At 73.1% G+C, this 42,087-nt stretch carries 36 protein-coding genes and 1 pseudogene; 14 read left to right on the top strand and 23 right to left on the bottom strand.

What is annotated here, in order from left to right; genetic code table 11:
- From ABZY57_RS17840 to ABZY57_RS17810, 7 genes are all read right to left on the bottom strand, one after another.
- The coding region (locus ABZY57_RS17840; RefSeq protein WP_356512902.1) for a hypothetical protein at window positions 1-228 on the bottom strand (228 nt) is incomplete at its 3' end.
- A 169-nt stretch (window positions 229-397) separates the two neighbouring features.
- A complete protein-coding gene (whiA, locus tag ABZY57_RS17835; protein WP_112449750.1) occupies window positions 398-1,399 on the bottom strand; it encodes a DNA-binding protein WhiA in 1,002 nt (333 codons plus the stop codon).
- Entirely contained in the window at window positions 1,390-2,460 is a 1,071-nt protein-coding gene (gene yvcK, locus ABZY57_RS17830) for a uridine diphosphate-N-acetylglucosamine-binding protein YvcK (protein WP_356512900.1), read from the bottom strand. Before yvcK ends, whiA begins: the two co-directional genes overlap by 10 nt.
- Window positions 2,457-3,452 (bottom strand): RNase adapter RapZ, encoded by a 996-nt coding sequence (gene rapZ, locus ABZY57_RS17825; RefSeq protein ID WP_356512898.1) that lies wholly within the window; start codon window positions 3,450-3,452, stop codon window positions 2,457-2,459. Before rapZ ends, yvcK begins: the two co-directional genes overlap by 4 nt.
- Window positions 3,449-5,473, bottom strand: coding sequence for an excinuclease ABC subunit UvrC (uvrC, locus tag ABZY57_RS17820; RefSeq protein ID WP_356512896.1), 2,025 nt, complete (start codon window positions 5,471-5,473; stop codon window positions 3,449-3,451). Before uvrC ends, rapZ begins: the two co-directional genes overlap by 4 nt.
- A gap of 96 nt (window positions 5,474-5,569) precedes the next feature.
- Window positions 5,570-6,373 (bottom strand): hypothetical protein, encoded by an 804-nt coding sequence (locus tag ABZY57_RS17815; protein WP_356512894.1) that lies wholly within the window; start codon window positions 6,371-6,373, stop codon window positions 5,570-5,572.
- Window positions 6,374-6,407: 34 nt separating this feature from the next.
- Window positions 6,408-7,049 (bottom strand): papain-like cysteine protease family protein, encoded by a 642-nt coding sequence (locus ABZY57_RS17810; RefSeq protein ID WP_356512892.1) that lies wholly within the window; start codon window positions 7,047-7,049, stop codon window positions 6,408-6,410.
- Between the two features lie 239 nt (window positions 7,050-7,288).
- Between ABZY57_RS17810 and ABZY57_RS17805 the strand changes: the two genes are divergently transcribed.
- The gene (locus ABZY57_RS17805; protein WP_356512890.1) at window positions 7,289-8,350 is read left to right on the top strand and encodes a hypothetical protein; all 1,062 of its coding nucleotides are present in this window, start codon (window positions 7,289-7,291) and stop codon (window positions 8,348-8,350) included.
- 30 nt (window positions 8,351-8,380) lie between these two features.
- Here ABZY57_RS17805 and ABZY57_RS17800 read toward each other — a convergent pair whose 3' ends face one another.
- Window positions 8,381-8,812: a Rieske (2Fe-2S) protein gene (locus ABZY57_RS17800; protein ID WP_327252142.1), complete on the bottom strand. Its 432-nt coding sequence runs from the start codon at window positions 8,810-8,812 to the stop codon at window positions 8,381-8,383.
- Window positions 8,813-8,938: 126 nt separating this feature from the next.
- Between ABZY57_RS17800 and ABZY57_RS17795 the strand changes: the two genes are divergently transcribed.
- Window positions 8,939-9,838 (top strand): carbohydrate kinase, encoded by a 900-nt coding sequence (locus tag ABZY57_RS17795; protein ID WP_356512888.1) that lies wholly within the window; start codon window positions 8,939-8,941, stop codon window positions 9,836-9,838.
- Here the strand turns inward: ABZY57_RS17795 and ABZY57_RS17790 are convergent.
- A complete protein-coding gene (locus tag ABZY57_RS17790; RefSeq protein WP_356512886.1) occupies window positions 9,813-10,379 on the bottom strand; it encodes a helix-turn-helix domain-containing protein in 567 nt (188 codons plus the stop codon). The genes ABZY57_RS17795 and ABZY57_RS17790 overlap by 26 nt on opposite strands.
- Window positions 10,380-10,530: 151 nt before the next feature.
- Between ABZY57_RS17790 and ABZY57_RS17785 the strand changes: the two genes are divergently transcribed.
- The gene (locus ABZY57_RS17785; RefSeq protein ID WP_356512884.1) at window positions 10,531-11,181 is read left to right on the top strand and encodes an SDR family oxidoreductase; all 651 of its coding nucleotides are present in this window, start codon (window positions 10,531-10,533) and stop codon (window positions 11,179-11,181) included.
- A gap of 133 nt (window positions 11,182-11,314) precedes the next feature.
- Here ABZY57_RS17785 and uvrA read toward each other — a convergent pair whose 3' ends face one another.
- On the bottom strand, window positions 11,315-14,302 hold the full coding sequence (uvrA, locus tag ABZY57_RS17780) for an excinuclease ABC subunit UvrA (protein WP_356512882.1): 2,988 nt from the start codon (window positions 14,300-14,302) through the stop codon (window positions 11,315-11,317).
- A gap of 187 nt (window positions 14,303-14,489) precedes the next feature.
- Here uvrA and ABZY57_RS17775 point away from each other — a divergent pair, with 187 nt between their 5' ends.
- From ABZY57_RS17775 to ABZY57_RS17765, 3 genes are all read left to right on the top strand, one after another.
- A complete protein-coding gene (locus tag ABZY57_RS17775) occupies window positions 14,490-15,179 on the top strand; it encodes a maleylpyruvate isomerase family mycothiol-dependent enzyme (RefSeq protein WP_356512880.1) in 690 nt (229 codons plus the stop codon).
- Window positions 15,180-15,188: 9 nt separating this feature from the next.
- The gene (locus ABZY57_RS17770; protein WP_356512878.1) at window positions 15,189-15,845 is read left to right on the top strand and encodes an MBL fold metallo-hydrolase; all 657 of its coding nucleotides are present in this window, start codon (window positions 15,189-15,191) and stop codon (window positions 15,843-15,845) included.
- Window positions 15,846-16,045: 200 nt separating this feature from the next.
- Window positions 16,046-17,392, top strand: a complete 1,347-nt coding sequence (locus ABZY57_RS17765; protein ID WP_356512904.1) for an MFS transporter — start codon at window positions 16,046-16,048, stop codon at window positions 17,390-17,392.
- A 12-nt stretch (window positions 17,393-17,404) separates the two neighbouring features.
- Here the strand turns inward: ABZY57_RS17765 and ABZY57_RS17760 are convergent, their stop codons facing one another.
- The 5 genes from ABZY57_RS17760 to uvrB form a co-directional block, all read right to left on the bottom strand.
- The gene (locus ABZY57_RS17760; protein WP_356512876.1) at window positions 17,405-18,628 is read right to left on the bottom strand and encodes a serine hydrolase domain-containing protein; all 1,224 of its coding nucleotides are present in this window, start codon (window positions 18,626-18,628) and stop codon (window positions 17,405-17,407) included.
- Window positions 18,629-18,721: 93 nt separating this feature from the next.
- The gene (locus tag ABZY57_RS17755) at window positions 18,722-19,705 is read right to left on the bottom strand and encodes a TerC family protein (protein ID WP_356512874.1); all 984 of its coding nucleotides are present in this window, start codon (window positions 19,703-19,705) and stop codon (window positions 18,722-18,724) included.
- A 265-nt stretch (window positions 19,706-19,970) separates the two neighbouring features.
- Window positions 19,971-21,971, bottom strand: coding sequence for a TerD family protein (locus tag ABZY57_RS17750; protein WP_356512872.1), 2,001 nt, complete (start codon window positions 21,969-21,971; stop codon window positions 19,971-19,973).
- Window positions 21,972-22,099: 128 nt separating this feature from the next.
- A complete protein-coding gene (locus ABZY57_RS17745; RefSeq protein WP_267752245.1) occupies window positions 22,100-22,678 on the bottom strand; it encodes a TerD family protein in 579 nt (192 codons plus the stop codon).
- 87 nt (window positions 22,679-22,765) lie between these two features.
- A complete protein-coding gene (gene uvrB, locus ABZY57_RS17740) occupies window positions 22,766-24,922 on the bottom strand; it encodes an excinuclease ABC subunit UvrB (RefSeq protein ID WP_356512870.1) in 2,157 nt (718 codons plus the stop codon).
- Between the two features lie 243 nt (window positions 24,923-25,165).
- Between uvrB and ABZY57_RS17735 the strand changes: the two genes are divergently transcribed.
- The 3 genes from ABZY57_RS17735 to ABZY57_RS17725 all read left to right on the top strand — a co-directional run bounded on the left by ABZY57_RS17735 (window position 25,166) and on the right by ABZY57_RS17725 (window position 28,161).
- Window positions 25,166-26,050, top strand: coding sequence for a glycerophosphodiester phosphodiesterase family protein (locus tag ABZY57_RS17735; protein ID WP_356512868.1), 885 nt, complete (start codon window positions 25,166-25,168; stop codon window positions 26,048-26,050).
- Window positions 26,051-26,117: 67 nt separating this feature from the next.
- Window positions 26,118-26,687: a methylated-DNA--[protein]-cysteine S-methyltransferase gene (locus tag ABZY57_RS17730; RefSeq protein WP_356512866.1), complete on the top strand. Its 570-nt coding sequence runs from the start codon at window positions 26,118-26,120 to the stop codon at window positions 26,685-26,687.
- A gap of 166 nt (window positions 26,688-26,853) precedes the next feature.
- A complete protein-coding gene (locus tag ABZY57_RS17725; RefSeq protein ID WP_356512864.1) occupies window positions 26,854-28,161 on the top strand; it encodes an MFS transporter in 1,308 nt (435 codons plus the stop codon).
- Here the strand turns inward: ABZY57_RS17725 and ABZY57_RS17720 are convergent.
- Window positions 28,155-28,544, bottom strand: coding sequence for a cupin domain-containing protein (locus tag ABZY57_RS17720; protein ID WP_356512862.1), 390 nt, complete (start codon window positions 28,542-28,544; stop codon window positions 28,155-28,157). The genes ABZY57_RS17725 and ABZY57_RS17720 overlap by 7 nt on opposite strands.
- 795 nt (window positions 28,545-29,339) lie before the next feature.
- On the opposite strand from ABZY57_RS17720, the gene ABZY57_RS17715 reads away from it, so the two are divergent.
- Window positions 29,340-30,296 carry a pseudouridine-5'-phosphate glycosidase gene (locus tag ABZY57_RS17715; protein WP_356512860.1) on the top strand — a complete coding sequence of 319 codons (957 nt, stop codon included), beginning with the start codon at window positions 29,340-29,342 and terminating at the stop codon, window positions 30,294-30,296.
- Window positions 30,293-31,222 (top strand): PfkB family carbohydrate kinase, encoded by a 930-nt coding sequence (locus ABZY57_RS17710; RefSeq protein WP_356512858.1) that lies wholly within the window; start codon window positions 30,293-30,295, stop codon window positions 31,220-31,222. Before ABZY57_RS17715 ends, ABZY57_RS17710 begins: the two co-directional genes overlap by 4 nt.
- Before the next feature lie 24 nt (window positions 31,223-31,246).
- On the opposite strand, the gene ABZY57_RS17705 is transcribed toward ABZY57_RS17710, so the two are convergent.
- Together ABZY57_RS17705 and ABZY57_RS17700 are read right to left on the bottom strand one after the other, a co-directional pair.
- Complete coding sequence (locus ABZY57_RS17705) at window positions 31,247-31,885, bottom strand: hypothetical protein (RefSeq protein WP_356512856.1); 639 nt, start codon at window positions 31,883-31,885, stop codon at window positions 31,247-31,249.
- A 209-nt stretch (window positions 31,886-32,094) separates the two neighbouring features.
- Complete coding sequence (locus ABZY57_RS17700; RefSeq protein ID WP_356512854.1) at window positions 32,095-32,847, bottom strand: uridine kinase; 753 nt, start codon at window positions 32,845-32,847, stop codon at window positions 32,095-32,097.
- A 92-nt stretch (window positions 32,848-32,939) separates the two neighbouring features.
- Here ABZY57_RS17700 and ABZY57_RS17695 point away from each other — a divergent pair, with 92 nt between their 5' ends.
- Window positions 32,940-34,385, top strand: a complete 1,446-nt coding sequence (locus tag ABZY57_RS17695; RefSeq protein WP_356512852.1) for a WGR domain-containing protein — start codon at window positions 32,940-32,942, stop codon at window positions 34,383-34,385.
- Here ABZY57_RS17695 and ABZY57_RS17690 read toward each other — a convergent pair.
- A complete protein-coding gene (locus tag ABZY57_RS17690) occupies window positions 34,349-34,738 on the bottom strand; it encodes a cupin domain-containing protein (RefSeq protein WP_356512850.1) in 390 nt (129 codons plus the stop codon). The genes ABZY57_RS17695 and ABZY57_RS17690 overlap by 37 nt on opposite strands.
- Before the next feature lie 204 nt (window positions 34,739-34,942).
- Here ABZY57_RS17690 and ABZY57_RS17685 point away from each other — a divergent pair, with 204 nt between their 5' ends.
- Window positions 34,943-35,617: a DUF2293 domain-containing protein gene (locus tag ABZY57_RS17685; protein WP_356512848.1), complete on the top strand. Its 675-nt coding sequence runs from the start codon at window positions 34,943-34,945 to the stop codon at window positions 35,615-35,617.
- Here the strand turns inward: ABZY57_RS17685 and ABZY57_RS17680 are convergent.
- Window positions 35,610-36,284, bottom strand: coding sequence for a chaplin (locus ABZY57_RS17680; RefSeq protein WP_356512846.1), 675 nt, complete (start codon window positions 36,282-36,284; stop codon window positions 35,610-35,612). The genes ABZY57_RS17685 and ABZY57_RS17680 overlap by 8 nt on opposite strands.
- A gap of 181 nt (window positions 36,285-36,465) precedes the next feature.
- Here ABZY57_RS17680 and ABZY57_RS17675 point away from each other — a divergent pair, with 181 nt between their 5' ends.
- Complete coding sequence (locus ABZY57_RS17675; protein WP_356512844.1) at window positions 36,466-37,014, top strand: hypothetical protein; 549 nt, start codon at window positions 36,466-36,468, stop codon at window positions 37,012-37,014.
- Here the strand turns inward: ABZY57_RS17675 and ABZY57_RS17670 are convergent.
- The 3 genes and pseudogenes from ABZY57_RS17670 to ABZY57_RS17660 form a co-directional block, all read right to left on the bottom strand.
- Window positions 36,995-38,203 carry an SWIM zinc finger family protein gene (locus ABZY57_RS17670; protein ID WP_356512842.1) on the bottom strand — a complete coding sequence of 403 codons (1,209 nt, stop codon included), beginning with the start codon at window positions 38,201-38,203 and terminating at the stop codon, window positions 36,995-36,997. The genes ABZY57_RS17675 and ABZY57_RS17670 overlap by 20 nt on opposite strands.
- Window positions 38,200-41,076 (bottom strand): SNF2-related protein, encoded by a 2,877-nt coding sequence (locus ABZY57_RS17665; RefSeq protein ID WP_356512840.1) that lies wholly within the window; start codon window positions 41,074-41,076, stop codon window positions 38,200-38,202. The genes ABZY57_RS17670 and ABZY57_RS17665 overlap by 4 nt, the downstream gene beginning before the upstream one ends.
- 306 nt (window positions 41,077-41,382) lie before the next feature.
- Window positions 41,383-42,087: pseudogene (locus ABZY57_RS17660) on the bottom strand (transcriptional regulator); the annotation flags it as partial.

Genomic DNA, 42,087 nt, shown 5'->3' with positions numbered 1-42,087 from the left:
GGCCCGGGTCTCGGGGGCGCGTTCGGAGTGGTCGGGCGCGGCGGGCGCGGCCCGCTGCACCGGGGGGACCTGCTTGTTGGTTTTGTGGGCGTCGTACACCCTACCCTGGGCGGCGGCGGCCCGGTCCGCCTGACCGGGCTGGGCCTGGGCCGCTGCGGGTAGTGCGGCGAGTGTGGTGCCGAAGACGAATGCGCTTGCGGCGAGGATCGATCTCGCGCGGTGCCTCATGTGCCCCCCTGGGCGTCGTCTGCCACGAAAGCTTCGGACGACAGGCTCACGACCAGCCCATGCTCATGTCAATGGGGCCTACCGAAATGGGGCCCGCACGAGTGATCGTGCGGGCCCCGTTCGGAACAGCGTTCTGCGCCGACCGGCCCCGCGTCCGGTCCGCGCGGCCTCAGCCGGCCATGTTGTCGGCCAGTTCCTCGCTGTCGCTGAGGTCGAGGTTCGACTCGGTGCCCGGGATCCCGAGGTCCTGGGCCCGCTTGTCGGCCATCGCCAGCAGACGGCGGATCCGGCCCGCGACCGCGTCCTTGGTCAGCGGCGGGTCGGCGAGCGCGCCCAGCTCCTCCAGGGAGGCCTGCTTGTGCTCCATGCGCAGCCGGCCGGCCGCGGCGAGGTGCTCGGGGACCTCCTCGGCGAGGATCTCCAGGGCGCGCTGGACCCGGGCTCCGGCGGCGACCGCGGCCCGCGCCGAGCGGCGCAGGTTGGCGTCGTCGAAGTTGGCGAGGCGGTTCGCGGTGGCGCGCACCTCGCGCCGCATCCGCCGCTCCTCCCAGGCCAGCACCGAGTCGTGGGCGCCGAGCCGGGTCAGCAGGGCGCCGATGGCGTCCCCGTCCCGTACCACGACCCGGTCCACGCCGCGGACCTCACGGGCCTTCGCGGCGATGGAGAGCCGGCGGGCCGCGCCGACCAGGGCCAGGGCGGCCTCCGGACCGGGGCAGGTGACCTCCAGGGAGGAGGAGCGCCCGGGCTCGGTCAGCGAGCCGTGGGCCAGGAACGCCCCGCGCCAGGCCGCCTCGGCGTCGCAGGTGGCCCCGGAGACCACCTGTGGGGGGAGACCCCGGATCGGACGGCCGCGGCCGTCCACGAGGCCGGTCTGGCGGGCGAGCTGGTCACCGCCGGCGACCACGCGGACCACGTAGCGGTTGCCCCGGCGCAGACCGCCGGGAGCCATGATCACCAGATCCGAGGAGTGTCCGAAGATCTCCAGGATGTCCTTGCGCAGGCGGCGGGCCGCGATCCCCGCGTCCAGTTCCGCCTCGATGACGATCCGGCCGCTCACCAGGTGCAACCCGCCCGCGAACCGAAGGATCGCCGAGACCTCCGCCTTCCTGCAGCAGGTGCGGGTGACAGGCAGGCGGGCGATCTCATCCTTCACCGCGGGCGTCATCGCCATGGGCCGATCCTTCCATGCATCCGAAAAATACGGTCGTACGCGGCGGCGAGCAGCTCCGGATCGTGCTTCGGAGAGCCGTCCTGCCTGGCAACCGGCGCCAGCTCGACCGCGGCGCCGAACCGTTTTGCGGCATCGGCGAGGGACTCGCGATCGGGCACGGCGGCCTGATCGGCCAGCACCACGTCCAGGGCGAGTTTAGGGGCGTGTCGGGCCAAAACCTCCAAATGACGCTGCGGAGAGAAGCCCTCTGTTTCGCCGGGTTGTGGTGCGAGGTTCAGCGAGAGCACCCTTCGGGCCTTGGTCTCGACCAGCGCGTCGAGCAACTCGGGCACCAGCAGGTGCGGAATCACCGACGAGAACCAGGATCCCGGACCGAGCACGACCCAGTCCGCGTCGAGCACCGCCGCGACCGCTTCCGGCACCGCCGGCGGGTCGCTCGGCACCACCTGGACGGAGAGCACCTCGCCGGGGGTCAGCGCCACGGTGGCCTGCCCCCGTACGGTGTCCACGTCCTCGGGCCGGGCCGGATCATGGCCCTTGACCAGGGCCTGGAGCTCCAGCGGGACCGCCGACATCGGCAGGACCCGGCCCTGGGCGCCGAGCAGCTTGCCGACCAGGTCCAGCGCCTGGACGGGGTCGCCGAGCTGTTCCCACAGGGCGACGATCAGCAGGTTGCCGACCGCGTGCTCGTGCAGGTCGCCCTGGGACTGGAAGCGGTGCTGGATGACCCGCGACCAGGTCTGGCCCCAGTCGTCGTCACCGCACAGCGCGGCCAGCGCCTTGCGCAGGTCGCCGGGCGGCAGGACGCCCAGCTCCTCGCGCAGTCTGCCGCTGGAGCCACCGTCGTCGGCGACGGTGACGACGGCGGTCAGCTCGCCCGTGATCCGGCGCAGGGCGGTCAGCGAGGCCGAGAGGCCCATGCCGCCGCCCAGCGCCACGACCTTGGGCGCAGCCACCTCGGAGGCCTCGCCCCGGCGCAGGCCCGTACGGCCCGTGCCGCCCTCACCCTTGCCGGTGGTGAGCCGGCGCAGGCGGCGGAGCCGCATGGTACGTCCGGTCACTCGCGCCCCATGTCCCTGTGGACGACGACGGTCTCGACTCCTTCGGAGGCAAGGCGGGCGGCGAGCTTCTCCGACATGGCGACGCTGCGGTGCTTGCCGCCGGTACAGCCGACCGCGATGGTCACGTACCGCTTTCCCTCGCGGCGGTAGCCGGTGGCGATGAGCTGGAGCAGTTCGGTGTAGCGGTCGAGGAACTCCTTGGCGCCGGGCTGGCTGAAGACGTAGCCCGACACCTCCTCGTTCAGACCGGTGAAGGGGCGCAGCTCCGGGACCCAGTGCGGGTTGGGGATGAAGCGGCAGTCGACGACGAGGTCGGCGTCGACGGGGAGCCCGTACTTGAAACCGAAGGACATGACGGTGGCCCGCAGCTCGGGCTCATCGTCGCCGGCGAACCGGGCGTCCATCTTGGCGCGCAGCTCGTGCACGTTCAGGCTGGAGGTGTCGATGACCAGGTCGGCGTCGCCGCGCAGCTCGCGCAGCAGGTCGCGCTCGGCGGCGATGCCGTCGACGATGCGGCCGTCGCCCTGGAGCGGGTGCGGGCGGCGGACCCCCTCGAAGCGGCGGACGAGGGCCTCGTCCGAGGACTCCAGGAAGACGATCCGCCGGGTGACCCCGCGGGTCTCCAGGTCGGCGAGGGATTCGCGCAGCGCGTCGAAGAACTGGCGGCCGCGGACGTCGACGACGACGGCGATGCGCGCCACGTTGCCCTGCGAGCGGGCGCCGAGTTCCACCATGGTGGTGATCAGCGCGGGCGGGAGGTTGTCGACGACGAACCAGCCGAGGTCCTCCAGGCACTTGGCCGCCGTACTGCGGCCGGCCCCGGACATACCGGAGATGATCACCAGCTCGGGGATGGCCGCCTCGGCGGTATCTCCGGGCTCCACTGTCGTGCCCGTACTCACCTGTGCTCCGTCTCGGTCGTACTCGGATGCGATGCCACTTCCGGAATCCTGCTCGGATCCTCGGTCGTGCCGGGTTTCGCGCTCGGTCATTGCTCGGTCCCCCGATCGGATGCTGCTCCCGCGGACGCGGGGGTCTCATCCTCAATGATCTCCCCGGTCGCCGTATTGACGGCGGGACCGGCGGGAACCGCCTGGGCGAGGGCCACGGCCACGGTCTCGGCCGTCTTGCGGCCTATGCCCGGGACCTCGCAGATCTGGTCGATTGTCGCCTGTCTCAGCTTTTTCACCGAACCGAAGTGCTTGATCAGGGCCAGCCGGCGGCTCTCGCCGAGCCCGGGGACCTCGTCGAGGGGACCGGCCTTCAGGCGTTTGCCGCGCTTGTTGCGCTGGTACTGGATGGCGAACCGGTGGGCTTCGTCCCGGACCCGCTGGAGCAGGTACAGGCCCTCGCTGCTGCGGGGCAGCACCACCGGGTCGTCCTCCCCGGGCAGCCAGACCTCCTCCAGGCGCTTGGCGAGGCCGCACACGGCGACGTCGTCGATCCCCAGCTCCTCCAGGGCCCGCTTGGCGGCGGCCACCTGGGGCTGCCCGCCGTCGACCACGACGAGCTGCGGCGGGTACGCGAAGCGCTTGGGCCGCCCGTCGTCCTCGGCCGTGTCCTGTCCGACTTCCCCGCCCACGGCGTCCTCGGGGGACCACTCCCCCGTCTTCAGCTTCTCCTGGAGGTAGCGGCGGAAGCGCCGGGAGACCACCTCGTGCATGGAGCGGACGTCGTCCTGCCCCTCGAAGGACTTGATCTGGAAGCGCCGGTACTCGCCCTTGCGCGCCAGCCCGTCCTCGAAGACGACCATTGAGGCCACGACGTCGTCGCCCTGCAGGTGGGAGATGTCGAAGCACTCGATGCGCAGCGGCGCGCCGTCCAGCTCCAGCGCCTCGGCGATCTCCTCCAGGGCCCGCGAGCGGGTGGTGAGGTCGGCGGCGCGCTTGGTCTTGTGCAGGGCGAGGGACTGCTGGGCGTTGCGGTGGACGGTCTCCATCAGCGCCTTCTTGTCCCCGCGCTGCGGGATGCGCAGGCTCACCTGCGAACCGCGCCGCTCGGCGAGCCACTGGCTCAGGGCCGGGGTGTCCTCGGGGAGGGCCGGGACCAGCACCTCCTTGGGGACGGCCTCGCCCTCCTCCTCCCCGTAGAGCTGCTGGAGGGCGTGCTCGACGAGCCCGGCGGTGTCGACGGCCTCGACCTTGTCGGTGACCCAGCCGCGCTGGCCCCGGACCCGGCCGCCGCGGACGTGGAAGATCTGCACGGCCGCTTCGAGCTCGTCCTCGGCGACCGCGAACAGGTCGGCGTCGGTGGCGTCGGCGAGCACGACCGCGTTCTTCTCCATCGCCCGGCGCAGGGCCCCTATGTCGTCGCGCAGCCGGGCGGCCTTCTCGTACTCCATCTCCTCCGCGGCCTCGTGCATCTGCTGTTCGAGGCGGGTGAGGTAGGTGCCGGTGCGGCCGGCCATGAAGTCGCAGAAGTCCTCGGCGAGTTCGCGGTGCTCCTCGGGGGTGACCCGGCCGACGCAGGGCGCGGAGCACTTGCCGATGTAGCCGAGCAGGCAGGGGCGGCCGATCTGCGCGGAGCGCTTGAACACCCCGGCGGAGCAGGTGCGGACGGGGAAGACGCGGAGCATCAGGTCGACGGTCTCGCGGATGGCCCAGGCGTGCCCGTACGGGCCGAAGTAGCGCACGCCCTTCTTCTTGGGTCCGCGCATGACCTGCACCCGCGGATAGTCCTCGTTCAGGGTGACGGCGAGGGAGGGGTAGCTCTTGTCGTCCCGGTACTTGACGTTGAACCGGGGGTCGAACTCCTTGATCCAGGAGTACTCGAGCTGGAGCGCCTCGACCTCGGTGGAGACCACGGTCCACTCGACGGAGGCGGCCGTGGTCACCATGGTGGCGGTACGGGGGTGCAGCCCGGCGAGGTCCTGGAAGTAGCTGGCCAGCCGCTGGCGCAGGCTCTTGGCCTTCCCGACGTAGATCACGCGGCGGTGCTCGTCGCGGAACTTGTAGACCCCGGGGGAGTCGGGGATCTGCCCCGGCGCGGGGCGATAGCTGGAAGGGTCGGCCATGCCAACCACCCTACTGTCGCCCGCCGACAAGCGGGCCCCGGCCCCGCAGGGCCCGGCCGCCCGGCCGGCGGCCGGGCGGCGGGGCCCCTCGGGTGGCTACGCCCGCACCACCCGCTGCCGGCGGGCGCGCCGGGCGGCCACCGCGCCGGCCGCGCCCAGCGCCAGAGCCAGGGCGCTGGCGGCCATCGGGAGTCCGGCGAAGGGGGAGGCCGTCGCGGACGCCTGCACCGGTGTGGTTTGCGTGGGGGCGAAGCCACCGGCCTTGCCGGACCTGCCGTACGCGGATCCCGGCAGCTTGTCCCCGTAGGCCTGCACGACCCGCGTCCGGTAGGCGGCCAGGCTCGTGCCCTGGGCGCCCACGGCCGTGGCCGCGTCCTCGTCCAGGGGCAGCACCCGCTGGCCGCCGGCCACGTACCAGGCGTCGATCTGCGGTTCGCGGAACACGGTCCCGCCGGGGAGCTTCGCCGCGCCGAGCTGTGCGTAGCGGAACTCGTCGTCGCCGGTGGCGATGTTCACCACCTGCCAGCCCTCTTCGGTCCGCGCGGTCCACAGGGCGGCCTGCTGCCCGTCCGAGGAGACGGCCTTGCTGGCGAGGAACTCCAGCCGGGCCACGCTCGCGCCCGCCTTCCCCGCGACGAACTCCGGCGAGAGGTAGTGCACGGGAACCGTCTCGCCCTCGATGCGGGGCTGCGCCGCGGCGAGCGAGACCTTGCCCTCGCGGGCGAAGAAGCGGGACAGGGTGGCGAGGGTGTCGGGGGCCGCCGCCGTACGTCCCGCGGCGGCGAGGTTCTCGGCGGTGGCGGCCTGGGGCTGCGGAACGGGCGCCGCGGACGCCTGGGTGGGGGCCAGGGCCAGTACGGCGGTCGCCGCGACGGCCGCGGCGGCGAGACGGCCATGCATGAGGCGGCCATTCATGAGGCGGGGAGCCATGGGGTCACGCCCCGATCCGGTAGAGCGAGTGGGTCCAGGAGAAGGTGCTGTTGTTCACGTACCAGGCGTGGGAGGCCCAGTTGTAGCGGTCGCTGGAGGGCCACGGGTCTCCCCAGTACACCCAGCTGTTCGCGGTGTCGTAGCCGTAGACCACGTGCATGTGGCCACCGCCGTTGGACCACTGGATGCGGGTCTCGATCGGGCGGTTGGCGTTGATCTCGGTCTGGACGGTGGAGTACTGGAGCCAGCCGTTCACGTAGGAGCCGGAGTTGATGCCGGCCCAGCGCAGGCCGGTCTGCACATTGCCGAGGGTGGCCTGGTTGTTGGGGCAGTCGTAGCCCTGCTGGCGGTTGAAGGCCGCGTTGCAGAACTGGTTCTGGCTGTAGGTGCGGCCGAACCAGGTGGCGATGGTGTTGCCTCCGGCGGCCCAGCACCAGTTGGTCTTCGCTTGCGCCTGCATGGTGATGTTCAGCCGCTTCGACGCCAGGGCGGCGCTCTCGGCGGGTGCGGCGGCTGCCGAGGACAGGGCGGTCGTGGTGCCCGTACCGGCGGCGGCATCGGCGGCGGTGGCGGCAGCGGTGGGCAGGGTGAGGAGCAGGGCGGTGATGAAGGCGGCGAGGGTGAGCCGCCGGTTCCTGTTGCGCATCGCGTTCCTCCCGAGGTGGGGAGTGGGGGTGGAGGAGCGCGTCCGGACGCTGTGGACGAGCATCGGGGTGTTGTCGGGAACAGGTCAACACGCTTCAATACGGCGTGACATCGCGGTGTGAACGGTGGGGCGGGAGTGTGAACGGCCGCCGTCACCCCACCTGGAGCCACAGGGATCGCGGGCGTCACCCGCCGGACCGCCCGCACCCCGTCGCGTGAACGTTCACAGGAGGAGCCGCCATGCGGTCGAGCGTGAACGGCCCCTTCTCGGCCAGTGCCGGTCCCCCGCCGGACGGCTCCCTTTCGGACGGCTCCCCTTCGGACACCGCACGCCCCGACACCTCCCGGGCGGACGCCGCCCGCCCGGAGAATGCCCGCCCGGAGAATGCCCGCGACCTGCCGCACCTGCTGCGCGACGGCCCCTTCCACCTCGCGCTCCGCGCCGCGCTCACCGCCCGCGGCCTGCCCCTGCACCGGGTACAGCACCGGCTCGCCGCCCGTGGCATCAAGCTCGGGGTGACCAGCCTCAGTTATTGGCAGCAGGGCGCCCGGCGGCCGGGCCGCCCCGAGTCCCTGAAGGCCGTACGGGCCCTGGAGCAGATCCTGGAACTGCCCGAGGGCGCCCTGCTGCGGCTGCTGGCGGCGCCGGATCCCGCCCCGGGGACGGCCCGGCCGCCCGCGCGTTCGTACCGGGCGCTGTTCAGCGTGGGCGCGGCCGTGGAGGCGCTGCTGGCCGGTATGGAGCTGCCCGCCGACGGCGGCCTGCACACCGTCGGCCACCACGAGCGGGTGCGGATCGGGCCCGCCGGGCAGCTGCTCGGCCGCGAGTCGCAGCATGTCGTACGGGCCCACCGCGACGGGGTCGACCGGTACATCGCGGTCCACCACGGCGATCCGGGCTGCGATCCGGAGCGGATCCGGGTCCGGGCCGACGAGAACTGCCGGACCGGGCGGATCCGCCGCCACCCCGAAGCGGAGCTGGTCGTCGCCGAGCTGCTCTTCGACGCCCGGCTGCGCGCCGGGGACACCTACGTCTTCGGCTACGGCTTCGAGGACGGCACCGCCGGCCGCAGCACCGAGTACGTGCGCGGCTTCAGCTACACCGGCGGGCAGTACGTGCTCCAGGTCCGTTTCGACGAGGCGGCGCTGCCGGTGCGCTGCCGCCGCTTCACGCGCAGCGGGCCGGACGCGCCGCGCGGGCGGCTCTCGGACCTGAACCCGAGCGGACCGCACCGGGCCGTGCACCTGGTGGAGCAGGGGGTGCGGCGCGGGATCCTGGGCATCGGCTGGGACTGGGAATGACCCGGGGCCGGCCGCCGGCCGCGGCGCCGGTCAGCCCGCGACGAGCTTGCCGGCCTCGACCTTCACCGGGACCTCCGGCAGCGGGTCGGTCGCGGGCCCGCGCAGCACCTTGCCCGTGGTCACGTCGAAGCGGCTGCCGTGGCAGGGGCAGTTGCCCTCTCCCTCGACGATCTTGTCCAGGACGCATCCGGAGTGGGTGCACTGGGCGCTGAAGGCCTTGTACTGGCCCGCCTCCGCGCAGCTGACCACGAGCTTCTTCTCCCGGAACAGCTTCGCGCCGCCGACCGGCACCTCCGCCGCCGCACCCAGCTCGACGGGTTCGACGGGGACCGCCGGAGAGCCGGAGCCGCTGTTGGTCTCGGTGGAGCAGGCCGTGAGCGCGGCACCTCCGCCGACGGCTCCGACGATCGCGGCTGCGCCCTTGAGGACGGTACGGCGGGCGGCGGACTGCGAGGCGGACATGCGGTTCTCCCGGAGTGAGGGCGGCGTGGGGACGGCGCGGGGATGCGGCTGGGCCGTGATCGGTCCGGCCGGGCCCCGGCGGGCCCACCCGACGATACCCGCGCCCGATGGGATACCTTCCCCCGCGTGATCGTCGTCGGTGGAGAAGCCCTGATCGACCTGGTGCCCGTCGCACAGCCGCCCGGCGCCCTGCTGCCGCGGCCGGGCGGCGGACCGTACAACACCGCGCTCGCGCTGGGCCGGCTCGGCGTCCGGACGGCCTTCTGCTCCCGGATCTCGACGGACGGCTTCGGCGCCTCGCTGCTCGACGGGCTGCGGGCGGCCGGGGTGGACCTCTCGCTGGTCCAGCGCGGACCGGAGCCGACCACGCTGGCGGTGCCCTCGCTGGCCCCTGACGGCTCGGCGGCGTACGGCTTCTACGTCGAGGGCACGGCCGACCGGCTGTTCCGGCTGCCGCCCGCGCTCCCCGAGGGGGTACGGGCCCTCGCGCTCGGCACCTGCTCGCTGGTGCTGGAGCCGGGGGCCAGTGCCTACGAGACCCTGCTGCGCCGGGAGTCCGGGCGCGGGCTGCTGACCCTGCTCGACCCCAACATCCGCCCGGCGCTGATCGCCGACCCGGCGGCCTACCGGGCCCGCTTCCTGTCCTGGCTGCCGCACGTCGGCGTGCTGAAGCTGTCGGAGGAGGACGCGGCGTGGCTGGGCGGCCGTGCCGGCGACTGGCTGGCGGCCGGGCCTTCGGCGGTGGTGCTCACCCGGGGCGCGGGCGGCCTGACGGTGTGGACGCGGGAGGGCGCGGAGCACTCGGTGCCCGCACACCGGGTCGCGGTGGTGGACACCATCGGCGCGGGCGACACCGTGAACGCGGCCCTGCTGCACAGGCTCGCGGCCGGCTCGGAGCGCCCGGGGCCGGTGGACTGGCCCGAGGTGCTGTCCTACGCCGCCGCGGCGGCCGCGCTGACCTGCACCCGGGCGGGCGCGGAGCCCCCGTACGCCGCCGAGCTCAGCGGAGCGCGGCCCACACCGTAGCGGCCACCGCGGGGGCGAACTCCTCCACCGGCCCGACGGTGTCGGGACCCGAGAAGTGCAGGAAGAAGGCCCGCTGGAAGCAGGCGCCGAGCAACAGCGCGGCGGCGGCGGCCGGGTCGGCGTCGGGGCGCAGCCGGCCGCGTTCGAGCTCGCGGAACAGATGGCCGGTGAGGGCCTCCAGCACCACGTGCGGACCCGCGCCGATGCTCCGCACGCCTTCGCGGTGGCGGGTGAGCAGGACGGGATCGGCGAAGAGCGAGCCGGACATCGGCATGGCTTCGGCGTAGAAGAGCGAGGCGTAGCGGGCGATCTCGGTCAACCGCTCCTCGACCGGCTGGTCCCCCGGGTCGCTGGTCAGCGCCGCCATCATCGCCCCGGCATTGGGGCGGCGCTCCATCAGGACGCGGACGAACAGCTCTTCCTTGTTCGCGAAGTACTTGTAGAGCGCGGCCTCCGAGCAGCCCGCCTCACGGGCGATGGCCTTCGTGGTGGCGTTGGCCAGGCCGGTGGTGCGCATCAGGGTCTCGGCGGCATCGAGCAAGCGGTCCGGAGTGGACCTGCTTGACTTTGGGGTGAGCATTCACTCACCATAACGGAAGTGGGGGTGAGTGAGTACTCACCCATCCCCTTCTCGGTCATACGCCACACGTCATACGCCACACGTCATGCGTCACATGAATGCGGGGGCCAGGATGAAACTCACGGTGTTCGGAGCCACGGGCGGGGTCGGCCACGAGGTGGTCCGGCAGGCACTCGCAGCGGGTCACGAGGTGACGGCGGTCGTCCGCGACCCGGCGCGGCTGGACGTATCGGCGCACGAACGGCTGCGGGTGGCGGTGGTGCGCGACCTGTCCGACCAGGACGCGCTCGTGTCCGTGCTGGAGGGGCAGGAGGCGGTGGTCTCCGCGCTCGGCCCGACGAACAACAAGCAGGCCAGGCTCACCCCGGTGGCGGGGCCTGCCCTGCGGTCGATCGTCGCTGCGATGGACCGGGCCGGGGTGAGCCGCCTGTCGGCGGTCAGCGCCGCCCCGGTGGGCCCGGTCCCGCCGCAGGACGGGGCGCTCACCCGGGTGGTCGTCTACCCGCTGCTGCGCAGGGCGCTGCGCGACGTGTACGCGGACCTCACGGTCATGGAGGCGGAGATCGCCGCGAGCGGTACGCAGTGGACGGTGATCCGGCCGCCGCGGCTGCTGAACCGGCCGTACACGGGGACGTACCGGCGCGTGGTCGACGCCAATGTCCCGGGCGGCAAGGTGATCGCCCGGGCGGACGTCGCGGACGCCCTCCTGGCCACCCTGTCCGACCCGTCGACCTCGGGCCACACCATCGGCATCGCCGCGTAGCCACCCGGCCGGGCGTGCGGCTGGGCAGGCGCCGACCGAACCCCGGCCCCGCCGGCGTGCGCGGCGCGGGGGTCCGGGGCTGGTCCCCGGCGACGGCGGCGCGGGGGGACGAACCCGCACCGCCCGACCGCGGCTACGCCTTGCGGGCCCGTGTGGCCTTCTTCGCGGGAGCCGGGGCCGCCGCCTTCTTCGCGGGGGCAGCGGCCGCCGCCTTCTTGCGCGGCGCCGCCTTCTTCTTCACCGGCGCGGCGACCGGCTCGGAGGCCGCGTCGGAGATGCGGTCCGCGCCCAGGATGTCCCTCAGGAACTTGCCCGTGTGGCTCGCTCCCACCGAGGCGACCTCCTCCGGGGTGCCCTCGGCGACGACGAGGCCGCCTCCGTACCCGCCCTCGGGGCCCATGTCCACGACCCAGTCCGCGGTCTTGACGACATCGAGGTTGTGCTCGATGACGATCACCGTGTTGCCCTTGTCCACGAGCCCCGACAGCACCTTGATCAGCTTCGAGATGTCCTCGAAGTGCAGACCCGTCGTCGGCTCGTCCAGCACGTACACCGTGCGCCCCGTCGACCGCTTCTGGAGCTCCGAGGCCAGCTTCACGCGCTGCGCCTCACCGCCCGAGAGCGTCGGCGCCGACTGGCCGAGGCGGACGTATCCGAGCCCCACCTCGTTCAGCGTCTTCAGGTGGCGCGAGATCGTGGGAACGGCCTCGAAGAACGTCGAGGCCTCCTCGATCGGCATGTTCAGGACCTCGGCGATGGACTTGCCCTTGTAGTGGACCTCCAGCGTCTCCCGGTTGTAGCGGTCGCCGTGGCAGACCTCGCACGGGACGTACACGTCCGGCAGGAAGTTCATCTCGATCTTGATCGTGCCGTCGCCGGAGCAGTTCTCGCAGCGGCCGCCCTTCACGTTGAAGGAGAAGCGGCCCGGCAGATAGCCGCGCACCTTCGCCTCCATCGTCTCGGCGAAGAGCTTGCGGACGTGGTCGAAGACACCGGTGTACGTGGCCGGGTTGGACCGGGGGGTCCGGCCGATCGGCGACTGGTCCACGTGCACGACCTTGTCGACGAGGTCGTCGCCGTCCACCCGCGTGTGCCGCCCCGGTACCGAACGCGCACCGTTGAGCTCGCGGGCGAGGTGCGTGTACAGGATGTCGTTGACCAGCGTCGACTTGCCGGAGCCCGATACGCCCGTCACCGCCGTGAGCACGCCCAGCGGGAAGGACACGTCGATGTCCCGCAGGTTGTTCTCCTTGGCGCCGTGGACCGTGAGCTTGCGCGACGGGTCCACGGGACGGCGTACGTCCGGAAGCGGGATGGACCGCTTGCCGGACAGGTACTGGCCGGTGATCGACTCGGGGTTCTTCAGCAGTTCCTTCAGCGAGCCGCTGTGCACGACCTTGCCGCCGTGCTCGCCGGCGCCGGGGCCGATGTCCACGACCCAGTCCGCCACCTTGATGGTGTCCTCGTCGTGCTCGACGACGATGAGCGTGTTGCCCATGTCCCGCAGCCGTACGAGGGTCTCGATCAGGCGGTGGTTGTCCCGCTGGTGCAGGCCGATGGAGGGCTCGTCCAGCACGTACAGCACGCCCACCAGGCCGGAGCCGATCTGCGTGGCGAGGCGGATGCGCTGGGCCTCGCCGCCCGAGAGGGTGCCGGCGGCGCGGTTGAGCGAGAGGTAGTCCAGGCCGACGTCGACGAGGAAGCGGAGCCGCTCGTTGACCTCCTTGAGGACCCGCTCGGCGATCTTCTTGTCGCGGGCGTCGAGCTTGAGGCGCCCGAGGAAGTCCGCGCACTCGCTGATCGACATCGCGGCGACGTCCGCGATCGAGCGGTCCATCACCGTCACCGCGAGCACGATCGGCTTGAGCCGGGTGCCCTGGCAGGTGGGGCACGGCACCTCGCGCATGTAGCCCTCGAAGCGCTCGCGGCTGGCGTCGCTCTCGGATTCCGAGTGGCGCCGCTTCACGAAGGGCACCGCGCCCTCGAAGGCCGTGGTGTAGGCCCGCTCGCGGCCGTACCGGTTGCGGTAGCGGACCTCGATCTGCGTCTTGTGGCCGTACAGCAGGGCCTTCTTCGCCCGCAGCGGCAGCCCGGCCCACGCGATGTCGGTGCGGAAGCCGAGCTCCGTGGCGAGCGCGCCGACCAGCCGCTGGAAGTAGTCCTTGGTGTGGCCGAGCGACCACGGGGAGACCGCGCCCTCGTCCAGGGACTTGTCCTCGTCCGGGACGATCAGGTCCGGGTCCACCTCCATGCGCGTACCGATGCCGGTGCACTCGGGGCAGGCGCCGAAGGGCGAGTTGAAGGAGAAGGAGCGCGGCTCCAGCTCCTCGAAGGAGAGGTCGTCGTACGGGCAGTAGAGGTGCTCGGAATACATCCGCTCACGCTCGGGGTCGTCCTCCGCGAGGTCGACGAAGTCCAGGATCACCATGCCGCCGGACAGCCCGAGGGCGGTCTCCACGGAGTCCGTCAGCCGGCGCTTGGCGCTGTCCTTGACGGTGAGGCGGTCGATGACCACCTCGATGGTGTGCTTCTCCTGCTTCTTCAGCGTGGGCGGTTCGGAGAGCTGGATCGTCTCCCCGTCCACCCGGGCCCGGCTGTAGCCCTTGGTCTGGAGGTCGGCGAAGAGGTCGACGAACTCGCCCTTGCGCTCGCGCACCAGCGGCGAGAGCACCTGGAATCGGCTGCCCTCGGGCAGGGCGAGCACCTTGTCGACGATCGCCTGCGGCGACTGCCGCGAGATCGGCCGGCGGCACTCGGGGCAGTGGGGCTTGCCGATGCGCGCGAAGAGCAGGCGGAGGTAGTCGTAGACCTCGGTGATGGTGCCGACGGTCGAGCGCGGGTTGCGCGAGGTGGACTTCTGGTCGATGGAGACGGCCGGGGAGAGGCCCTCGATGAAGTCGACGTCGGGCTTGTCCATCTGCCCGAGGAACTGGCGGGCGTAGGAGGACAGCGACTCGACGTAGCGGCGCTGGCCCTCGGCGAAGATCGTGTCGAAGGCCAGGGAGGACTTGCCCGACCCGGAGAGTCCGGTGAAGACGATGAGCGAGTCGCGCGGCAGGTCAAGAGAGACGTTCTTGAGGTTGTGCTCGCGAGCGCCACGAACGATGAGACGGTCGGTCACGCCGGTCCGCACCTTTCTTGAGAGAGCGGGGGCACTGGCCCCCGTCCCAGGGTATTGGGGGGCGCCTCTGCAGTGGAGTGGGAGACTGGACTCCGAGCGTATAGCACGTGCATTCGATTTTAGGCACTCCGCAGCCCTCTTCACCCGATCGTGTGGCGAGGGCCCCTCAGCCACTAGGCTCGGCCGCATGATGGATCATGCGCACGACCTGCGCTCCGTACGTGAGGCCACCGATCGGCTGCTGACCGCGGTCGCGAAGCTGGACAACGCTTCCCTGGCCGAAGAGTCACATCTCCCCGGCTGGACCCGGGGCCACGTCCTGGCCCACCTGGCCCGGAACGCGGACGCCCTGGTCGAGGTCTTCGAGGGCCGCCCGATGTACGAGAGCGCCAGCTCCCGGGAGTCCGACATCGAACGTGATGCCGGGCGTCCTCTGCTGGAACAGCTCGAGGACGTCAGGCATTCCGCGGACCGCTGGCAGGCCGTCGCCGAGCGCCCGCAGGACTGGACCCGCACCGTGGAGCTCCGCAACGGGATCACCGACACGGCGGCCCGGGTGCCCTTCCGCCGCCTCATCGAGGTCGAGCTGCACCACGTCGACCTGAACATCGGCTACGAGCTCTCCGACCTGCCGCAGGAGTTCACCGGACGGGAGATCGAGTTCCTGGCCGATCGCTGGTCGGGCCGCCCCGAGGTGCCGCCCACCGCCCTGGCCGCCGCCGACGGGCGCCAGTGGCGGACCGGCTCCGCCGGCGACCCGGCCGTCACCGTCAAGGGCACCGCCGCCGCGCTCCTGGGCTGGCTGGCCGGCCGCGCGGACAAGGGAGCCTCACTGACCACCGAGGGCGGACCCCTGCCGGCCCTCCCTCCGCTCTAGGATCGGTTCATGACGTACAGCGGAGCGGTCAAGGTCGGCGGTCCGGCCGACGTGCACGAACTCTCGGACCTGATGATTTCCAAAGTCGCGGTGGGCGGGATGAACAACAACGCCTACCTGCTGCGCTGCCGGGCCACCGACGAGCAGCTGCTGATCGACGCGGCCGCCGAGCCGCAGACCCTGATCGGCCTGATCGGCGACGGCGGCATCGCCTCCGTGGTCACCACGCACCGGCACGGCGACCACTGGGGTGCGCTGGCGGACGTGGTCGAGGCGACCGGCGCGCGGACGTACGCGGGCGCCCACGACGCGGAGGGCATCCCGGTCGTCACCGACGTGCTCGTCGAGGACGGGGACACGATCACCGTCGGACGGGTCACGCTGACCGCCCGCCACCTGGTCGGCCACACCCCCGGCTCGATCGCGCTGATCTACGACGACCCGCACGGCCACCCGCACGTGTTCACCGGCGACTGCCTCTTCCCGGGCGGCGTCGGCAACACCTGGGGCGACCCGAAGGCCTTCGCCCAGCTCGTCGACGACGTGGAGCACAAGCTCTTCGACCGGCTGCCCGACGAGACCTGGGTCTACCCCGGCCACGGCAACGACACCACGCTCGGCGCCGAGCGCCCCCACCTGGCCGAATGGCGCGAGCGCGGCTGGTAGCGGGCGCCGGAGGGGGCTCCGGCCCGTCAACCTCACGCCGGACCGCACCCCCTTCCGGTCATTGATGACCGAACGCACGTCCTGAGGGGGCGGGGCGGGGTAATTGCTGCACCATGCAACAGGACCCCTCCCCCGCCCCCCTCCACCCGGCCCAGGCCGGGCCGGCGGCCGCCGCATCCCCGCCCCCCTCCTCCCCCTCGATGCTCCGGCTCGCCTCGGCCTCCCTCGTCGGCACCGCCATCGAGTTCTACGACTTCTTCGTCTACGGCACCGCCGCCGCCCTGGTGCTCGGCCCGCTCTTCTTCCCCTCCTTCTCCCCGCTCGCCGGGACCCTCGCCGCCTTCGGCACCTTCGGCGTCGGCTTCCTCGCCCGCCCCCTCGGCTCCGCCGTCTTCGGCCACGTCGGCGACCGGTACGGCCGCCGCCCGGTGCTGCTCGCCTCCCTGCTGCTCACCGGCCTGGCCACGGTGGCGGTGGGCTGCGTGCCCTCGTACGCCTCCATCGGGATGGCCGCGCCGATCCTGCTGGTCCTGCTGCGCTTCCTCCAGGGCCTGGGCCTCGGCGGGGAGTGGGGCGGCGCGGTGCTGCTGACCTCGGAGCACGCCCCCGAGGGGCGGCGCGGACTGTGGTCGAGCTTCCCGCAGATGGGTCCGGCCGTGGGGTTCCTGCTGGCCAACGGCCTGATGCTGACCCTGTCGAGCACGCTGTCCGACGGGCAGTTCGCCGCGTGGGGCTGGCGGGTGCCGTTCTGGGTGGCGGGGCTGCTCGCCCTCACCGGGCTGTGGCTGCGCCGCTCGGTGGAGGAGACCCCGCAGTTCCGTGCCCTGGCCGGGACCGGCCGCCGGGCGGAAGCCCCGCTGGCCGAGGTCCTGCGGGGCCACTGGCGCCTGCTCCTGCTGACCGGCGGGGCACTGGCCGTGGGCTACGCCGTCTTCTACGCGGTCACCACCTGGTCCCTCGCGTACGCCACCGAGCAGCTGGGCGTGCACCGCTCCGTGATGCTGGCCTGCATCATGGTCGCCGTCGCCCTCAAGGGAGTGGCCACTCCGGTGGTCGCGGTGCTCGGCGACCGCTACGGGCGGCGCCCGCTGTGCCTGGCGGGCTGCACGGCGTCGGCGCTGTGGATGTTCCCCTTCGTGGCGCTGCTGCGCACCGCGGACCCGCTGCTGATGACCGTGGGCCTGTTCGGCGCCCTGCTCGGCATGGTGACGATGTTCGCGGTGGTGGGCGCGTACCTGCCCGAGCTGTACGCCCCGCGGATCCGCTGCACCGGCGCGGCCGTCGGCTACAACCTGGGCGGGGTGCTGGGCGGTGCGCTGACTCCGATCGCGGCGACGGCCCTGGCGGAGGGCTCCGGCCCGCCGTGGGCCGTCGCCGTGTACCTGACGGCGATCGCCCTTGTCTCGCTGGCCTGCTTCGCGCTGCTGCCGGAGACCAACCCGGCGGTCGTCCGGCAGCGGACGGGCGCGTGCGCGGACGCAGGGAAGGGTGCGGCAGGGAAGGGGGCGAACGGGAAGGGGGCGGCCGAAGCGACCGCCCCCGTGTGACCGGGCAGCCGCTCAGCCCTTGTTGGGCAGGACCGGCTTGTGGCCGGGGTACACGTGGTCGGGCGTCACGATGCTGGTGACGGCCTCTCCGAAGAGCGTGCTGGGCTCCTGGCCCTCGTGCAGGTCGTCGGTGTTGAGGAGGATGACCATCGTGGCCTGCTCCTCCGGCAGGTAGACGGTCAGCGTCTCGTACCCGGGCAACGAGCCGTTGTGGCCGATCCAGCCCTGGACGTCGAAGATGCCGAGCCCGTAGCCGGCGCCGGGGATGATGCCGATCGGCTGGGTCTTCAGGCGCTCGGCCTGGGTCGCGGGGGTCAGCAGCGTCCCGGTCGCGAGGGTCTTCGCCCAGCTGCGCAGATCCTGGAGCTCGGAGACCATCGCTCCGGCGGCCCAGGCCCAGGACGGGTTGAGGTCGGTCGCGTCCACGAGCTCGCCGCCGGGCAGATCGGTGGTGTAGCCGTGCGCGTGCGGCTCGGGGAATTCCGTCCCGGTCGGGAAGAGCGTGCGGCTGCTCAGCCCGGCGGGCCTGACCACGTCCTGCCCGATGACCTCCTGGATCGGCCGGCCGGTGATCTTCTCCACCAGCAGGCCGAGCAGGATCAGGTTGGTGTTGGAGTACTCGAACTTCGCGCCCGGCGCGAAGTTCACCGGATGCTTGAAGGAGATGTCGAGCAACTGCTGCGGCGTGAAGGTGGAGGTGATCTTCGCGTCGAAGCCCGGGTCCTCGCTGTAGTTGAAGAGCCCGCTGCGCATGCCCGCCAGCTCGCGCAGGGTGATGCGGTCCCCGTTGGGCACGCCGGGGATGTACTTCCCGATGGTGTCGTCGAGGGCGAGTTTGCCCTGGTCGACGAGTTGGAGGAGGGCCGTGACCGTGAACGTCTTGGTCTCGCTGCCGATGCGCACCCCGAGATCGGGCGTCATGGGCGCGCCGGTCGCCTTGTCGGCCACGCCGAAGGACCGCACGTAGCTGCCCTTGCCGGGGGCCCACAGGCCCACGGTCACGCCGGGGACCTGGGCCTCCTCCATGACCTGGCGCACGGCCGTGTCCAGCCGGGCCGCGACGGCCGGGGTGAGCTGCGGGAACTCCGTGTCGCCGTCCGGGGACGGAGCGGCGGACACGGACCGCGCCGGGGCGGTGGCCCCGTACGCGGTGCCCGCGGCGACCGGGGCCAGGAGTGCGCCTGCGGCCGAGACGGCCACGCAGGCCCTGCGCATGCGCATACGGTTCGGCCTCATCGCAGGGCCTCCTGTCGTACGACGGCCAGGGCAACATGCTCAGCCTAGGCCCGGGCCACCCCGGTCGCGCGGCGACGGCCCGACGGCCCCGGCTCAGGCGTCGATGCGCTCCGGGCCGGCGGCGGCCTCGGCCTCGGCCTGCTTCTTGGAGGCGATCAGGCTGGTGATCGTGGTGATCACGAGGACACCGCAGATGACACCCAGGGAGAGCGGGATGGAGATCTGCGGGACGTGCAGGCCCGACTCGTGCAGGGCGTGCAGAACGAGCTTGATGCCGATGAAGCCGAGGATGACGGAGAGGCCATAGCTGAGGTGGACCAGCTTCTTGAGCAGGCCGCCGATCAGGAAGTACAGCTGGCGCAGACCCATCAGCGCGAAGGCGTTGGCGGTGAAGACGATGTACGGGTCCTGGGTGAGGCCGAAGATCGCGGGGATCGAGTCCAGGGCGAACAGCACGTCGGTGGTGCCGATGGCGAGCATGACGACCATCAGCGGGGTCAGGACGCGCTTGCCGTTGTTCCGGATGAAGAGCTTCGTGCCGTGGTAGCGGTCGGAGACGCCGAACTTCTTCTCGATGGACTTCAGGAGGCGGTTCTCCTCGAACTCCTCTTCCTCCTCGTCCTTGCGGGCTTCCTGGATCAGCTTCCACGCGGTGTAGATGAGGAACGCGCCGAAGATGTAGAAGACCCACGAGAAGTTGGTGATGATCGCGGCGCCGGCGGCGATGAAGATGGCGCGCAGGACCAGGGCGATCAGCACGCCGATCAGCAGCACGCGCTGCTGGAGCTGCGAGGGGACCGCGAACTTCGCCATGATCAGAACGAAGACGAAGAGGTTGTCCACGCTCAGGGACTTCTCGGTGATGAAGCCGGCGAAGAACTCCTGCGAGGCCTGGCCGTGCCCGAACGCCAGCAGGCCGAGGCCGAAGAGCACCGCGAGGACGATCCAGACGACCGTCCAGATGCCCGCCTCCTTCATGGAGACGTCGTGCGGCTTGCGGCCGATGAAGAAATCGGCACCGATGAGGATGCCCAGACCAAGAATGGTCAGCACCCATAGGGTCAACGAAACGTCCACTGTGAACACGCCTCCGGCAGATGGCTCAGAACTTGTCAGCGTCATCGCTGCCGGAGGTCTCTTCCACCCGGACGGCCAGGAGGCCACGGGCCGGCGCCCCGGGACCGATTGCAGTCCGTATTGACGGGCACGCCGTAGCAGGAAAGCAGGAATACTCCCCTCCGCGCTCACCAGGGTACCCGTGGTGGGCCCGTAAGGTAAAGGGGATCCCAAGAACTGGTCAGCAGTCGGTCATCCGGGCGGGCGGCGGACGGCCCGGTCGCCGCTACCGCGCGCCGCCCCGGGCCGCCGCCACTCGCTCCAGTGCCTGGTCGAGGACCCGGCTGCCCTGCGGGGGCAGGTCCGGCTCGAAGATCCAGGCGTGGTGGACCCAGGGGTCGGCGAGGTGGTTGTCCGGTACGGGCGACAGTCGCATCAGCGAGCGCCACAGCGGATCCAGCAGCGGCCCGTAGGCCGAGGCCTCGTCACGGTCCGCAACCATCAGGAGGTGCACGCCGACCGCCGGACCCTCGTCGGCGAGGTAGCGCAAACGGGTGACGGCCCGGTCGTCGAAGCCGTGCGGGAAGTCGTGCACGATCAGCAGCTGGTCGCAGGTGTCCACATCGGGCGGCAGGTCCTCGGGAGCCCCGGCCCGCACCGCCATCTGTACGAGGTCCACCCGGCGGGTCAGCCGCTCCAGGGTCTCGCCGACCCCCGCGGCCCCGGCGGCGGGCGCTCCGGCCAGCACCCCGGCGCGCACCAGCGGGGCCAGCGAGGCGGCTCCGGCGCCGGCCGCGTCGATGACGTGGACGGCGAACCGGTCGGCGGGGTGGGCGGCCAGCATCCGCGCCGCGTGCGCGACGGCCATGTCCATGGCGGCCCGGCGCAGCCGGTCGGTGTCCATCGCCATGGCCGCCTCGGAGCCGGTGCGGCCGTTGTCGATCCACAGGCCGCGCTCCAGCGGGACCCGGACCAGCATGGGGATGCGCAGGTCGGGCCGCTCGGGCAGGTGGAGGTCGCCCAGGCGCAGGGCGAGGGGGGCCTCGGCGGGCACGGAGTGCGCCTGCCAGACCGGGTTGTCCCAGCGCGCGTACGCCGCGGGCAGCGCGGGCTCGACCACCTCGGACTCGGCGGTGAGCTGGACCAGGTCCCGGTCGAGGACTTCCTGCGCCCGCGCGACCAGTTCCTCGCGGCGGGCCCGGGCGGTGTCCCGGGCGGCGTTTCCGGAGCCGCCGAGCCGGTGGCGGGGGTCGGACAGCGCCTCGTCGAGCTCGCGGTCCATCCGGGAGTCGGCGAACTCGACGGCTCCGCGGTAGGCGGCGACGGCGCGGGCCAGGTCCTCGAACATCCCCCAGACCTGGTTGTAGAGCCGCTCGTCCATGGACCAGCCGCTCGCGTCCCCGGCGACGGGCCGGGGCGGTTCCCCGGGCCGCGGCGGCGCGGCCGGGCCCGGCCCGGGCTCGGGCGACTCGGTGCTGGTGCGGCGGCGCGGGTGGGCGTAGCTGATGGTGGGCGGGCCGCCCGCGGTGTCGGCGCCCTGAGCGGGCAGGGGGCCCGGAGTACCGGCGTACGGGGCTCCGGAGACCGGGACGACCGGCTCCGGAGGCGTGGGGGCGGCCTGCGCGGGCGGCACGTCCTGCGGGGCCGGTGCCGAGGCCTGGGTCGGAGCGGGGGCCCGGAGCCCGCGCGGGACGGTCGGTGCCGGACCGCCGGGCAGGGCGGCGAGGGTGACGTCCCCGGCGGCCGGAGCCGTGCCCAGGGCGGCGGCGGCCAGTTCCGTCGCGGCCGCAGCGGACAGCCCGGCGTCGGTCAGGAGCGCGCCGAGGCCGGCGGCGTACCCCTGGCCGACGGCGCGCACCTTCCAGGCGCCCTGGCGCCGGTACAGCTCCAGGGCCACGACGGCGGTCTCCGACTCCAGTCCGGTCAGCGTGTACCCGGCGAGCTCCGCGCCCTCCGGGTCGGCCACGGACACGTAGGAGGCGGGGACCGCTCCGAAGTTCCCCGGGCCGCCGGGCGGCAGAACCAGGACCAGGCCGACACGGTGGACGGCCGGTGCGACCGCGTCGAGGTCGACCACCATGCGGTGCTGCCCGGAGGCCTCCCCGGGCACTTCGAGCCCGGGGAGGGTGCGGGCGCCCGGGTGGGCGACCGCACCGGGGCCGGCGAGCCGGCCCGTGTCGTCGCCGAGGTGGGCCAGGGCGAGCACGGGCGTGCCCGCCGAGACCCTGATCTCCACCCGGCTCCGGGACAGGGGGTGGTTCTGCCCCCGGACCAGTTCGGCCGTCATCGTGCAGCCCCTCCCCCGTACCCGTTCTTCCGCCGGGCCCTCGATCGTGCCCGGTCCTGCTGTGCTGTGCTGCTCTGCCGTGCTGTGTTCTGCCGTGCTGTACTGCTCTGCCGAGCTGCCGGTCCTGCTTACAGGTGCGGCAGGATCGCCGGCATCAGGTCCTGGAAGGTACGACCGTTGGCCGGGTTCCCGAGGGCCGTCATCTGCCAGCCGGTGCCGACGCGCGACACCTTCGCCATGATCTGAGCGGTGTACTGGCCGCCACCGTCCAGCGTGTAGCGGGCCAGCTCCTGGCCGTTGGTCTCGTCGACGATGCGGCAGAAGGCGTTCTCCACCTCCTGGAACGTCTGGCCGGTGAAGGAGTTCACCGTGAAGACGATCTGGTCGATGTGCACCGGCACGCGCTGCAGGTCGACGAGGATCGACTCGTCGTCCCCGCCCTGGCCGACACCGCCGACGAGGTTGTCACCGGTGTGCTTGACCGAGCCGTCGTCGCTCTGCAGGTGCCGGAAGAAGACGACGTCGACGGGCTGCTTGTCGGCGAAGAGCACCGCCGAGGCGTCGAGGTCGATCTCCCGGGTCCGCGAGCCGAACAGCCCCCGGCGCTTGGCCGCCTGCCAGCCGAGGCCCATCCGGACCGCGGTCAGCGTGCCTCCGTCCGCCTTCTGCAGATTGATGGCCTGACCCTTGGTCATGTTGACCGTCACGCGCTGTCCCCTCTCCATAGCCCTCCCCCGATGGGGGTGCGCAGCATGTACCTGCGGCTGGTGCCAACCCTACTGACCGCCTCCGGGTCAGGCGAGGCCCGCTTCCTTCATCTGTCGCAGCTCCTTCTTCAGCTCGCCGACCTCGTCCCGGATCCGGGCCGCGACCTCGAACTGCAGCTCCGCGGCAGCGCCCCGCATCCGTTCGGTCATCTGCTCGATGAGTGCGGCCAGTTCGGCGGCGGGACGGTCGGTCGCGGCCATGGGAACCTTCGCTCCCTTGGCGCCCTTGGCCCCGGCCTTGCCGCCCGAGACGGGCGCCGCCTTGCCGCCCAGTGCCGGGACGGGCGCCTTGAGGGCCTTGCCGTCCTTCGTCTGCCGGTAGCCGGTGCCGAGGAGCTCCTCGGTGTCGAGCTCCTCGCGGGCGATCGTGGCCACGATGTCGTTGATCTTCTTGCGCAGCGGCTGGGGGTCGATCCCGTGGGCCGTGTTGTAGGCGACCTGCTTCTCGCGGCGCCGGTTCGTCTCGTCGATCGCCTGGGCCATCGCCGGGGTGATGCTGTCCGCGTACATGTGGACCTGGCCGGAGACGTTGCGCGCCGCGCGGCCGATGGTCTGGATCAGCGAGGTCCCCGACCGCAGGAAGCCCTGCTTGTCGGCGTCGAGGATGGCAACCAGCGACACCTCGGGCAGGTCGAGGCCTTCGCGGAGCAGGTTGATGCCGACCAGGACGTCGTACTCGCCGGCCCGCAGCTCGCGCAGCAGCTCGATGCGGCGCAGGGTGTCCACGTCGCTGTGCAGGTAGCGGACCTGGATGCCGAGCTCCAGGAAGTAGTCGGTGAGGTCCTCGGCCATCTTCTTCGTGAGGGTGGTGACCAGGACCCGCTCGTCCTTCTCCACCCGCTGCCGGATCTCGTGCACCAGGTCGTCGATCTGCCCCTCGGTGGGCTTGACCACGACCTCCGGGTCGATGAGACCGGTGGGGCGGATGATCTGCTCGACGAAGCCGTCGCCGCGCGAGAGCTCGTACTTCCCCGGAGTGGCCGACAGGTAGACGGTCTGACCGATCCGCTCCTGGAACTCCTCCCACTTCAGCGGCCGGTTGTCGAGGGCCGACGGGAGCCGGAAGCCGTGGTCGACGAGGGTCCGCTTGCGGGAGGCGTCTCCCTCGTACATCGCGCCGATCTGGGGCACGGTGACGTGCGACTCGTCGATGACGAGGAGGAAGTCCTCGGGGAAGTAGTCGATGAGGGTGTTCGGGGCGGAGCCGCGCTCCCGGTCGTCCATGTGCAGCGAGTAGTTCTCGATGCCGGAGCAGGAGCCGATCTGGCGCATCATCTCCAGGTCGTAGGTGGTGCGCATGCGCAGGCGCTGCGCCTCCAGCATCTTGCCCTGCTTCTCCAGCTCGGCGAGGCGCTCGGCGAGCTCGGCCTCGATGCCGCGGACCGCCTTCTCCATGCGCTCGGGGCCGGCGACGTAGTGGCTGGCGGGGAAGACGTAGAGCTCGCGGTCCTCGCTGATCACCTCGCCGGTCAGCGGGTGCAGGGTGGACAGGGCCTCGATCTCGTCGCCGAACATCTCGATGCGGACGGCCAGTTCCTCGTAGACCGGGAAGATCTCGATCGTGTCGCCGCGCACCCGGAAGGTGCCCCGGGTGAAGGCCACGTCGTTGCGGGTGTACTGGATGTCGACGAAGCGGCGCAGGAGCTGGTCCCGGTCCATCTCCTCGCCGACCTTGAGGGGGACCATCCGGTCCACGTACTCCTGCGGGGTGCCGAGGCCGTAGATGCAGGACACGGAGGCGACGACGATGACGTCGCGCCGGGTGAGGAGGGAATTGGTCGCGGAGTGGCGCAGCCGCTCCACCTCCTCGTTGATCGAGGAGTCCTTCTCGATGTAGGTGTCCGACTGCGGTACGTACGCCTCGGGCTGGTAGTAGTCGTAGTACGAGACGAAGTACTCGACCGCGTTGTTCGGCAGCAGCTCGCGGAACTCGTTCGCCAGCTGGGCGGCGAGCGTCTTGTTCGGCGCCATCACCAGGGTGGGCCGCTGGAGCTTCTCGATCATCCAGGCAGTCGTCGCCGACTTGCCGGTTCCGGTCGCGCCGAGCAGCACGACATCCTTCTCACCTGCACGGATGCGCTTCTCCAGCTCGGCGATGGCCGCGGGCTGGTCACCGCTGGGCTGGTAGGAGCTGACGACCTCGAAAGGCGCCACCGTGCGTTCGATCTTCGATACGGGCCGCATGGGTCAACCGTACGACCACCCACTGACACTCGAGGCCCGCCCGCCCCGGACGGAGCCGTGCGGGCCTGGTCCGTTTGTCGTAGTTCGGTGGCGGCCCCGTGATCACCAACCCCATGATCACCGTACGCGGCTCTCCCTGAATGTGCGTCGGAAACGCACGGCCGCCAGTGCGTCGCCGCAACGAATGCCGCTCCGCGCCCGTTTGACCGCAGGAGCAGGGCCCATGACCCGAGGAGAACGCGCATGTACGTCCGATCCACCGCCGCGGCCACCGCCGCCCTTCTGGGACTCGCCCTGACCTTGTGCGGTGCGGGCTCCGCCTCGGCCGCGCCCGGTCAGGACTGGCTGTCCAACCCGATCGTGTACGCCCACCGGGGGGCTTCGGCGTACGCCCCGGAGAACACCCTGGAGGCGATCGACCTCGCGAGGGACATGGGCTTCGACTGGGTGGAGAACGACGTCCAGCGCACCCAGGACGGGGAGCTCGTGGTCATCCACGACGACACCCTGACCCGGACGACCGATGTCGAGCAGGTGTTCCCCGATCGCAAGCCCTGGAAGGTGAAGGACTTCACCGCGGCGGAGATCGCCCGGCTGGACGCCGGCAGCTGGTTCGGCGAGGAGTTCGCGGGCGCCCGTGTACCGACCCTGCGGGAGTACATGAACCGGGTCCGGCACAATCGGCAGCGGCTGCTCCTGGAGATCAAGAAGCCGGAGCTCTACCCGGGCATCGAGCAGCAGACCCTGGACGTGCTGGGCGAGACCGGCTGGCTCGAAGAGCACCACGTGGCCCACCGGCTGGTGGTCCAGAGCTTCAGCACCGCCTCGGTCCGCACCGTGCACGAGCTGCGCCCCGACCTGGTCACGGCCTTCCTCGGCACCCCGGCCCTCGCCGACCTGCCGCGGTACGCCGAGTTCACCGACCGGATCAACCCCTGGCACACCACCATCGACAGCGACTGGGTCGCCGCCGTGCACGGGCTGCTCGGCGCCCACGGCAAGGCGCTCGAAGTGGACACCTGGATCGTGGACGACGCCGCGACCGCCCGGAAGGTCCGGGACATGGGCGTGGACGGGATCATCACCGACAACCCCGACGTCGTGCGGGAAGCGGTCGGCGGCTTCTGACGCGTGCACCGCTGTCGGTGCTGTCGGTGCTGTCGGCGCTGTCGGTGGGGGGCCGTACCGTGAAGAGGTGGACACTCCTGAGCCCCGCGGGCCGCACCTCGAATGGACCGTCGTCGACAGCGGCGGCACCGGCATCGGACCGCTGCTCCTCGCCGCCACCCCCGAGGGCCTGGTCAAGGTCGAGTTCCATGCCGGACCGGACCGGGCCGAGAAGATGATCGGCGCGCTGATCTCCCGCCTCGGCGCCGACGCCCGGCGCCCGCCGCCGGGCGAGGAGGTGCTGCTGGCCGAGCCGATACGCCAGCTGAACGCCTACTTCGCCGGTACGCTGCGCCGCTTCGACCTGCCGCTCGACTGGCGGCTCAGCTCCGGCTTCAACCGGCAGGTCCTGCTGGAGCTGGACCGCACCGTGCCCTACGGGGCGGTCGTGGGGTACGGCGAGCTGGCCGCCCGGGCCGGGGCCCCGGGCGCGGCCCAGGCCGTCGGCAACGCCATGGGCTCGAACCCGCTGCCGCTGGTGGTGGCCTGCCACCGGGTCGTGGAGAACGACGGGGGCATCGGCGGCTTCGGCGGCGGCGTGGAGACCAAGCGCCGCCTCCTGGCCCTGGAGGGGGTACTCCCCCAGCCGCTGTTCTGAGGGCCGCCGTGCTCCCGGCGCCCCCCGTGCTCCCCGTGCTCCCCGTGCTCCCCGTGCCCCCGGAAACCCTGTTCCGCCCGCCCGGTGAGGGGTGCGAAACTGCGGCGGTGACCACACCTTGCGCCACGCCAGCAGCCCTTCCGCACCCGTCTCGGAGGTGGACCGCGTGAGCACCGTGCCCGGCACCGCCCGGCCCGCCGTCACGGTCACCGCCGCCGACCTGCCCCGCCTGCGGCGCCGCACCTCCGGGGTCCTGATCGCCGGCCAGGTGCTGGGCGGGATCGGCGTGCCCATCAGCATCGCCCTGGCCCCGGTCCTGGCCACCGAGGTCAGCGGCACCGAGTCGCTCTCCGGTTTCGCCTCGACCGCCTCCGTGATCGGCACCGCGGCCGTCTCCCTGCCGCTCGCCGCGCTGATGACCGCGCGCGGCCGCCGGCCCGGCCTGGTCCTGGCCTACGTGATCGGCGCGGCCGGAGCCGCCCTCGTCGTCCTCGCCGCCTCGATCAAGAGCTTCCCGCTGCTGATGCTCGGCATGGCCGCCTTCGGAGCCGCCTCCTCCGCCAACCTCCAGGCCCGTTTCGCCGCCGCCGACCTCGCCGAGCCCGACCACCGGGCCCGGGCGATCTCCGTCGTCGTGTGGGCCTCCACCATCGGCGCCGTGCTCGGACCCAATCTCTCCGCCCCGGCCAGCCGCAGCTTCGCCGGCACCTCCATACCCCCGACGGCGGGGCCCTTCATATGGGCCGGCGCCGTCTTCCTGCTCACCGCCACGCTGATCGGCCTACTCCTGCGCCCGGACCCGCTGCTGACGGCCCGCGCGCTCGCCCCGTCCGAGGACCAGACCCGCGCCGGGCGTTCGCTGCGTGCCGGGTTCGCGGCCTTCAAGGCCTCCCCCCGGGCCCGGCTCGCGCTGCTCACCATCGCGGTGTCACACACCACCATGGTCTCGATCATGGTGATGACCCCGGTCGACCTCGGGCACCACGGAGCCGGGCTCCAGCTCATCGGGCTGGTCATCAGCGGGCACATCGCCGGCATGTTCGGCTTCTCGCCGGTGATGGGCTGGCTCGCCGACCGGATCGGCCGGCTGTCCGTGATCGGGCTCGCCGCCGGGCTGCTGTCCGTCGCCGCACTGCTCGCCGGCACGGCCGACGGGAACCACACCCAGAGCGGCGTCGGCCTCTTCCTGCTCGGCCTGGGCTGGTCAGCCGGCATGGTGTCCGGCTCGGCGCTGCTGACCGACTCGGTGCCGCAGCCCGCGCGTGCCGCCGTACAGGGACTGGGTGACCTCACCATGAACACGGCCGCCGGGGTCGGCGGCGCCGCCGCCGGGCTGGTCATGTCCCAGGCGGGCTACGGCTGGCTCAACGCGGCCGCCGCCGCCCTGCTGCTGCCGATGGCGGCGCTCGCGCTGTTCACCTCGCGGCGCCGTCCGGTGAAGGCCCCGGGCACCGGCGCGGATACCGGTCAGTAGCTGATGTGGTAGGCCTTGCGGAGGGTCTCGTGGACGGTCCAGGTGGTCTTGTCGCCCTCGCGCAGGACGCACGCGGAGCCGGGTCCGACCTCCAGGGTCTCGCCGCCCTCCACCTCGACGGTGGCACGGCCGCTGACCACCACGAACAGCTCGTTCGCCTCGGTGTCGGTGACCACGCCCGGGGTGATCTGCCAGATCCCGCGCACCTGCGAACCGTCGGGCGCCTCCCACAGCACCTTGCCCGTCACGACGGGGTTCCCGGAGACGATCTGCGCGGGGTCGAGCTCGTCCACTTCCAGCTCGGAGTCGGGGAAGTCCGGGACGGAGACGGCGAAGGAAGCGGGGGCGGGGGCGGGGGCCTCACGGTGATCACTTGTGCTCATGGTCCGGGAGCCTAATCGGGGCGCCCGGCGCGCCGGGGTGACCAGAGCGTCCAGCGCGCGCCCGCCCCACCCGTCACCCTGTCGAGCGGCGCCGCGCGGTGAGCACCGGCTGGTGGACCCTGTGCCTCCTTTCTTGACGCGCTGCTCGCGCGGCCCGGCCCTGGCGGGCCTCCCGGCTTCGCCCCGCTGCGCCGGACGCCGTCCGGCGGCGGCCGGGCGCGGTGGTGCGGCCTGCGGGGCGGAGTTCCCCTACCCGCCCTTCCCCCGTTCCCCGGGCTCTGCCCGGACCCGGTCCTCAAACGCCGGACGGGCTGGAAGGGGTCCCGGGCTGCGGCCGGACCCCCTGGGGCTCCGCCCCGGACCTCGCTCCTCGAACGCCGGCGAGGCTGGATTCGGGCCGGCGTCGGCCCGAATCTGAACGCCTGCTGGCTGGGAAATCCAGCCCCTCCGGCGTTTGAGGAGCGGGGTCCGGGGGCCGGCCCCCGCAACGGCGCCGCACCCGGCCATGGGTCCGGGGCGGAGCCCCGGGGAACGGTGGAAGGGCGGGTAGGGGACCTCGCCCCGCCCAGCGGCGCACCCGCGGACATCCAGGCCGATGCGGCCACCCCAGGTCCCCGCGCACCCGCCTCCCGGGCGGCGCGGACGACGCGGCCGACGCGGGCAGCGCGGGCAGCGCGGGCAGCGCGGGCGACGGAGCCGGGACTCAGGTCGGTGCGGGCACGCTACCGGGGCGGGTTCGCGCCGGTGCGGCGTCCGGGCGTTTGGGGTGCCGGATCGCGTGCCAGGGATGGGGACATGTCACAGCACACAGCATCTGAGCACACGGGTTCGTCCTCGGCCGCGGTCCCCGTCCTGTCGGAGGAGGTGCGCGAGGCGCTGGAGCGCCGGCAGCCCGTCGTGGCGCTGGAGTCCACGATCCTCGCCCACGGCCTGCCCCGCCCCCGCAATCTGGCGGTGGGCCTGGAGCTGGAGGAGTTGGTCCGGGCGGAGGGAGCCGTTCCGGCGACGATCGCGGTCGTCGACGGCGTGGCCCACGCCGGGCTGGACAAGGCCCGGTTGGAGCGGATCGCGGGCGGCGAGGGCGTACGCAAGCTCGGCCACCGGGATCTGGCCCCGGCCCTCGCCACGGGGGCGACGGGCGCGACGACGGTCTCGGCCACGGCCTTCCTCGCCGCGCGGGCGGGGCTGCGGGTCTTCGCCACCGGCGGGCTGGGCGGCGTACACCGGGACTGGACGCGGTCGCAGGACGAGTCGGCGGACCTCGCGCTGCTGGCGCGGACCCGGATCACCGTGGTGTGCGCGGGGGTGAAGTCGATCCTGGACGTACCCGCGACCCTCCAGCGGCTGGAGACGCTGGGGGTGGCGGTCCTCGGCTACGGGACGGATCGTTTCCCCGGGTTCTACCTGGCCGATTCCGGCGAGCCGGTGGACTGGACGGTGCACCGCCCGGAGGAGGTGGCGGCCGTGATGGCCGCTCAGGACCTCCTCGGCGGAGCGGAGTCGGCGCTGCTCGTGGCCAACCCCGTGGCGCGGGAGCTGCAGCTCGATCCGGAGCTCCACGACCGGGTCCTGGCCGAGGCGTTGTCGGAGTGCCGCGAGCGGGGCATCACGGGGCAGGCGGTGACGCCGTTCCTGCTGGGGTTCCTGGTGCGCGCGACGGGCGGCGCCTCCCTGGAGGCCAACCTCGCGGCGGTACGGGGCAATGTGCGCCTCGGGGCCCGGATCGCGCGGGCCTGGGCGGGCCGGCCGTGACCGCGGCGCCGGCCGCTCCCACCGGGCCGACGGCCCTGCTGGTCGTCGGGGACGTGGTGACGGATGTCGTGGCGGTGCATGCGGAGCCACTGGCTCCGGGTACCGACACCCCGGCCCGGATCCGGACCCTGCCGGGCGGCGCCGGGGCCAACGCGGCCTGCTGGGCCGCCCGCGCGGGCGCCCCGGAGGTACGCCTCCTCGCGCGGGTCGGCGCCGACTCGGCCGGGTGGCACGAGCGGGCGCTGCTCGACGCGGGGGTACGGCCGAGGCTGGTGGTCGATCCGGTGGAGCCGACCGGGACGGTGGTCGCGCTGGTCGGCGAGGACGCGGAGCGGACCTTTCTGACCGACAGCGGGGCCTCGCTGCGGCTCTCCCCCTCCGACTGGGAGCCCGGACTGCTGGACGGGGTCGCCCATCTCCATCTGTCGGGCTACCTGTTCTTCACGGACACGAGCCGGGAACTGGCCCGTCTCGCGCTACGGGCCGCCAGCGCCCGGAACGTACCGGTGAGCGTGGACCCGGCCTCGGCGGGGTTCCTGGCCGCGCTGGGTCCGGAGCGCTTCCTCGCCGCCGCGGCGGGGGCCGGCGTACTGCTGCCGAACGCGGACGAGGCGCTGCTGCTCACGGGGTCGCACGAAGCGGCCGGGGCGGCCGCGGTCGCGCGGGCGGCGGCGGAGCTGAGCCGGCGGGTGCCGTTGGTGGTGGTCACCCGGGGCGGGGCCGGAGCGCTCATCGCCGAGGACGGCCGGGTGACGGCCGAGGTCGCGGCGGAGAGCGCCGAGGCGGTGGATTCCACGGGCGCCGGGGACGCCTTCACCGGAGCCTTCCTCGCGGCCCGGCTGGCCGGAGCGGGCTCGGCATCGGCCGCGGCGGCCGGCTGCCGGGCGGCCGCGGTGGCGGTGACCCGGCTGGGCGGGCGGCCGTAGGGAGCGGGGCTGGAGGGAGCGGGGTCAGGAGGTGTACTGCTGGTCGAGGGAATCGATGACGCCCGCGCCGTCCAGGTGGTACCGGAAGACGCGGCCCTGGTTCGGGTGGGCGATCAGCCAGTCGATGAGCTGCTGCAGCGTGATCGGCTGGCTCACGGTGCTCGCGACGATGGGGGTGACGGCCGTGATCCTGGCGTCCTCAGCGATGTTGAGGAAGGTTTCCTTGCCGGTGGTCTCGAAGGGTGCGGCGTCCGCGCCGGGGGCGGCGCAGCCCCAGTTGCCGTGCTTGATGATCAGGCTGTGGACCCCGCCTTCCGGGGTGTAGCGGTTGACGGCGATCTCGTCGGGCGAGATCGGCATCTTGTGGTCGCAGGTGGAACCGGGAGTCGGCGTCTTCTTCGTGCCCGCCGGGGTGGCGGTCGACGTGACGGCCGGGGTCGGCTTCTTCGACGGGGCCGGGGAGGGCGACGGCGAGGGTGACGGCGAGGCGGTGCCCGTGGCCGCCGCACTGGTGGCGGGGCTCGCGGGAGTTCCCGGCGCGCCCGCCTCCTCGTCACCGTTGCAGGCCGTGAGGGCCAGGGTCCCGCACAGGGCCAGCGCTGCGAGCGCCGCCTGTGCGCGGGACCGTCTCGCGCCCCGAACCGCCGTGCCGTGTCCGCGCATTGCCTTCTCCCTCTGCCAAGGCGCCACCGGGGTGGCCGCCGTCGAAGCGTGCCGTCAACGTAGCGCCCGGTTCCGGCCGGAGCGATGGCCGGAAGCGATCGTCACCGTGCCGGAATCCCCCTGTTGCCGTTCCCGGACCTCCGTGACGGGGCGGGAGTACGCGGACGTACGCGGACGTACGCGGACGCGCGCACGGCGGCCCCGCGGAGTCAGCCGGTGCCTTTGGCGCGCAGGCCCGTCCAGGCCGGGTGGCGCGGATCGTCGGCCCGGACCAGGGCGTCGGCCCGGTCCGCGGGGCCGGTCTCGGCCTCGTAGCGCGCGAAGGCGGGGAGGGTCCAGCGGGCGGACTCCTCGGTGTGGCGGGCGAGCGCGCCCGGGGAGAGGCCGATGTGGACGCTGAGGTCGAAGGGGAACCAGTGGCCCAGCAGAAGGGGTCCGTGGACGATGAGCACGCCGCCGGGCGGGAGTTCGACGTAGGGGCTGCGGGTGGCCCGGTCGGTGGCCGGGTCCCAGAGGTCGGGCAGCACCCGGCCGGTGCCGCCGGCGTCGGTCGGGCCGAAGACCTCCCGCCAGAGCGCCGCCGTGTCGTACCAGCCGTCGAGGTAGGAGTCCACGTCCTCGCGGCCGAACTCGAAGCGGAGGGAGGCGGGGCGCAGGAAGCCCTCGGCCGCCACGATCAGGACCGAACGCCCGCGCAGGCGCAGTACGTCGGCGAGCTCCGCCGCGAGGACGCCGGTGCGGGCGGCGGGCGCCCCGTCGATGCCCACGCGCAGCCATCCGCCCGCCGGGCGGCCCGTGCCGCTGCCGTGGTCGCCGCGGCCGTCGTCGCTGCCGTTGTCGCTGCCGTTCTCTTTGCGGTCGTTGTCGTTGTCGGTGTCGGTGTCGTTGCCGTTGTCGTTGTCGTCGAGGTGACCGGCGAGCCGCTCGGCCATCCGCTGCCATGTGATCGCTTCCAGCTGCACCAGGCCATTGTCAGTGGTGGCCCCTAACGTTTTTCAGGAGGGATCACCGGCGCACAGGGGGCCGGGGGCCCGGCCTTGGGGAGGGGTCTGTCATGGCTCGCGAGACGACGTATCTGGAGCTGTCCCAGGAGGACGGCGGTGCCCACAAGTTCTACGAGGTCACCGTCGACGGCACGGACGTCTCGGTGCGGTACGGACGCATCGGGGCGGACGGCCAGCTGCAGAACTCCTCCTTCCCGACCGTCGAGAAGGCGCGGGCGGCCGCCGCCAAGAAGGTCGGGGAGAAGGTCCGCAAGGGCTACGCCCCGGCGGTGCGGGGAGTCCGCGCGGCCCGGTCGGTGACGCGCCGCCAGGTGACCGCGACCCCGTCCACCGCACGCGCGGCGGCCCCGGTGCTGTGGCGGTTCCGTACGGGTTCCTCCGCCTTCGGCATCCACGTGGACGAGGACCGCTGCTGGGTCGGCAACCAGGCCGGAGACGTCTACACGGTGAGCCACGACGGTGAGGTGCTGGCCCGCTACTCGCTGCCGGACGGGGTGAAGTGCCTGGTGGCGGACGAGTTCTGGATCTATGCGGGCTGTGACGACGGCACGGTGTACGACCTGTCCTCGAAGGTGCCGTTCGGGGCGTACGACATCGCGGCCGACGTGGACATCTTCTGGCTCGACATCCGCGAGGGCGTGCTGAACGTGTCCGACCGCAGCGGCGGGCTGACGGTCATCGACCACGAGGACGAGTTCCAGTGGTCGCGGCGCTCGGCCGGTGAGAACGCGTGGATGGTGCGGGCGGACGAGCGGGCGGTCTACCACGGCCACAGCAAGGGTGTCACGGCCTACGCCCCGGACGGCGGCGGGCAGTTGTGGCACACGCAGACCAACGGGTCGGTGCTGTTCGGCTGGCAGGAGGACCACGCGGTGTACGCGGGGACCGGCCGCAACACGGTGGAGCGCCTGTCGAAGGCGACGGGCGCGCTGGAGGCCTCGTACCGGTGCGACGCGGCGGTCTACTCGTGCGCGACCTCGCCGGACGGCCGGCACGTCTTCGCCGGCGACCTCGCGTCGTCCGTGTACTGCTTCGATGCCGACGGGCGGCGTCTGTGGAAGCTGGGCACCGGCAGCGGGGCGGCCCTGTCCATGCAGTATCTGGACGAGCGGCTGTACTTGGTGACCACGGACGGTTCGCTGGTGTGCGTGGACGCGAGCGAGGCCGCGATCGCGGCCGCCCGGGAGGGGTCGGTGCCGACGGCCGTGGACGTGAAGTCGGCGGCCGCTCTGCCCGTCTTCACCCCGGCCGCCACCCCTGCGGCCGTGGCGACGGTGTCCGTGTCCTCGGTGCCCGCGGGCGGTGTGGTCGTGGAGTGCGTGCAGCAGGGCCAGCGGATGCGCGTACAGGTGGTGTCGGGCGGCTTCGAGCCCTCCTGGAACGTGCAGTTCCCGCGCGGGATACGGGAGCCCGGCGCCCGGTACGTGGTGGACGGCCTGCACCCGGCGGCCGGAGGCTTCTACCGCGTGCGCGGGGAGATCCGCCGGCTCGTCTGATTGGCGGCCCGGTTCACGGAGCCGGAGCTCACCGCGTCGGCGTGGCACGCGCAGGGCGTGGTCCCGGGCGGGGCCACCGCGGGCAGTGCGAAGAGGTCGCCCTCGGCGAGGGCGGCGGTCACGCAGAGCACGACCGGCTCGGTGCCGAGGTTGCGGCCCAGGTGGACGTGGCGGCGGCCCGCGGGCTCGACGAAGCTGGTGCCGGTGTGATGCACCTCGACCGTGCCGTCGCGCAGGATCCGGGTCAGGGTGCCGGACTTGACCACCGCGATCAGCGGTACGCGGTGGTAGTGCCAGCCGGTGCAGCCGCCGGGCCCGATCTCGACCTCTCTCACCACGAGGTCGGAAGCCACCTCCGCTTTCGGACGCCGGCCCGCAACCCCCGGGCGCCGGGCCGTCGCCTGCCGTCCACCCATGTTTTCCCTCCTCCATGGACCGGCCGCGGCCCACTCGACTCACGGTAGGAGGACACCATGAGGTCGGGGAGGACTCTGTGAAACTACAACTATCCATTCCTACAAGGTGATATACGGCCGGGACGGCGGTATCACTTCGGCATGAGCCTGGTCGTTTTCGAGTCGACGAAGGAGATCCACTGCGCGGAGTGCAGGCAGGGACCGCTGCGCCACCTCGTCCGCGAGGCCGGCGTGCCCCGGTGCCTGGACTGCGCCGACCTCGGACACCTCGTCTACCTGCCGCGCGGGGACACGGCCCTCACCCGCCGGGCCCACGAGGCCAGTTCCCTGTCCGCCGTCGTCGTCCGCTTCCACCGGCGCCGCCGTCGCTACGAGCGCCTGGGGATCCTCGTCGAGGACGCGGCCCTGGCCCGCGCCGAGCGGGCCTGCCTCGCGGACGCCGAGGCGCGGGCCCGCCGCCGGGAGCGCGACCGGCTGCGCCGCGCGGCCGAGGACACCCGGTTCACGGCGGCCTTCGCCGCCGAGATCCTGTGCCTGTTCCCCGGGTGCCCCGAGGACCGGGCCCGGGCCATCGCCGCGCACGCCTCGGTGCGCGGCAGCGGCCGGGTGGGCCGCAGCGCGGCCGGCCGGGCCCTGGACCCGCCGGCCGTGTACGCGGCGGTGCGGGCGGCCGTGCGGCACCTCGACACCGAGTACGACGCCCTGCTGATGGGGGGCGTGCCCCGGTTCGCGGCCCGGGCCCGGCTGGCGCCCCGGATCGACGCGATCCTGGACGGCTGGCGGGCGGCTTCCGAGGCTCCGGCGCAGGCTAGTTGAGCCGGAACCGGCGGTAGAGCAGTACGCCGCCGAGCAGCATGGCGCCGCCGCCGGACAGCAGGTAGCCGATGTCCTCGGCACCGGTGTGGGCGAGCGCCGAGGGGTGGTTGCGCGGCGGGGACGGCGGGGCCGGCGGGGCCGGCGGGGTGACCGGCCGGACGACGACGGGCGGCTGGACGGGCTTGGCGACGACCGGGGTCGAGCCGTTGACGGAGGTGTTGCCCACGGAGGAGTTGCCGACGCCGACGACACTCACCGCGTTGCCGCTGATGTTGACCGGCACCTCGACGGGGAGCTGGAGTCCGTTGCCCGACAGCAGCCCCGGAGAATCCTTTCCGCGCCCCTCGGCCGTCGCACCCCTGCCGGGCCCGCCGTGGCCGCCGTTCCCCGCACCGTTTCCGGCGCCGGGTTTCGAGGGGTGCGAGGGGCGCGGCCCCGGATGGCCGGGCTGCCCCGGATTCCCGCCGCCCGGGGCGGCGTTGACGCACCGGTTCCCGGCCGCCGAATTGAGGACGCCGACCACGCTCACGGTGTTCCCGCACACGTTCACCGGGGCGTGCACCGGCAGTTGCAGCAGGTTCCCCGCCAGCAGCCCGGGCGAGCGCTCCGCCTGGCCGCCCGCCTGCGCGTCGGCGTGGGCGAAGCCGCCCATCCCTGCGACCGCCACGCCACCTCCCGCGACGACCGCCGCGATCAAGCCATTCCGACGACTCTGACGCATCAGCTTTCCTGCCTTCCGGAGGGGTTCACGGGCATGGCACCCGTACCGGAATCAACGCCGTAGACCCGTTCGGGTTATAGCGCCGGTAGGCATTTCACTCCATCGTGTACTGGGTAATCCCTACTTCATGACTCGCCCGCTGCTCCTCCTCGACGTGGACGGCCCCCTCAACCCGTTCCGGTCCCGCCTCGCAGGTCTCCGCGGCTACACCAGCCACCGGATGCGCCCGAGCATCTGGCTGTCCTACCGCGACGCACCGGAATCCCGCAGCACCAGGCGCGGCCTGCGGGTGCGCCTGCACCCGGCCCACGGCGCCCGGCTCCTTGCCCTGCCCTACGAACTCGCCTGGGCCACCGCCTGGACGCACGAGGCCAACACCCTCATCTCCCCGCACATCGGACTATCCGCTGATCTTCCTGTCATCGAATGGCCGGAGCCCTTCATCCGCGACCCCGACGGCCTCTTCTGGAAGACCCGCCCCCTCCTGGAATGGACGGCCGGGCGCCCCTTCGCCTGGGTCGACGACATGATCACGCCCCGGGACCGCGCCTGGGTCGCCGCCCACCACCCGGCCCCGGCCCTGCTCCTGCGCATCCACCCCCGCCACGGCCTGCGCCCGCAGGACTTCACCACCCTGAACCGCTGGGCGGCCGGGCTCAGCCCAGCAGGGCCGTGACCGGGTCCGAGGAGGGGCGGTGCCCCGTGGGCCACCAGTCGTCGTCGCCCAGGCGGTTCTCGTAGGAGTACCAGAGGGCGTCACGGCCGAGCCTGAGCTGGCGGGAGGGGCCCGTGAGCCGGTTCCGGTCGGGGCGGAACGAGCCCTGGCCGGCGGCGAGGAGCGCCGGGCGGGCCCGGTCGAAGGGGCCGGCAGGGGGGTCCCAGGGCTCTTCGAGGGCGAGCAGGGCGGGCAGACCGCCCTGCCTCCAGGCGGCCGCTCCCCGGGCCAGGTCGGTGGTGCTGCGCCCCGTGGCGCGGGCCAGCTCGCGGTAGAGGGAGCGGGCGGCGCCGGTGAGCCCGGCCGTGGGGTGGGCCGAGGCCAGCCGGACGGCGTCCTGCCAGCGGCTCAGCCCGGCCATCGGATCCTCGGCGGTGCGCAGCAGGGCCAGGGCGCGGGCGGCCGCGTCCGCGGCGAGCTGGTCCAGGGCGAGCGGGTCCGGGGCCGCCGGGTCGGACGGATAGGCGGGCGGCATCCCGGCGGCCGAGGGCGCCGCCAGGGGAGCGGGCAGCGGCGGCAGGACGGTGCGGACCAGCGCGGAGCGGGCCGGCACTCCGGGGAAGTCCGGGGTCCCGTCGGGCTGTTCGCGCGCGGCGTGGGCGGCGTTGCGGCGGGTGAGCTCCTCCAGCAGCTCCCGCTCGCCGCGGCCGCGCAGCAGGAGCAGGACGAAGGGGTCGGCGTCCAGGAGCCGGGCCGCGCGGTAGCACAGGGCCGCGGCGTGCTTGCAGGGCGGAAGGGCGACGTCGGGGCAGGAGCAGCGCGGCACGAGCTCTCCCGCACCGGGCAGGACCGACTCGGAGAGGGACTCCGGGACCTCCCGCTCCAGCAGCGCGGCCAGCGCCGTCGGATCGGCGACCACCGACTCCAGCAGCTCGCTCCACTCGGTGTCCGAGAAGGCGGGCAGGGACAGCTCGGTGCGGTACGGCCGCGGCCGGCTGCCCCGTACGTAGGCCACGATCCGGCCCGGGGTGATGGTGACGGCGTCGACGTGGCCCTCGGCCGCGTAGGTACGCCCCCGGGTCAGGCGGGCTCCGTCGCGGGCCACCGCCTCCAGGGCGGACACCCAGGCACGGCCCCACCAGCTGACGGCCTCCGCTCCCGGCGGCACGGTATCGAAGGTGCGGCGGCGGTCGTCGCGGGCGGTGATCACACGGGCCTGCGCAGGGAGACGAGGTCGGCGAGCTCGCGGTCGGTGAGCTCGGTCAGCGCCGTCTCGCCCGAGCCCAGCACGGCATCGGCCAGCGCCCGCTTCGCCTCCAGCATTTCGGCGATCCGGTCCTCGACGGTGCCTTCCGCGATGATGCGGTGCACCTGCACGGGCTGGGTCTGGCCGATGCGGTAGGCGCGGTCGGTGGCCTGTTCCTCGACGGCCGGGTTCCACCAGCGGTCGTAGTGGATGACGTGGCCGGCGCGGGTGAGGTTGAGGCCGGTGCCCGCGGCCTTCAGGGACAGCAGGAACACGGGCACCTCGCCCGCCTGGAAGCGGTCCACGAGTTCCTCGCGGCGCGGAACGGGCGTGCCCCCGTGCAGGAGTTGGTGGGAGATCCCGCGCGCCGTCAGATGGCGCTCGATGAGCCGGGCCATGGTCACGTACTGCGTGAAGACCAGGACCGAGCCGCCCTCGGCGAGGATCGTGTCGAGCAGCTCGTCGAGAAGGGCGAGCTTCCCGGAGCGGTGCACGATCCGGGGCTCCTCCTCTTTCAGGTACTGGGCGGGGTGGTTGCAGATCTGCTTGAGCGAGGCCAGCAGCTTCATGATCATGCCGCGCCGCTCGATGCCCTCGCTCGCGCCGATCACGGCCATCGCCTCGTCGACCGCCGCCTGGTAGAGGGAGGCCTGCTCGCGGGTGAGGGACACGGGGTGGTCGGTCTCCGTCTTCGGCGGCAGCTCGGGCGCGATCCCGGGATCGGACTTCTTGCGCCGCAGCAGGAACGGCCGGACCAGCGCGGCCAGTCGGGCGACCGCCGCCTCGTTGCCCCCGTCCTCCTCCGTCTGGTGCTCCACGGGCCGGGCGTGCCGGGCCCGGAACGCGGTGAGCGGGCCGAGCAGTCCGGGTGTGGTCCAGTCGAGGAGCGCCCACAGCTCGGAGAGGTTGTTCTCCACCGGGGTTCCGGTCAGCGCCACCCGGGCGGGCGCCGGGATCGTGCGCAGCGCCTTCGCGGTCGCCGAGTGCGGGTTCTTGACGTGCTGGGCCTCGTCCGCGACGACCATGCCCCAGGGCTGATCGGCCAGCCGGGCCGCTCCCGCGCGCATGGTTCCGTAGGTGGTGAGGACGAATCCCCCGGCGGGTTGGTCGGCCAGCCCTTCGAGGCTGCGGCCGACGCCGTGGAAGCGGCGCACCGGCGTGCCCGGGGCGAACTTCTCGATCTCCCGCTGCCAGTTGCCCAGCAGGGAGGCCGGGCAGACCACCAACGTCGGCTCGGGACGGTCGCGGTGCAGGTGGAGCGCGATCAGCGTGACGGTCTTGCCCAGGCCCATGTCGTCGGCGAGGCAGCCGCCGAGTCCGAGCGAGGTCATCAGGTCCAGCCAGGCCAGCCCGCGGGCCTGGTAGTCGCGCAGGGTGGCCTTGAGCCCGGCCGGCTGGGGCAGCGGCGCCAACTCCCCGGTCAGCCGGTCCCGCAGGGCGGCCAGCGCCCCCACGGGCACCGCGGCCACCGGCTCCCCCTCGACCTCGGCCGTCCCCGTCAGCACGGCGGCCAGCGCGTCCACCGGGTCCAGCAGGCCCAGCTCCCGCTTGCGCGCCTTGCGCACCAGCTCCGGATCGACCCGCACCCACTGGTCGCGCAGCCGCACCACGGGCCGGTGGGCCTGCGCGAGCGCGTCCATCTCCCCCGGGGTGAGCCGGTCCCCGCCGAGCGCCAGCTCCCAGGAGAAGGCGAAGAGGTGCTCGGCGTCGAAGAAGGCGGTGCCGTCGGTGGCGGAACCGGGCGCGGTGGACCGTACGACCGCGGTCGCGGACAGCGTACGAGCCAGCTCGCGCGGCCAGTGCACCAGGACTCCGGCCTCCGCCAGCCGGGTCGCGGCCCGGCCCAGCAGGTCTTCGAGCTCGGGGTCCGAGAGGGCCAGGACATCGGGGACCGGCTGGTCCAGCAGCCGCAGCAGCGGAGGCCAGACGCGGGCCGCCCGGCGCAGCGCGAGGACGGCGTCGATCCGGGCGCGGGGTCCGAAGCCGGCCGCGGCGGCGCCCGCCCAGAGCATCGAGGCGTCCGTGACCAGGGTCGGGTCGGCGAGGCTGTGCACCTGGACGACGGCGGCCCCGGCGCGGCGCACGTCCGTCCCCGGTTCCGTCCCGCTCTCGGCCTCGTCGAAGAGGCGGAAGGAGGACAGGTCGAGGCGGAGCGAGATCCCCACTCCGGTGTCCGCGCCCGAGGCGACCTGCGCGGCCCAGTCGCGTATCCCCGGGACCTGCTGCGGCTCGCGGGCCGCGAACGGCCGGCCGGCCGCGAAGGGCGCCGCGGGGGTCCGGGGCAGGCTGTCGGCGACGGCGTCGAGGAACGCCCTGACCAGCGCCTCCGGTTCGGGCAGGTGGAGCGGGCGGCGTCCGGCGAGCGGCGTGGCGTACCCCTCGTGGGGAAGGGCGGCGGCTACCGCGCGCAGATGCCCGATGTCCTCGGCGTCCAGGGGCCCGGCCCGCCAGGCGTCGACACCCTCGGGGGTCAGCCCGGGCAGCAGCCGGCCCCGCGCGACGAGGGACAGCGCCTGGACGGCGGCGGTCCCCCAGGCGCGGGTCGCGGGATGCGTGGCGGGCCTGCGGACCGCGCGGACGAGCACGGGCAGGGCGGCGGTGACCGTCAGCGTGACGGCGGGCACCGTGCGGGTACGGACGCCCTCGCCGTGGGGGCGGACCACCTGGAGCGTGGCCGGGGTGCCTTCCGCGGGCAGGGCGTCCCCGTCGGGGGACCAGAACGCGATGCGGCTCTCGCGGGGCACGGCGGCGGGGAGGAACACGGCGGCGTGCCGCGGCAGGGCGGACCCGGACGCGGGCGGCTGCGCCGCTGCGTGCCGTGTCGTCGGCGTGGCCATCGTGTCCCCCCTCTCCTTGCCTCCGCGGGCCGGCGGCTCCGCGGTCTTCCCCGGTCGTCGCGGTCTCCGCCACCGCGTTCGCGATCAGACGGATCTCCTCTGCGTCGAGTCTAGGCGGGGTCACTGACAATGCCGCTGAGCTGCACGTTTCCCGAAGATCGGGAGATCCCGGAACCCGGCCACCCGGTCCGGCCCCGCCGGCGTGTGAGGCACGGGGGTCCGGCAGAGCCGGCCCCGGCAACGGCGCCGCACGCGGCAACGGGTCCGGGCGGGCCCGGGGAACCCGGCGGCCCGGCAGCCCTGCGGTCAGCGGCCCCAGCGGCCCCGCTCGGGGGCGTATCCGTAGACCGGGCGGTCCGGGGAGACGGCGGAGACGCGCCAGGGCCGGCCGGCCTCGTCGAGGCGGAGAGTGCCGGAGCCCGTGGGGCCGCTCCAGCGGAGGTCCAGGGACCAGTCGCAGTCGCATCCGGTGCTGCTCGCCACCACCCGCAGGACGGCCGGTTCGGAGGCGGAGACACGGATCGGGAAGGCGGGGGCTTCGATCTTCTCCCCCTCGTTGTTGCCTGCCACCGGCCGCGCCAGTGGGCGCGGCGCGTCCAGGTTGACCGCGAATCCGGCCGGGGTGAGCCCTCCGCCGCAGCCCTGCGACATCGCGTAGACGTTCCACGGCAGCGGGGACCGCCGTCCGGCGACCCGTACGTCCAGGCCCGCCAGGACCACTGCCTCCGGTCCCGTGCCCAGCAGGGTGACCTCCACGATCTGCGTCCCCGCGTGGACGGCCCTGCGCTCCGCGGCCCACGAGGGCGCGTCCGCCTCCACCGGGGGCGGCGGCACCGCCGAGGGCGCGGACTCGGTGAGGTACGCGTGGTCGCAGCTCGCCGCCCACACGTGCGACCGTACGGCCGCACGCAGGGGCGGGGAGGCCGGCGAGGGGCCGCCCGTCGCCGGGGGCCCGGTCGGCGCACCCGTCGCGCCCGTCGAAGTGCCCGCCGACGCGCCCGTCGCCGGGCC

This window comes from Streptomyces sp. NPDC006450, assembly GCF_040612195.1.
Taxonomy (GTDB): domain Bacteria; phylum Actinomycetota; class Actinomycetes; order Streptomycetales; family Streptomycetaceae; genus Streptomyces.
This window is presented reverse-complemented; position numbering and strand designations above follow the sequence as displayed.

Bases quoted from the DNA above. Each gene is read 5' to 3' on its own strand.
- whiA (WP_112449750.1), bottom strand. From the start codon at position 1,399: ATGGCGATGACGCCCGCGGTGAAGGATGAGATCGCCCGCCTGCCTGTC.
- rapZ (WP_356512898.1), bottom strand. From the start codon at position 3,452: ATGACCGAGCGCGAAACCCGGCACGACCGAGGATCCGAGCAGGATTCC.
- uvrC (WP_356512896.1), bottom strand. From the start codon at position 5,473: ATGGCCGACCCTTCCAGCTATCGCCCCGCGCCGGGGCAGATCCCCGAC.
- ABZY57_RS17815 (WP_356512894.1), bottom strand. From the start codon at position 6,373: ATGCATGGCCGTCTCGCCGCCGCGGCCGTCGCGGCGACCGCCGTACTG.
- ABZY57_RS17810 (WP_356512892.1), bottom strand. From the start codon at position 7,049: ATGCGCAACAGGAACCGGCGGCTCACCCTCGCCGCCTTCATCACCGCC.
- ABZY57_RS17805 (WP_356512890.1), top strand. From the start codon at position 7,289: ATGCGGTCGAGCGTGAACGGCCCCTTCTCGGCCAGTGCCGGTCCCCCG.
- ABZY57_RS17800 (WP_327252142.1), bottom strand. From the start codon at position 8,812: ATGTCCGCCTCGCAGTCCGCCGCCCGCCGTACCGTCCTCAAGGGCGCA.
- ABZY57_RS17785 (WP_356512884.1), top strand. From the start codon at position 10,531: ATGAAACTCACGGTGTTCGGAGCCACGGGCGGGGTCGGCCACGAGGTG.
- ABZY57_RS17775 (WP_356512880.1), top strand. From the start codon at position 14,490: ATGATGGATCATGCGCACGACCTGCGCTCCGTACGTGAGGCCACCGAT.
- ABZY57_RS17770 (WP_356512878.1), top strand. From the start codon at position 15,189: ATGACGTACAGCGGAGCGGTCAAGGTCGGCGGTCCGGCCGACGTGCAC.
- ABZY57_RS17765 (WP_356512904.1), top strand. From the start codon at position 16,046: ATGCTCCGGCTCGCCTCGGCCTCCCTCGTCGGCACCGCCATCGAGTTC.
- ABZY57_RS17760 (WP_356512876.1), bottom strand. From the start codon at position 18,628: ATGAGGCCGAACCGTATGCGCATGCGCAGGGCCTGCGTGGCCGTCTCG.
- ABZY57_RS17750 (WP_356512872.1), bottom strand. From the start codon at position 21,971: ATGACGGCCGAACTGGTCCGGGGGCAGAACCACCCCCTGTCCCGGAGC.
- uvrB (WP_356512870.1), bottom strand. From the start codon at position 24,922: ATGCGGCCCGTATCGAAGATCGAACGCACGGTGGCGCCTTTCGAGGTC.
- ABZY57_RS17735 (WP_356512868.1), top strand. From the start codon at position 25,166: ATGTACGTCCGATCCACCGCCGCGGCCACCGCCGCCCTTCTGGGACTC.
- ABZY57_RS17720 (WP_356512862.1), bottom strand. From the start codon at position 28,544: ATGAGCACAAGTGATCACCGTGAGGCCCCCGCCCCCGCCCCCGCTTCC.
- ABZY57_RS17715 (WP_356512860.1), top strand. From the start codon at position 29,340: ATGTCACAGCACACAGCATCTGAGCACACGGGTTCGTCCTCGGCCGCG.
- ABZY57_RS17705 (WP_356512856.1), bottom strand. From the start codon at position 31,885: ATGCGCGGACACGGCACGGCGGTTCGGGGCGCGAGACGGTCCCGCGCA.
- ABZY57_RS17695 (WP_356512852.1), top strand. From the start codon at position 32,940: ATGGCTCGCGAGACGACGTATCTGGAGCTGTCCCAGGAGGACGGCGGT.
- ABZY57_RS17685 (WP_356512848.1), top strand. From the start codon at position 34,943: ATGAGCCTGGTCGTTTTCGAGTCGACGAAGGAGATCCACTGCGCGGAG.
- ABZY57_RS17675 (WP_356512844.1), top strand. From the start codon at position 36,466: ATGACTCGCCCGCTGCTCCTCCTCGACGTGGACGGCCCCCTCAACCCG.
- ABZY57_RS17665 (WP_356512840.1), bottom strand. From the start codon at position 41,076: ATGGCCACGCCGACGACACGGCACGCAGCGGCGCAGCCGCCCGCGTCC.